The 54,059-nt window shown below is 68.3% G+C and carries 55 protein-coding genes, 1 tRNA gene and 1 pseudogene (2 of these 57 cut by a window edge); 31 read left to right on the top strand and 26 right to left on the bottom strand.

From position 1 onward, the window contains the following. From FCK90_RS11120 to FCK90_RS11100, 5 genes are all read left to right on the top strand, one after another. Positions 1–866 carry the 3' portion of an ABC transporter ATP-binding protein gene (locus tag FCK90_RS11120; protein WP_158034363.1) on the top strand. 106 nt of this gene lie to the left of the window's left edge, so the window shows 866 of its 972 coding nt (coding positions 107–972); the start codon falls outside the window, past its left edge; its stop codon occupies positions 864–866. Between the two features lie 2 nt (positions 867–868). Then, positions 869–1,702 carry an ABC transporter permease gene (locus tag FCK90_RS11115; RefSeq protein WP_158034362.1) on the top strand — a complete coding sequence of 278 codons (834 nt, stop codon included), beginning with the start codon at positions 869–871 and terminating at the stop codon, positions 1,700–1,702. Continuing rightward, positions 1,699–2,820, top strand: coding sequence for a sensor histidine kinase (locus tag FCK90_RS11110; RefSeq protein WP_158034361.1), 1,122 nt, complete (start codon positions 1,699–1,701; stop codon positions 2,818–2,820). Before FCK90_RS11115 ends, FCK90_RS11110 begins: the two co-directional genes overlap by 4 nt. Continuing rightward, entirely contained in the window at positions 2,817–3,431 is a 615-nt protein-coding gene (locus FCK90_RS11105) for a response regulator transcription factor (RefSeq protein WP_158034360.1), read from the top strand. The genes FCK90_RS11110 and FCK90_RS11105 overlap by 4 nt, the downstream gene beginning before the upstream one ends. Before the next feature lie 64 nt (positions 3,432–3,495). Further along, entirely contained in the window at positions 3,496–4,725 is a 1,230-nt protein-coding gene (locus FCK90_RS11100) for a DNA recombination protein RmuC (protein ID WP_158034359.1), read from the top strand. 100 nt (positions 4,726–4,825) lie between these two features. Here FCK90_RS11100 and FCK90_RS11095 read toward each other — a convergent pair whose 3' ends face one another. Together FCK90_RS11095 and FCK90_RS15410 are read right to left on the bottom strand one after the other, a co-directional pair. Further along, complete coding sequence (locus FCK90_RS11095; RefSeq protein ID WP_158034358.1) at positions 4,826–5,908, bottom strand: 4-hydroxy-3-methylbut-2-enyl diphosphate reductase; 1,083 nt, start codon at positions 5,906–5,908, stop codon at positions 4,826–4,828. A gap of 88 nt (positions 5,909–5,996) precedes the next feature. Next, positions 5,997–7,052: a hypothetical protein gene (locus tag FCK90_RS15410; protein WP_181954293.1), complete on the bottom strand. Its 1,056-nt coding sequence runs from the start codon at positions 7,050–7,052 to the stop codon at positions 5,997–5,999. Positions 7,053–7,234: 182 nt separating this feature from the next. On the opposite strand from FCK90_RS15410, the gene xseA reads away from it, so the two are divergent. After that, positions 7,235–8,539, top strand: a complete 1,305-nt coding sequence (gene xseA / locus FCK90_RS11085; protein WP_158034356.1) for an exodeoxyribonuclease VII large subunit — start codon at positions 7,235–7,237, stop codon at positions 8,537–8,539. A 92-nt stretch (positions 8,540–8,631) separates the two neighbouring features. Further along, positions 8,632–8,898: an exodeoxyribonuclease VII small subunit gene (locus tag FCK90_RS11080; RefSeq protein WP_158034355.1), complete on the top strand. Its 267-nt coding sequence runs from the start codon at positions 8,632–8,634 to the stop codon at positions 8,896–8,898. A gap of 59 nt (positions 8,899–8,957) precedes the next feature. Here the strand turns inward: FCK90_RS11080 and FCK90_RS11075 are convergent, their stop codons facing one another. The 3 genes from FCK90_RS11075 to FCK90_RS11065 form a co-directional block, all read right to left on the bottom strand. Further along, positions 8,958–10,874 carry a tripartite tricarboxylate transporter permease gene (locus tag FCK90_RS11075; RefSeq protein ID WP_220433322.1) on the bottom strand — a complete coding sequence of 639 codons (1,917 nt, stop codon included), beginning with the start codon at positions 10,872–10,874 and terminating at the stop codon, positions 8,958–8,960. Between the two features lie 61 nt (positions 10,875–10,935). After that, positions 10,936–12,024 carry a Bug family tripartite tricarboxylate transporter substrate binding protein gene (locus FCK90_RS11070; protein WP_158034353.1) on the bottom strand — a complete coding sequence of 363 codons (1,089 nt, stop codon included), beginning with the start codon at positions 12,022–12,024 and terminating at the stop codon, positions 10,936–10,938. Then, entirely contained in the window at positions 12,021–13,172 is a 1,152-nt protein-coding gene (locus FCK90_RS11065) for a PrpF domain-containing protein (RefSeq protein ID WP_158034352.1), read from the bottom strand. Before FCK90_RS11065 ends, FCK90_RS11070 begins: the two co-directional genes overlap by 4 nt. A gap of 239 nt (positions 13,173–13,411) precedes the next feature. On the opposite strand from FCK90_RS11065, the gene FCK90_RS11060 reads away from it, so the two are divergent. Next, entirely contained in the window at positions 13,412–14,338 is a 927-nt protein-coding gene (locus FCK90_RS11060; protein ID WP_158034351.1) for a LysR family transcriptional regulator, read from the top strand. Here the strand turns inward: FCK90_RS11060 and FCK90_RS11055 are convergent. After that, positions 14,313–14,867 carry a TetR/AcrR family transcriptional regulator gene (locus FCK90_RS11055; protein ID WP_158034350.1) on the bottom strand — a complete coding sequence of 185 codons (555 nt, stop codon included), beginning with the start codon at positions 14,865–14,867 and terminating at the stop codon, positions 14,313–14,315. The genes FCK90_RS11060 and FCK90_RS11055 overlap by 26 nt on opposite strands. Before the next feature lie 282 nt (positions 14,868–15,149). Here FCK90_RS11055 and FCK90_RS11050 point away from each other — a divergent pair, with 282 nt between their 5' ends. Continuing rightward, complete coding sequence (locus tag FCK90_RS11050) at positions 15,150–16,742, top strand: MFS transporter (RefSeq protein ID WP_246180199.1); 1,593 nt, start codon at positions 15,150–15,152, stop codon at positions 16,740–16,742. A gap of 134 nt (positions 16,743–16,876) precedes the next feature. Here the strand turns inward: FCK90_RS11050 and FCK90_RS11045 are convergent, their stop codons facing one another. The 3 genes from FCK90_RS11045 to FCK90_RS11035 form a co-directional block, all read right to left on the bottom strand. Further along, the gene (locus FCK90_RS11045; RefSeq protein ID WP_158034349.1) at positions 16,877–18,103 is read right to left on the bottom strand and encodes a pyridoxal phosphate-dependent aminotransferase; all 1,227 of its coding nucleotides are present in this window, start codon (positions 18,101–18,103) and stop codon (positions 16,877–16,879) included. A gap of 64 nt (positions 18,104–18,167) precedes the next feature. Further along, positions 18,168–19,235 carry a glycine betaine ABC transporter substrate-binding protein gene (locus tag FCK90_RS11040; RefSeq protein WP_158034348.1) on the bottom strand — a complete coding sequence of 356 codons (1,068 nt, stop codon included), beginning with the start codon at positions 19,233–19,235 and terminating at the stop codon, positions 18,168–18,170. Further along, positions 19,232–19,669 carry an NUDIX hydrolase gene (locus tag FCK90_RS11035; protein WP_158034386.1) on the bottom strand — a complete coding sequence of 146 codons (438 nt, stop codon included), beginning with the start codon at positions 19,667–19,669 and terminating at the stop codon, positions 19,232–19,234. Before FCK90_RS11035 ends, FCK90_RS11040 begins: the two co-directional genes overlap by 4 nt. A 164-nt stretch (positions 19,670–19,833) precedes the next feature. Here FCK90_RS11035 and corA point away from each other — a divergent pair, with 164 nt between their 5' ends. Beyond that, positions 19,834–20,910 (top strand): magnesium/cobalt transporter CorA, encoded by a 1,077-nt coding sequence (corA, locus tag FCK90_RS11030; RefSeq protein WP_158034347.1) that lies wholly within the window; start codon positions 19,834–19,836, stop codon positions 20,908–20,910. Positions 20,911–20,964: 54 nt separating this feature from the next. Here the strand turns inward: corA and FCK90_RS11025 are convergent, their stop codons facing one another. Then, positions 20,965–21,714, bottom strand: a complete 750-nt coding sequence (locus FCK90_RS11025) for a DedA family protein (protein ID WP_246180216.1) — start codon at positions 21,712–21,714, stop codon at positions 20,965–20,967. Positions 21,715–21,957: 243 nt separating this feature from the next. On the opposite strand from FCK90_RS11025, the gene FCK90_RS11020 reads away from it, so the two are divergent. After that, a complete protein-coding gene (locus FCK90_RS11020) occupies positions 21,958–22,965 on the top strand; it encodes a mechanosensitive ion channel family protein (protein ID WP_246180214.1) in 1,008 nt (335 codons plus the stop codon). Here the strand turns inward: FCK90_RS11020 and FCK90_RS11015 are convergent. Then, complete coding sequence (locus FCK90_RS11015; protein ID WP_158034345.1) at positions 22,962–23,975, bottom strand: LysR substrate-binding domain-containing protein; 1,014 nt, start codon at positions 23,973–23,975, stop codon at positions 22,962–22,964. The genes FCK90_RS11020 and FCK90_RS11015 overlap by 4 nt on opposite strands. A 68-nt stretch (positions 23,976–24,043) precedes the next feature. Between FCK90_RS11015 and FCK90_RS11010 the strand changes: the two genes are divergently transcribed. Further along, a tRNA-Ala gene (locus tag FCK90_RS11010) sits at positions 24,044–24,116 on the top strand. A gap of 194 nt (positions 24,117–24,310) precedes the next feature. Beyond that, positions 24,311–24,916 carry a hypothetical protein gene (locus tag FCK90_RS11005; RefSeq protein ID WP_158034344.1) on the top strand — a complete coding sequence of 202 codons (606 nt, stop codon included), beginning with the start codon at positions 24,311–24,313 and terminating at the stop codon, positions 24,914–24,916. 26 nt (positions 24,917–24,942) lie between these two features. Here the strand turns inward: FCK90_RS11005 and FCK90_RS11000 are convergent, their stop codons facing one another. Together FCK90_RS11000 and FCK90_RS10995 are read right to left on the bottom strand one after the other, a co-directional pair. Further along, positions 24,943–25,404, bottom strand: coding sequence for a hypothetical protein (locus FCK90_RS11000; RefSeq protein ID WP_158034343.1), 462 nt, complete (start codon positions 25,402–25,404; stop codon positions 24,943–24,945). After that, entirely contained in the window at positions 25,397–26,311 is a 915-nt protein-coding gene (locus tag FCK90_RS10995) for a helix-turn-helix transcriptional regulator (protein WP_158034342.1), read from the bottom strand. Before FCK90_RS10995 ends, FCK90_RS11000 begins: the two co-directional genes overlap by 8 nt. 183 nt (positions 26,312–26,494) lie before the next feature. On the opposite strand from FCK90_RS10995, the gene FCK90_RS10990 reads away from it, so the two are divergent. The 3 genes and pseudogenes from FCK90_RS10990 (at position 26,495) to FCK90_RS10980 (ending at position 28,649) form a co-directional block, all read left to right on the top strand. Next, a complete protein-coding gene (locus tag FCK90_RS10990) occupies positions 26,495–27,589 on the top strand; it encodes an SDR family oxidoreductase (protein ID WP_158034341.1) in 1,095 nt (364 codons plus the stop codon). Between the two features lie 43 nt (positions 27,590–27,632). Further along, positions 27,633–27,926: pseudogene (locus FCK90_RS10985) on the top strand (RidA family protein); the annotation flags it as partial. A 162-nt stretch (positions 27,927–28,088) separates the two neighbouring features. After that, positions 28,089–28,649, top strand: coding sequence for a dihydrofolate reductase family protein (locus tag FCK90_RS10980; protein ID WP_158034340.1), 561 nt, complete (start codon positions 28,089–28,091; stop codon positions 28,647–28,649). Positions 28,650–28,989: 340 nt separating this feature from the next. Here FCK90_RS10980 and FCK90_RS10975 read toward each other — a convergent pair whose 3' ends face one another. Further along, a complete protein-coding gene (locus FCK90_RS10975; protein WP_158034339.1) occupies positions 28,990–29,604 on the bottom strand; it encodes a sugar O-acetyltransferase in 615 nt (204 codons plus the stop codon). A 91-nt stretch (positions 29,605–29,695) separates the two neighbouring features. Here FCK90_RS10975 and FCK90_RS10970 point away from each other — a divergent pair, with 91 nt between their 5' ends. Next, entirely contained in the window at positions 29,696–30,325 is a 630-nt protein-coding gene (locus tag FCK90_RS10970; RefSeq protein WP_158034338.1) for a TetR/AcrR family transcriptional regulator, read from the top strand. A gap of 69 nt (positions 30,326–30,394) precedes the next feature. Here FCK90_RS10970 and FCK90_RS10965 read toward each other — a convergent pair whose 3' ends face one another. The 3 genes from FCK90_RS10965 to FCK90_RS10955 are packed head-to-tail and all read right to left on the bottom strand — an operon-like array spanning position 30,395 to position 32,376. After that, complete coding sequence (locus tag FCK90_RS10965) at positions 30,395–31,474, bottom strand: TIGR03086 family metal-binding protein (RefSeq protein ID WP_158034337.1); 1,080 nt, start codon at positions 31,472–31,474, stop codon at positions 30,395–30,397. Positions 31,475–31,528: 54 nt separating this feature from the next. Further along, positions 31,529–31,999, bottom strand: a complete 471-nt coding sequence (locus FCK90_RS10960; protein WP_246180190.1) for an SRPBCC family protein — start codon at positions 31,997–31,999, stop codon at positions 31,529–31,531. 5 nt (positions 32,000–32,004) lie between these two features. Beyond that, entirely contained in the window at positions 32,005–32,376 is a 372-nt protein-coding gene (locus tag FCK90_RS10955; RefSeq protein ID WP_158034335.1) for an ArsR/SmtB family transcription factor, read from the bottom strand. Positions 32,377–32,637: 261 nt separating this feature from the next. Here FCK90_RS10955 and FCK90_RS10950 point away from each other — a divergent pair, with 261 nt between their 5' ends. From FCK90_RS10950 to FCK90_RS10930, 5 genes are read left to right on the top strand one after another with little or no spacing between them, the layout of a single operon-like run. Beyond that, positions 32,638–33,297, top strand: coding sequence for a helix-turn-helix transcriptional regulator (locus FCK90_RS10950; RefSeq protein ID WP_158034334.1), 660 nt, complete (start codon positions 32,638–32,640; stop codon positions 33,295–33,297). After that, entirely contained in the window at positions 33,294–33,749 is a 456-nt protein-coding gene (locus tag FCK90_RS10945) for a hypothetical protein (protein WP_158034333.1), read from the top strand. The genes FCK90_RS10950 and FCK90_RS10945 overlap by 4 nt, the downstream gene beginning before the upstream one ends. Positions 33,750–33,775: 26 nt before the next feature. Next, positions 33,776–34,150 (top strand): cupin domain-containing protein, encoded by a 375-nt coding sequence (locus FCK90_RS10940; protein ID WP_246180183.1) that lies wholly within the window; start codon positions 33,776–33,778, stop codon positions 34,148–34,150. Further along, positions 34,147–34,953 (top strand): class I SAM-dependent methyltransferase, encoded by an 807-nt coding sequence (locus FCK90_RS10935; RefSeq protein WP_158034332.1) that lies wholly within the window; start codon positions 34,147–34,149, stop codon positions 34,951–34,953. The genes FCK90_RS10940 and FCK90_RS10935 overlap by 4 nt, the downstream gene beginning before the upstream one ends. A gap of 49 nt (positions 34,954–35,002) precedes the next feature. Continuing rightward, the gene (locus FCK90_RS10930; RefSeq protein ID WP_220433321.1) at positions 35,003–35,476 is read left to right on the top strand and encodes a GNAT family N-acetyltransferase; all 474 of its coding nucleotides are present in this window, start codon (positions 35,003–35,005) and stop codon (positions 35,474–35,476) included. Positions 35,477–35,535: 59 nt separating this feature from the next. Here the strand turns inward: FCK90_RS10930 and FCK90_RS10925 are convergent, their stop codons facing one another. Together FCK90_RS10925 and FCK90_RS10920 are read right to left on the bottom strand one after the other, a co-directional pair. Further along, on the bottom strand, positions 35,536–36,138 hold the full coding sequence (locus FCK90_RS10925; RefSeq protein ID WP_158034331.1) for a histidine phosphatase family protein: 603 nt from the start codon (positions 36,136–36,138) through the stop codon (positions 35,536–35,538). 88 nt (positions 36,139–36,226) lie between these two features. Beyond that, on the bottom strand, positions 36,227–37,441 hold the full coding sequence (locus tag FCK90_RS10920; RefSeq protein WP_158034330.1) for a PEP/pyruvate-binding domain-containing protein: 1,215 nt from the start codon (positions 37,439–37,441) through the stop codon (positions 36,227–36,229). A 57-nt stretch (positions 37,442–37,498) separates the two neighbouring features. On the opposite strand from FCK90_RS10920, the gene FCK90_RS10915 reads away from it, so the two are divergent. From FCK90_RS10915 to FCK90_RS10900, 4 genes are all read left to right on the top strand, one after another. Continuing rightward, complete coding sequence (locus FCK90_RS10915) at positions 37,499–37,918, top strand: DNA-binding protein (protein ID WP_158034329.1); 420 nt, start codon at positions 37,499–37,501, stop codon at positions 37,916–37,918. Further along, a complete protein-coding gene (locus FCK90_RS10910; protein ID WP_158034328.1) occupies positions 37,915–38,562 on the top strand; it encodes a transcriptional regulator in 648 nt (215 codons plus the stop codon). Before FCK90_RS10915 ends, FCK90_RS10910 begins: the two co-directional genes overlap by 4 nt. Positions 38,563–38,652: 90 nt before the next feature. Then, positions 38,653–39,114 carry a MarR family winged helix-turn-helix transcriptional regulator gene (locus tag FCK90_RS10905; protein WP_158034327.1) on the top strand — a complete coding sequence of 154 codons (462 nt, stop codon included), beginning with the start codon at positions 38,653–38,655 and terminating at the stop codon, positions 39,112–39,114. A gap of 166 nt (positions 39,115–39,280) precedes the next feature. Further along, positions 39,281–40,537, top strand: a complete 1,257-nt coding sequence (locus FCK90_RS10900; RefSeq protein ID WP_158034326.1) for an MFS transporter — start codon at positions 39,281–39,283, stop codon at positions 40,535–40,537. Between the two features lie 102 nt (positions 40,538–40,639). Here the strand turns inward: FCK90_RS10900 and FCK90_RS10895 are convergent, their stop codons facing one another. The 3 genes from FCK90_RS10895 to FCK90_RS10885 form a co-directional block, all read right to left on the bottom strand. Then, positions 40,640–41,473, bottom strand: coding sequence for an aldo/keto reductase (locus FCK90_RS10895; protein WP_158034325.1), 834 nt, complete (start codon positions 41,471–41,473; stop codon positions 40,640–40,642). A 101-nt stretch (positions 41,474–41,574) separates the two neighbouring features. Beyond that, positions 41,575–42,306 carry an aspartate/glutamate racemase family protein gene (locus FCK90_RS10890; protein WP_158034324.1) on the bottom strand — a complete coding sequence of 244 codons (732 nt, stop codon included), beginning with the start codon at positions 42,304–42,306 and terminating at the stop codon, positions 41,575–41,577. Beyond that, entirely contained in the window at positions 42,303–43,724 is a 1,422-nt protein-coding gene (locus FCK90_RS10885) for an NCS1 family transporter (protein WP_158034323.1), read from the bottom strand. The genes FCK90_RS10890 and FCK90_RS10885 overlap by 4 nt, the downstream gene beginning before the upstream one ends. 186 nt (positions 43,725–43,910) lie before the next feature. Between FCK90_RS10885 and FCK90_RS10880 the strand changes: the two genes are divergently transcribed. The 5 genes from FCK90_RS10880 (at position 43,911) to FCK90_RS10860 (ending at position 49,912) form a co-directional block, all read left to right on the top strand. Then, positions 43,911–44,504: a cyclodeaminase/cyclohydrolase family protein gene (locus FCK90_RS10880; RefSeq protein WP_158034322.1), complete on the top strand. Its 594-nt coding sequence runs from the start codon at positions 43,911–43,913 to the stop codon at positions 44,502–44,504. 1 nt (position 44,505) lies between these two features. After that, positions 44,506–45,420, top strand: coding sequence for a LysR family transcriptional regulator (locus tag FCK90_RS10875; protein WP_158034321.1), 915 nt, complete (start codon positions 44,506–44,508; stop codon positions 45,418–45,420). Positions 45,421–45,698: 278 nt separating this feature from the next. Continuing rightward, positions 45,699–47,048, top strand: a complete 1,350-nt coding sequence (locus FCK90_RS10870; RefSeq protein ID WP_246180180.1) for an MFS transporter — start codon at positions 45,699–45,701, stop codon at positions 47,046–47,048. A 48-nt stretch (positions 47,049–47,096) separates the two neighbouring features. After that, on the top strand, positions 47,097–48,407 hold the full coding sequence (locus FCK90_RS10865; protein WP_158034320.1) for a M20 family metallo-hydrolase: 1,311 nt from the start codon (positions 47,097–47,099) through the stop codon (positions 48,405–48,407). Further along, the gene (locus FCK90_RS10860) at positions 48,404–49,912 is read left to right on the top strand and encodes an amidase (RefSeq protein WP_246180179.1); all 1,509 of its coding nucleotides are present in this window, start codon (positions 48,404–48,406) and stop codon (positions 49,910–49,912) included. The genes FCK90_RS10865 and FCK90_RS10860 overlap by 4 nt, the downstream gene beginning before the upstream one ends. A gap of 103 nt (positions 49,913–50,015) precedes the next feature. On the opposite strand, the gene FCK90_RS10855 is transcribed toward FCK90_RS10860, so the two are convergent. The 4 genes from FCK90_RS10855 to FCK90_RS10840 form a co-directional block, all read right to left on the bottom strand. Continuing rightward, entirely contained in the window at positions 50,016–51,239 is a 1,224-nt protein-coding gene (locus FCK90_RS10855; protein ID WP_158034319.1) for a type II toxin-antitoxin system HipA family toxin, read from the bottom strand. After that, the gene (locus FCK90_RS10850) at positions 51,223–51,465 is read right to left on the bottom strand and encodes a helix-turn-helix domain-containing protein (RefSeq protein WP_158034318.1); all 243 of its coding nucleotides are present in this window, start codon (positions 51,463–51,465) and stop codon (positions 51,223–51,225) included. Before FCK90_RS10850 ends, FCK90_RS10855 begins: the two co-directional genes overlap by 17 nt. A 132-nt stretch (positions 51,466–51,597) precedes the next feature. Continuing rightward, positions 51,598–53,388, bottom strand: coding sequence for an ABC transporter ATP-binding protein (locus tag FCK90_RS10845; RefSeq protein WP_158034317.1), 1,791 nt, complete (start codon positions 53,386–53,388; stop codon positions 51,598–51,600). Then, positions 53,385–54,059, bottom strand: the 3' portion of a protein-coding gene (locus tag FCK90_RS10840) for an ABC transporter transmembrane domain-containing protein (RefSeq protein WP_158034316.1). 1,029 nt of this gene lie beyond the right edge of the window; only the last 675 of its 1,704 coding nucleotides appear in the window; its start codon lies off the right edge, out of view — the gene reads right to left on this strand; its stop codon occupies positions 53,385–53,387. The genes FCK90_RS10845 and FCK90_RS10840 overlap by 4 nt, the downstream gene beginning before the upstream one ends.

Here is a 54,059-nt window from a genome sequence, read left to right as displayed (position 1 = left end):
AGGTGCGCGCCGTGGACGGCATCGACCTGACCATCAGCTCCGGCGAGATCGTGGCCTTCCTGGGCCCGAACGGAGCGGGGAAGACCACCACCCTGGACATGATCCTGGGCTTCACCTCCCCCACGTCCGGGCGATGCCTGGTCTACGACGGCTCCCCGCAGGAAGCCGTGAAGCACGGCCGCGTCTCCGCGGTCCTGCAGACCGGGGCCCTCCTGGACGATCTCTCCGTCCGGGAGACCGTGGCCATGATCTCCTCGCAGCACACGAATCCCCTGCCCGTGAACGAGGTCCTGAAAAGGGCGGGGGCCATGGCCTTCGCGGGCCGCAAGGTCTCCAAGTGCTCGGGCGGCGAGCAGCAACGCCTCCGCTTCGCCCTGGCCCTGCTGCCGGAGCCGGATCTCCTGATCCTGGACGAGCCCACCGCCGGCATGGACGTCAACGCCCGGCGCGACTTCTGGGCCGCCATGCACGCCGAGGCCGAACGCGGCCGCACGATCGTCTTCGCCACGCACTACCTGGAGGAGGCCGAGCAGTTCGCCGATCGCATCGTCGTCATCGCCGACGGCAAGCTCCTGGCCGACGGCACCACGGAGGAGATCCGCGCCCTGGGCGGGTTGCGGACGGTCTCCGTGGTCTGGTCGGACGACGACGGCGACCCGGCCTCCGTCGTCGACACCCTCGCCGGCGCCGAGAGCTTCCGCCGCGACGGCCAGCGGGTGGTCTTCACCGGCCCCGACACGGACGCGATCGCCCGGCATCTGCTCAACCACACCCAGGCCACCGACCTGCTGATCGTCCAGGTCCCGCTGGAAGAGGCCTTCGTGGACCTGACCAGCCAGGCTGCTCATTCGGGAGGAATCAAGTAATCATGACCACCGCAACCACCACCCGCCCCCAGCACTCCAAAGCAGGCCGCAGCCGGCCCAACGCGCTGGGCACCACGCTGCGTTACGCCGCGTACGACTGGCGCCGGCAGATCCGCATGGTCGACAGCCTGTTCTTCGTCATCATCCTGCCCACCGCTCTGTTCTGGATGTTCGGCATCAACAGCGACTTCGCCTCCTACCCCGCCGGGCACGGCAACGTCTCAGGGACCCTCGCCACATCCATGGCCGTCTACGGCGCGGTGATCGCCACCACCAGCATCGCCGGCTCGGCCGCCGTCGAGAGATCCCGCGGGTGGGGGCGCCTGCTGGCCCTGACCCCCATGCGGCAGTGGCAGTACGTCGCGGCCAAGGTCGTGGTGGCCTGCGCCGTCGCGGCCATGCCCGTGATCCTGGTGTTCACGGTCGCCGCCCTGACCGGAGGCGAGATGGGCTCGACCGGCAACTGGTTCGCCACGGCCGGGATCATCGTGGCCTGCTCGTCGATGTTCGCGCTCTACGGCCTGATCTTCGGTCTCCTGTTCCGCACGGAGGGAGCGGTCGGCGCGGCCAGCGGCCTGCTGGTGGTCCTGGCCTTCTTCGGCAACCTCTTCATGCCGCTGTCCGGCGCCATGCTGGAGGTCGCCAAGTTCACCCCGCTCTACGGCATCCGCGGCCTGGCCACCTGGCCCCAGATGGAGGGCCAGCTCAACAGCGCGACGGGCGTTCTCCCCGAGCCGGACACCCTGGGGCTGCTGATCACTAATGTGGTGGTGTGGACCATCATCTTCGGGGTCATCGCGATTCTGGCCGCACGACGCGGCACGAAACGAGCATGAGCACCAGCGGCACGACGCACCCGGCCGGCGATCCTCTGGGTCGGCCGGGTGATGCCGTGAGCGAGGTGGTCTACCCGGCCATCTGGCTGATCTTCCTGGTCTTCCCGGTGGTCTCGACCCTCCAGTCGGAGGCTCCCACCGGCCTCAAGGTCATCGCCGGCGCCGCGATCCTGGGCTTCGCGGCGGCCTACACCGCGTCGTGGTGGTGGACCACGCCCATCCGCTCCCTGGGCCCGACGGGCAACACCTTCGCCTGGTTCCTGGGATTGTTCCTGATTACCGCCGCGATGACGCCGGCCATCGGGGCGAACGCCATGTCCACGGGGCCGTTCCTGGTCGCGGTGCTCGCCTTCCGGTTACGGCTCAGACTCTCGGTGCCGCCGATCGTGGGCCTGTGCGCCGTGTACATCACGCTGGCGCTGGCCCTGGGCGACTCCTATGTCTACTGGGTCCCGTCCATGATGATCGGTTCCGCGCTGCTGATGATCACGATCTCGGTGATGATCAACCGGGAGGAACGCGCGACGCAGATGACTCACGAACTGCAGCTGGCCCACCAACGGGAGACGATCGGCCGTGACGTCCACGACCTGCTGGGCCACTCGCTGACCGTGATCACCCTCAAGACGGAGCTGGCCCGCAAGCTGGTCGGCGTGGACCCGGAACGCGCCGCAGTCGAGCTCGACGAGGTCCTCGCGCTGTCCCGGGAGGCGCTGGGCGAGGTCCGGGCCACGGTGGGCCAGCTGCGCACCCCCGAGTGGTCCGCGCAGCTGGCCTCAGCGCGCACCGCCTTGCGAGCCGCGCGCATCGAGGCGTCCCTGCCGCCCACCGCCGTCGAGATCCCGGAATCGCAGAACGCGATGCTGGCCTGGTGCCTGCGGGAAGCAGTCACCAACGTGATCCGCCATTCCCAGGCCGGTCGCTGCGTCGTCGAGGCCGGCCCCGGACGGCTGGTGGTCACCGACGACGGCGTCGGGACTCCCCAGAGCTTCCTCCACGGCAACGGGCTGCGCGGGATGGCCGAACGGGTCGAGGAGGCCGGCGGTACCCTGAAACTGGGGCCGTCCCCTGACTCCCCGCACTCCACCGGCACCCGACTGGAGGTGCTCCTTCCGTGAGCCGTGAGATCCGTCTGCTGCTGGCCGACGACCAGGCGCTCGTCCGCGGCGCCCTGGCCGCCTTGCTGTCCCTGGAGGAGGACCTGACGGTCGTCGCCGAGACCTCTTCGGGCCAGGACGTGACGGATCTGATCCGCGAGCACGACGTCGACGTCGCCCTCCTGGACATCGAGATGCCCGGCTGCGACGGCATCGACGCCGCCCGGGCGATCCGGGACTCCGGTTCGCCCTGCAAATCCATGGTCGTGACCACGTTCGGGCGTCCGGGCTACCTCCGCCGGGCACTGGATGCGGGGGCCAGGGGGTTCGTGGTCAAGGACACCCCTGCCGAGCAATTGGCCGAGGCCGTCCGCGCGGTGCATTCGGGCCGCCGGGTCATCGACCCCTCGCTCGCGGAGGAATCCCTCATCTCCGGTAGCAACCCGCTGACCGAGCGGGAGCAGGAGGTCCTGCGGGCCGCCCTGGACGGCCACTCGGTCAAGGAACTGGCCACCCGGCTGTGCCTCTCCCCCGGCACGGTCCGCAATCACCTGTCCTCCGCGATCGGCAAGACGCATTCGGGCAATCGGGCCGAGGCCGCCCTGAGGGCCAGGGAGAACGGCTGGCTCTGAACCCTCGCCGTGCGGCGGGGCCGTGCCTCCTTGTGCTGTCGGACCCTCCTGGCACCCTGGTCGCATGGAAGCAAGCGTCACGAATCTCCTGGTCCTCCCCCTGGTGCTGCTGGTCGTGGGCCTCCTCGCGGGCCTGGCCGTGGGCTGGGTCCTGGGACAGCGCAGGGCGTCGCAGCACGACGACGGCGCTGCGCAGCACCTCGAGGGCCTGCGGGAGGAGAACCTCCGGCTGGGGCAGGAGCACGCCGCCGCGGTCGAGGCCGCTCGGATCCAGGCCGGCCGGGTCCGCGAGTACGAGGAACGCGCGGCACAGGATCAGGACGTGCTGCAGGCCCTGGCCCCGCTGACGGATCGCATGCGCCAGATGCAGGACCACGTGACCCGGCTGGAGCGCGACCGGGCTCAGCAGTTCGGGGACATCTCCCGTGCCCTGGAGGCGGCACGGGAGTCCGACCTGGACCTGCAGCGGGTCACGGGAGCCCTGGAGGGTTCGCTGCGGTCCAACTCGGCCAGGGGGACCTGGGGCGAGATGCAGCTGCGGCGGGTCGTGGAGGCCGCGGGGATGGTCGCGCACGTGGACTTCGCCGAGCAGGTCCAGGTCACCACCGAGCAGGCCGTGCTGCGCCCGGACATGGTGGTGCGCCTTCCGGGCCAGCAGCAGATCGTGCTGGATTCCAAGGCCCCGCTGGCCTCCTATCTGGAGGCCCAGGAGGTCCGCGATTCCTCCTCGAACGGGATGAAGCAGCGCGCAGCGCTACTGGCCGCGCACGCCAAGGCCGTCCGGGCGCACGTGGATGAGCTGGGCAAGAAGAAGTACTGGGAGGCCATCAGCGGCTCCCCCGACCTGGTGCTGTGCTTCATCCCTCTGGAGTCCGCCCTGGCCGCCGCCCTCGAGGCCGATCCCACGCTGCTGGATCATGCGGCCGCGCGCAAGGTCGCCCTGGTCTCGCCCGTCTCGCTCCTGGCCTCGCTCAAGGCGGTCGCCTTCTCCTGGCGGCAGGAGTCGCTGGCCCAGGAGGCCACCGAACTGCTGCGGCTCTCCCGGGAGCTCTACGACCGCCTGGGCACCATGGGCGGGCATCTGAGCAGGATGGGGGGCTCCTTGCGCCGCAGCGTGGAGCAGTACAACCAGCTGGTGGGCTCGCTGGAACGCCGGGTGCTGCCCACGGCCCGCAAGCTCAACGACCTCGACCCCACCACCGCTGCCGACGACCGTCTGGAGACGACCGCCGTGGAGGTACAGCCCCAGGCCATCACGGCCCCGGAGCTCCTGCAGGCCGCAGAGGAGCGGTAGCACCGCGGGAGATCGTGGTCCCGCCCGAGGCGGCCATGGCAGCCGCGCGGGGCGGTTCAGTGCACGGGAGCGGTGTTCGCCTGTGGCGGTGAAGCCGGGATCACCGGTTGGGCCGGCTGCCGCGGCCGCCCAGGCCGCGGTCGGAGTCGCCGTCGGCGGTCAGGCGGGCGCGAAGCTCCTTCGGCAGGGAGAACAGGATGTCCTCCTCGGCCGTGACCACTTCCTCCACCTCGCCGTAGCCGTAGTCCTCGAGCAATGCCAGGACATCGCGGACCAGGACCTCCGGGACAGATGCGCCCGAGGTCACCCCCACGGTGGCCGCTCCCTCGAACCAGGCCTCATCCACCTGGTTGGCGTTGTCCACCCGCTCGGCGCGCTGCGCGCCGTACTCGGCGGCCACCTCCTTGAGGCGGACCGAGTTCGAGGAGTTGGAGGAGCCCACCACGATCACCAGGTCCGCGCGCGGGGCGATCTCCTTGATCGCACCCTGCCTGTTGGAGGTCGCGTAGCAGATGTCGTCGGAGGGCGGGTCCTGCAGGTTCGGGAACCGCTTGCGCAGGCGCGAGACGGTCTCCAGCGCCTCGTCCACGCTCAAGGTGGTCTGCGAGAGCCACACCAGGTTGTCGGGGTCATCGACCTCGATGGTGTCGGCGTCAGCCGGACTGTTGACGATGATCGTCTGCTCGGGCGCCTCCCCGAACGTGCCCTCGACCTCCTCGTGGCCCACGTGGCCGATCAGCAGGATCTGCTGGCCGCGTTTTGCGAACCGGACGGCCTCCCGGTGCACCTTGGTCACCAGGGGGCACGTGGCGTCGATGGTCTCCAGGTTGCGGTCGGCGGCGGACTGCACGACCGCCGGGGAGACGCCGTGTGCGGAGAAGACCAGCAGCGCTCCTTCGGGGACCTCGTCCACTTCCTCGACGAAGACCGCGCCTTGGCTTTCGAGAGTCTCGACCACGTGCTTGTTGTGCACGATCTGCTTCCGGACGTACACGGGGGCGCCGTAGTGCTCGAGCGCCTTCTCGACGGCGATCACGGCCCGGTCGACACCGGCGCAGTAGCCGCGGGGCGAGGCGAGCAGGACCTTCTTGGGGCCGTCGACGGGTGCGGCCGCGGCGATTTCCTCGGGGGCACGGCGAACGCGAGGAACGGCCGGCATGGCAAGAGAGACGGGCGTGGACATGGCATCCATGGTACGGGCTGGGCTCGGGTCTGGCCCGCTCAGGAGCCTCCCGTGATCAGGATCGCAGGCTCGGGTCCCGGCCCCGTGCTCACACCTCGACGACGCGGCGCCGGCGTCCGCGGGGGTAGGCCTCGTCCTCGCCGTCGTCCGCTCCCCAGCGCCAGAACAGGCGCGCCCCGGCCAGCAGCGCCCCGGCCACGGCCGCGATCACCCCGGCCCACAGCCAGGGCAGCAGCGCCCCGTCCATGCCCGTGAGCAGCAGCTCGAAGATGCGCTGCACGACGCTGCGGCCCACCTCCTCCAGGCCCGGCGAGGAGGTCACCGCATCCGTGAGGTCGCCGGCAGCCCGCCGGGCGTAGAGCGCACCGGCCACCAGGCCGGCCCCGGCGCCGATCAGGGCCCACTCCCTGTGCCGGCCCAGGACGAAAGCCACGGCGAGGGCCGTGACGGCCCCGCCGAACAGAAGGGGCGTCTTATCCGTCGAGTCAGCGATGGTGTCGAAGACCGGCCCGGTCTCGGAATCGGTGACCACGATGATGCCGTCCGCGCCTCCCAGCGAGTCCTGCGAGCGCAGATCCAGGTCGATGCCGAAGCCGATGCGGTCCTCGATGCGCTCCTCGATCGAATCCACGACCGGCGCCACGTAGAGCTCGAGGTCTTCCGGGGCACCCTCGGCGGTGCCGGTCCCGGCGGGTTGGAGGTTGAGCTCATGGGTCGTGAGCACCACCTCGTTCCAGTCGTCGACGTAGTCCTCGGACTGCGCGTAGTCCTCGATCGCGGAGCTCACCCGCTGGTCCACGAAGTTCAGGATCGTGCCGCTGAAAGGAAGTCCGCCCAGGTCCTGGTCCTGCACGGCTGCCGATGCGCCGTCGACGGCGGCCGTCACCAGCTCCTCTTGCAATGAGTCATCGGCCGCGAGCTGCTGCGAGATCTGCGCGAACCCCTCGCGCTCGACCACCGACTGCTGCAGCCACTGCAGGCTCACACCCGCTATCAGGCTCAGCGATCCGATCACCGCCAGGAGGGTCGCGACGACGGTGCGCGCAAGCCCCCACCGCCCCCGGGAGAACCGGCCGGCGTGGTCCGGGGTGAACCGGCGCGGGACGCGATCCCCCTCCACGCCGTCGATCTGCACGCGTCGCATCCGGGATCCCCGTTGCGACCATCGTTGAGTCCAAGCCATGGCCACACCGTACGATGCCCGGCCGGGAGAAGGCTGCTTCACCCGTGGGCATGACGTCGGAACACGGCGGCGTTTTCCACCGCCCAGGGCGTGGCGCCGTCGGGCGCCGTTGTGATGTCCGCCCCGGGTGGTAGGCATGGGGTATGAGTTCTGAGGACGCCGATCAGCCCACCGTCGAGCGCGTGCTGCCCCCGCGCGCCGGACTGACCACGCCCGAGAATCCATGGCCCCTGCGGCTGCTCTCGGAGAACCTCCACGCCTATATCGCCCGGTGCGACCCCACCTGGGTGGAGGGGCAGGTGGTCGAGCTGAACCAGCGCGCCCGGGTCACGTACCTGACGTTGCGGGACGTGGACGAGGAGATCTCGGTTCCGGTCACCCTCTTCGCCCGGGAGATGGCCGCCATGGACACGCCGCTGGAACGCGGCATGCGGGTGGTGGCGCAGGTCAAACCCGATTTCTGGACCAAGACGGGCCGCCTGTCGATGATCGGGCAGGGCGTTCGTCCGGTCGGCCTGGGCGATCTGCTCGTGCGCATCGAACGCCTCCGCCGTGCCCTGGCGGAGGAGGGGCTGTTCGACGCCGACCGCAAGAAGCCCATACCGTCGCTGCCCCACCGGGTGGGGCTCATCACCGGCCGGAACTCGGATGCCGAGAAGGACGTCGTCCGCAACGCCCGTCTGCGGTGGCCCGCGGTGACGTTCGAGATCCGCAACGTGGCGGTCCAGGGCACCAGCGCCGTGCGCGCCGTCATGGGTGCGCTCGAGGAGCTGGACGCCGATCCGGAGGTGGACGTCATCATCATCGCCCGCGGCGGCGGCGCATTCGAGGACCTCCTGCCCTTCAGCGACGAACAGCTCATCCGCGCCGTCGCGGCCGCCCGGACTCCCGTGGTCTCGGCCATCGGGCATGAGAACGATCAGCCCCTGCTGGACTTCGTGGCGGACGTCCGCGCTTCGACGCCCACGGACGCCGGTAAGCGCGTGGTCCCGGACCTGGTCGAGGAGAAGGCACAGGTGGCCCGCGCGCGAGTGGTTCTGGACCGGGCGGTGATGCAGTTCCTGGACCGCGAACGCGTGGCGCTGGAGTCCCTCAGGTCGCGCCCGGCGCTCGATCAGCCCGAAGGCATGATCCTGGTCAGGGAAGAGGATGTGGACCGCCTGCGCGACCGGGCCCTGCGCACGATGCTGCACCGCACCGACCGGGAGAAGGACACCATCACCCAGATGAAGCACCGGGTCAGGGCGCTCTCCCCGCAGGAGACGCTGTCCCGCGGCTACGCGGTGATCATGACGGATACGGGGGCCGTGGTGAAGACCTCGGAGCAGGTCACCGCCGGCGATCCTTTGGCCGTCCGGCTGTCCGAAGGCGAGCTGACGGTGCGCACGGAGAGCGTCTCCTCACGCAGACCGGGCCAGACCGCCGGCCGGCCCGGAGACCAGCAGTGACCACCTGACAAACCACCTATGACATACCGCCCATGACATACCGGCGAGCGGTCCCGCAGACGGCCGCGCCGACCACGAGGAGGAACAACCCCATGGCCAAGAACGAAGACACGCCCCAGAGCCCGGCCGCCCCGGACCTGTCCGACATCGAGACGATGGGCTATGAAGAGGCCCGGGAGGAACTCGTGCGGACCGTCGCCCAGCTGGAGGCCGGCGGCACCGCCCTGGAGGAGTCACTGGCCCTGTGGGAACGCGGCGAGGCCCTGGCCAACCGCTGCGAGCACTGGCTCGACGGCGCCCGCGAGCGCCTCGAGGCCGCCCGCAGCCGCCGTGAGGAGACCGATGAGTCGGGCGGTTGAGGGGAAGATCGTGGTCTTCTCCTCAACCGCCCGAGGCGATCTGTGCAACCGGATACCGGCTATATGAGGTATCCGGACGGCGGCACCAGCATCGCGAACTCGACCAGCGCGTAGAGTGCCGCGGCCAGGCAGCCCACGTAGATCAGTGTGGGAAGGACCTTCAGCCGGGCCACCACCAGCAGGAAGACCAGCGCGAAGATCACTGAACCGATCAGCATCCCGAACAGGAACACCAGGGCCATGAAGGCCAGCAGCCACAGGGCGGACATCCCCACGACGTTCAGCCGCTCACGCCAGGCCGCGTCCAGGCGCCCCAGTCCCCCTTCGGAACGGGCCCGCAGGGCGTCCCTGACCAGACTGAGGACCGCCAGCACGAGGCCCATGATGCCGACCACCAGGGGGAAGACCCTGCCGTTGTCGGAGAAGCCGCCGACCAGGGAGAGCATCGCGATGAAGAAGACCACTCCCACCAGGCTGACGCCGAGGTCCATGAACGGAGGCGCCTTGAGGTCGGACAGCTCCGACATCTGCATGGCCTGCGACTCGGCGTTGCGCGTCCTCACGTAGCGGATGACGGACATGGCCACCACCCCCACGAGCACCAGCGCGATGACGGCGACGAACGGCCGGGTGAGCCACTCGCTGGGCGTGAACACGTTCACGGTCAGGAAGTAGTACCGCTCCAGCGGCTCCGCCAGGACATAGGCGATCAGGAACGGTGCCCGCGGGATGTTCGTCATCTTGCAGATCCACCCGATGATGCCCAGGAGGAACATCGTGTAGAAGACGTGCAGGTCCAGCGGCTCCTGGAAGCCGCTCATGAACAGGATGGGGATGAGTCCGGCCGCCAGGATCGGGAACCGCACGTGGCTCAGCTTGGCCAGGGGCCGGGCCATGAAGAAGGCGAGTGCGGCGCCCACGACGCTCGCGATCGCGAAGGACCAGACGATGAAGTAGACCAGGTCGAGATCCTGAGTGATCAAGGTGGGGCCTGGTTGCACGCCGAAGATCAGCAGGATGCCCAGGAGCAGGGCGAACGGGGCGGCACCGGGGACGCCGAACAGCAGGGTCGGGATCAGGGCGCCCGATTCGATGCCGTTGCTCGCCGCCGACGGCGCGATGACACCGCGGGGGTCGCCCTTCCCGAATCTGCCGTCCCCGCGTCGGCTGGCGAACGCCTGGGCCTGCCCGTAGGCGAGCCACGAGCCGGCGGTCGAGCCGACGCCCGGCAGGATACCGACGCCGACGCCGACGGCCGAGCCCCTCAGGACATCGCTCTTGTAGCGCAGGGCATCGGTGATTCCCTGCCGCCAGCCGCTTCCGAGCTTGATCTTCTCCCCCGCCACGGACTTCTTCTGGGCGACCAGATCGATGATCTCCGCCACCCCGAAAATGCCCAGGGCCGCGGCGACCAGCCCGATTCCCTCGGTGAGGTACTCGCTGCCGAAGGTGAACCTGTATTCGGCCGACACCGGTGAAACGCCGATCATGCCGAGGGCCAGGCCGAAGACCGAGATCAAGAGGCCCTTGACCACGTTTCCCTTGGACAGGGTCGCGGTCAGGAATATGCCCATGACCACGAGCGCGAAGATCTCCGGGGAGCCGAATGCCGTCACCACCGGCTGGGCGATGGGGACGACGACGGTGAGTGCCACGATGCCGATCAGGCCGCCGATCATCGACGAGATGAAACTCGCCGACAGGGCACGGCCCCCGTTGCCCTCCTTCGCCATCGTATGGCCGTCCAGGAGGAACACGGAGGCCGAGGCCGACCCCGGTATCCCCAGCACCACGGACGTGATGACGTCGGAGGTATGGACGACCGCCACGGCGCCGATGATCATCGCGATCGCCTGCGACGGCTCCAGGACGAACACGAAGGGCAGGAGGACGGCCACCGCCCCCGTCCCGCCCAGTCCTGGGATGACGCCGATGACCAGCCCCACCGCCACGCCGACGCCCAGGTATATCAGCATGGTGGGGTCGGCGAACTGGGATAACGCAGAAAACGCTGCTTCCAACATAATTTTGATCCCCTCAGTCGAGCACTGCGCCGTGCTCGTCGGTCAGGAAGGCTCGAGTGAATTCCAAGACTTCTGGGTCTAGTTCAAGTGCGGTCCTGAATTCGCCACGAACGTCCTTGCCCGAAATCAGGTCGTATCCTCCGAGAGCGGATTTGCTCTCCTCGAGGAACTCTTCGTCCGAGTTCATCTCGGCCACCAGGTCGTCGTAGGCATCGATGACGGCGGTCTCCGTGCCGGCGTTGGACCACAGCCCCTTCTGGAAGAAGAAGCCCGGGGTGACGAACGACTGATAGGCCTGATGGGCGATCCCCTCGCGTCCCTGAGGGTTGATCTCCTCCAGCAGTTCATCCACGGTGGGGACATCCGGCAGGGCGGGGTCACGGACCACACGATCGCCCTCCAGGATGCCGACGGACATCAGCGGAAACGCTCTGCCGTCGTCGACCAGTGGCTGCACCTGAGAGAGGTAGGTCGCCGTCGTCTGGAAGTCGAGATCCGTCTCGTTGCGCTGGACGGCCAGACGCGTGGGTCCCCGCCCCTCGAACCCGAAGACGCCGTCGACCTTGATCCCCAGCGTTTCGAGGGCTAGCAGGGCCACCGCGTCCAGGCCCGAGGCGGACATACCGCCGTACTTGACTCGCTCGGCCCTCTCCAGCAGGTCGTAGACGTCGCGGACCCCGGCGGACTCTCCCGTCCAGAGGACCGCACCGGTGCCGTTGAAGACCAGGGGTTCCATCTCGGCGAAGTCGAACTGCGCCGTGTGGTGACCCAGCATGTTCTGGAAGTAGGTCGTTGCCGAGGACACCAGGAGCTGGCGGCCATCGGTCACGTCCGCCGACACGTATGCGTTGGTCCCGGTGATCGACTCCCCGCCGGGGACGTTGTCGATCTGATAGCGGTCTACGCCCTCCTGCCGGGAGGCGAGCTCGGCCGTGATGAAACGGGCCCAGGTATCCGTACCTCCCCCGGAGCTGTAGGGGACGACGACGTCGATGATCCCTTCCCCCGACGGCTGGTACCGGGTCTGCGCGGGTGCGCAGGCCGTGAGCCCTGCGAGACCGGCCAGGGCGAGGACACCGCGGCGCGACAGTTCGCGTTTCATGATGCCCCCTCCACAGCCATCGAAGGACGCCGGACGACGCTGTCCGCCTGCTCTGGTTCTGGGATGGGAAGCACAGCCCTCGCTATCGTCCTGGCCGTCCGGCTGACGCCGATGATCGTGTCCGAGCCCGTCGACTCGACGAACGTGCTCAGCACGCCCGCGGGCGTGCGCAGCCGGAGATCGGCCACCTCGGTGATGCCGTCGGCGGCGTTCCGCCGGGCGGCAAGGATGTCATCGACCAGTGTTCCCGGAGTGAGGGCGGCGGCCGTCATGGCCACGCTGCCGGTGATGGGCATCGCCGGATGCGGCGCGCCCATGGAGAGCATCAGGACGTTGATATCGGCGTTCTCATCCGCCGGGCTCCCGACGAGCCCGAGTTTGGGAACGGCACGTTCGGCGTCCCCGGGGGCGGGCACCATGCCCATCGCGACCGCCGCGGCGCGCCGCACCCTGTCCAGGGCCGGCAGATGATCGGTGACCTGACGGGACCAGGAGCCGTACTCGTACCCCGTGAGCCCCAGCGCGTCGGCTTCGACGAGCACCAGCGGCGCCCCGGCGTCGATCAGCGTCGTCCGCCATGAGGTCTCCCCGACGGTGATGGTCTGCTGAGCCTGACCCGTGGGCAGCAGATGCCCGGTGGTCCGCCCGGCGGGATTGACGAATCCCAGGCCGATCTCGTAGCCGGAGAACGGCGCCCCGGGAATCCTCGCGGTCATGCGGCCGGGCATCGCCCCCTGGGGGGTCGGGATCCGCTGCACGATCGTCTGCCGGGTATTGGTGTTGTAGGTGGTGACGCTGGTGATCTCATCGTCCAGCTCCACCCAGCCCAGCTCGACGGCGTGCAAGCCCGCCGCCGTGGAGCAGTTGCCGCAGTTGCTGCCCCAGTCGACCACGGGCTCATCGATACCCACCTGGGCGAAGGTGAAGTCCACGTCGACGCCGGGACGGCTGGAGCGCTCGACGATGACCGCCTTGCTGGTGGTCGATGTCCCGCCCCCGACGCCGTCCAGCTGCCTCACGTCGGGGCTGCCGAAGAGACGCGGCAAGAGGGTGTCCGCCGTGAAGCCGGTCTTCGATATGTCCTGGGCCTCGAACACCCAGCATTTGCTCGTCCCTCCGCGTACCCAGCGGGCCTGTATGTCGTCCATTCCCTACTCCTCTGAACTGTGGTGTCGGACACAGTCTGTGGAGGGCATGGATTAAGAACAATGTGCAGTTTTTGATGCATGGGTAAGAGATACTTAATTCACTGAGTGTGCGGGGGATAAATCCTCGAAAAGGGTCCGGCGTGTCCTCGGCACGTCGCCGTCAGCCCCCATGTCGCCATCTGGGAGTAGCCAGATAGCATGTTCTTAATCTTCGTTAAGCCATACTTCAAGGAGTCACCGTGTTCGATCCGAGGAAATTGGCGGTCCTGGTCGCCGTCGTCGAGCACGAGTCCATCACCGCGGCGGCCGAGGAACTCATGTTCACGGCCTCCGCGGTCTCCCAGCAGCTCCGGAAGCTCGAACAGGAGGCCGGGCAGCCGCTATTCCGCCGCCGGCCGCGCGGCGTCATCCCCACGGAGGCCGGCTACCTGCTGGCCACGCATGCCCGCAAGGTCCTCCGACAGCTGCACGCGGCGCAGTCCGATATGGAGGAGCTGGCCCGGGGGGAACGGGGAACACTGAAGATCGGCACCTTCCCCTCCCTGGCGGCATCGTTCCTGCCCAGGGTCCTCGACACGTACCGGGCGCAGTTCCCGGCCATCAAGCTGTCCGTGCACAGCACCATCTTCGATGCGCTCCTGGAGGAGCTGGAGCGCGGGCAGTCGCACCTGTGCTTCCTCTGGGACTACCCGTGGAAACGTTTCGGCTCCACCGGCATCCGAAGCGAGGAGATCTTCCAGGAGCCCTCCGTGGTCCTGGTCTCGGACAGCCATCCCCTGGCCCGCGCCCATGACGTCGGCATGGCGGATCTCCGCGATGAGCCCTGGGTCTCCCGAGCCAACGATCATCCGGTCGTGGAGGTTCTGGACCGCGCAGCGGCGGAGGCCGGATTCCGCCCGGATATCACCATGTACGCGAACGACTACCAGGAAGCCCAGGCCATGGTGAGCGTGGGGATCGGCATCGCCATGGTGCCCATGAGCGCCGTGGCTCTGCAGCACCCCAAGGTGCGGATCCTCTCCCTCCGAGACACGCTGCCCGAGCGGCGGGTCCTGCTGGCCCAGCGCGAGGAACGCTCGTCCACGCCCGCGGAGATGGCCTTCCGGCGCCTGGTCCTCGACCTGGCGCGACAGCCTGAGATCAGCCCGCCCGGCCTTCCGGCCTGAGCCGTTCGAGCACCCCGAGCAGCTGCTCCAGGGTCTGCTGGCTCTCCTGGTGGCTGGCCGGCAGCCACCCGATGCTCGCGTTGTAGTACAGCCCGTCACCCATGTGCAGCACGGCGTTGGCGACCGCCGGCTCGCCCAGGTCATCCAGCAGGAGCTGGTACCAGGCCCGCTTGAGTTCGTGCAGCGCGACCCGGGCCGACTCCTCTCCGCCCTGGGCCAGGCGGGACACGGCCACGATCGCCAGGTCCACCTCGGAGCCCGCCCAGACCGAGTTGCGCAAGAACTGGCGCGCGGCCCCCTCGGGCGACTCGGCCATGGACCGGCAGTCCTGCGCTCCCAGCACCCTCATGCGCTCCAGCATGGCGCCGACCAGCTCGCTCCTGCTGGAGAAGTGATAGAGCAGGCCGCCCTTGGAGACCCCCGCTCGCGCCGCCACGGCCTCCAGAGTGGCCGCGCGTTCGCCGTCGTCGACCAGGATGGCCTGGAACGCCTCGATCAGGCGGTCACGGGCTTCGGGTTTTCGGGCCACGGCGGAGGATCCTTCCGGTGGATTTCGATGATGGCACCTGCGCGGCGGCCGGTAGGCGGGCTCGGCGGCCCTGAGGGCTGCCGCCGGGCACGGCGTCACGATTGCGTCCGAGGATACGGGCTCTTCCCCCGCACCGCGTATCGCCACGGCGCTCCGGACGCGGTGGCCAACGGCACAGCGGGGAAGCATTGCCCCGGCCGCCGCGAAACTGTACCGTCTGGTCGGTACAGTTTTTGAGCCTTAGGGCCCGCCGACAGGCGCTTTCACGTGGGGAGGTTTTCCGTGTCTTCAGTAGCAACGCACACCAACGAGGTGAGTTCGGTGCGTACGAGCCCTCGGAAGGTCCGCCCCTGGCTGGCGCTGGTGGCGCTGATGTTCCCCGTGCTCACGGTCTCGGTGACCACCACCGCCCTGAGCTTCGCCCTGCCCGATATCGCCGCCGATCTGCGGCCTTCCGCAGCCCAGCTGCTGTGGATCGTGGACATCTACCCGCTGATCCTCGCGGGCCTGCTGATCCCGATGGGCACCGTGGGCGACCGGGTCGGCCGCCGCATGCTCCTGATCATCGGATCCGTCGGCTTCGCGGGCGCCTCCGTCCTGGGCGGCCTCTCCACGTCGGCCGAGATGCTGATCGCCGCTCGCGTGGCCATCGCCGTCTTCGGTTCCATGCTGCTGCCCGCCACGCTGTCCCTGATCCGCGTGGTGTTCGACGACGACGCCGCACGACGCACCGCGATCGCCATCTGGACCGCCGGCTTCAGCGCCGGCGCCGCGCTGGGCCCCATCGTCGGCGGCGCCCTCCTGCAGGCCTTCAGCTGGCACGCTGCCGTCCTGGTGGCCGTGCCCGTGTGCCTGGGCTTCGCGATCATCGCGCCGTTCACCCTGCCGGAGTCGAAGGATCCCCACCCCGGCAAGCTCGACCTCATCTCCGCGGTGCTGGCCATCCTGACCATGACGCCCATCGTCTACGGCATCAAGACCCTGGCCACCGGGGGCGCCGCCCTGACCGGTGCCGTGGCGATCGTCTTCGGCCTGGCGATCGGCGTGCTCTTCGTGCTGCGCCAGAACCGCCTGACCCACCCCATGGTCGAGCTGGCCCTCTTCCAGAGCGGCCGGTTCACGGGCGGTGTGCTGGTGAACATGGTCGCCAACATGGTGCAGTTCGGCTTCCTGTTCTTCATCACCCAGCACCTGCAACTCGTGGTCGGCCTCGACGCCTTCACGGCGGGGCTGCTGATCATCCCGGGGATGGGCATGGCGATCGTCGCCGGGCTCTTCGCCGCCCGCTGGGCCGGACGGGTGGGCCCGCGCACCGTCGTGGTCACCGGCCTGGTGCTCGCGGCCGTGGGCTACCTCTTCATCGCGGCCACGGTCGGCACCACGGCCTGGCCCATGGTCGTCGGCTACTGCATCCTGGGCGTGGGCATCGGCTTCGCCACCACCCTGTCCACCGAACTCGTGGTCGGCTCCGTGCCGCCGGAGAAGTCCGGGGCGGCATCGGCGATCTCCGAGACGGGCTACGAGGTGGGCGCCGTCATGGGCACCGCCGTCGTGGGCGGTCTGGTGACCGGGCTCTACCAGACGTTCCTCAACATCCCCGTGGGAGTCGATCCGGGCTCGGCAGCAGCAGCGCGCGAGACCCTGGGCGGGGCCTACGCGGTGGCCGAGGGGATCCAGTCCGGTCAGGACCTGATCGGGGCGGCCTCACTGGCCTACTCACAGGCGATCTCCATGACCGGTGTGATCGTGGGCATCGCCGGGCTGGTCTTCACGCTGCTGGTCTTCTGGCTGCTGCGCACCCCGCGGAAGGTCATGGAGCTCAACCCCAAGACGGGTCAGCTGACCATGGTGCCCACACCGGGCCTGGAGGACTGAGCGCCGGCACCCGCCGGGAAACCGCGGTGCACCGCCACCGGCAGGAATCCGGCCGTTCTACGCGAACCCATGCGAAGGTCCCGCGATCGTCGAGCGATCGCGGGGCCTTCCGCCTGTCCTTCGCATCCTGCGGGTCACTGGATCTGCTGATACCCGGAGAGGAACTCCTCGAGCCGGTCCAGCGCGGCAGCCAGCTGCTCGACCGACGGCAGGAACACCAGCCGGAAGTGGTCCGCGGTGTCGAAGTTGAAAGCGGAGCCGTGACTGATCAGGATCTTCTGCTCCTTGAGCAGGTCCAGGGCGAACTGCTCGTCGCTGACGATCCCGAACTTCTCGACGTCGAGTTTGGGGAACAGGTACAGCGCACCGGCCGCCGGCTCGCACGAGACGCCGTCGATGCTGTTGAGCCGCTCATAGGCCAGGTCGCGCTGAGCCTTGAGGCGTCCGCCGGGCAGGATGAGGTCGTTGATCGACTGGTATCCGCCCAGCGCCGTCTGGATCGCGTGCTGGGCCGGGACGTTGGCGCACATGCGCATGTTCGAGAGCAGCTTGATGCCCTCCAGGTAGGACTCGGCCTTCCAGTTCGGGCCCGTGATGGCCAGCCATCCCGACCGGTAGCCCGCCACCCGGTAGGCCTTGGACAACCCGGAGAAGGTCAGGCACAGCACGTCCTCCCCCGTCAGGGTGGCCATGTTGATCATCTCGGCACCGTCGTAGGTGATCTTCTCGTAGATCTCGTCGGCGAAGATGATCAGGTCGTGCTCCGCGGCGATCCGCACGATCCCCTCGAGGGTCTCGCGTGAGTACACCGCTCCCGTGGGGTTGTTGGGGTTGATCACCACGATGCCCCGGGTGCGGTCCGTGATCTTGGAGCGGAGGTCCTCCAGATCGGGGTTCCAGCCGTCGGTCTCCTCGCACTTGTAGTGCACGGCCGTGCCGCCCGAGAGCGTGGTGGCCCCGGTCCACAGCGGGTAGTCGGGTGCGGGCACCAGGATCTCGTCCCCGGGGTCGCACAGCGCCTGCAGGGATAGCGAGATCAGCTCGGAGACGCCGTTGCCCAGGTAGACGTCATCCACGGAGAGGTTGCGGATGCCCTTGGTCTGGTAGTACTGCACCACCGCCGTGCGGGCCGAGAAGATACCCCGGGAGTCGGAGTAGCCCTGGGCGTAGGGCAGGTTCTTGATCATGTCGACCAGGATCGCGTCCGGCGCCTCGAAGCCGAAGGGCGCGGGGTTGCCGATGTTCAGCCGGAGGATGCGGTGTCCCGCGTCCTCCATCTTCTCCGCCTGTTCCAGGACCGGGCCCCGGACGTCGTAGCGGACATTGGCAAGCTTCTCGGACTGATTGACCTTCTTCGGCATGGGGTCACGATACCCCCGGCCCGGGCGTTCTCACGGCCGGGGCGCACCCGTGCCGTGCCCGCGGTCACTCGCTGACCGTCCCGTACCAGTATTCGGCCGCCTCCCCGGGCGAGTACGGGGTGGAGGAGGTGGTCATCCGGGTGAGCAGCACCAGGGCGTCCGTGTCCAGCTGCCCCGAGATGCCGTTGACCTCGCCCACCGCCTGATCGCTCAGCTCGCTCGCCGCCACGGGGATGACGCGCTCCGGGACCAGGGCGTGCCGGTTGTCCTCCAGGACCCACAGGGAGTTCTCCTCGATCGCAGGTGTAGCCGAGAGGATCGCGGCGACGTCGATCTGCCCCGCCAGCAGCGCCTGCACGACCTCGGACTGGGAGCCGAACTCGCGGATCTCCCCCGGTGCGCAGTCATAGGTCTCCTCGATCGCGGTGGAGGTCACCGAGGCCTGGTCCTCCCCCGAGATGGCTCCGAAAGTCAGATCGCCGCAGTGATCCGCCAGGTCGGCGATGGAGTTCAGGGACAGCCTCGCCTGGGTGGCGGCGGTGGTGGCCAGCACCCGCTTGTTCTCCGCCGGGGCGGCGTCGAGCGTCTGCACCGATTCCGGCAGCTGTTCGGACAGCGCGGACTCGACGTCCTCGTCCGTGACACCCTGCTGGCCCTGGCCGAGCATGTTCGCCAGCGAATCCACCAGGTTCCCCTCGGTCTCCGTGGGCGACGGCGAGGCCGTAGCGGCGGGCCAGGCGCTCGGATCCTCGTCGACGCTCGAACCGGGCCCCTCCGGTGCGTTGCCGCGCAGTTCGAGGTAGAGGTCCCCTGTGTAGTCCGGGTAGAGGTCGATCTCGCCGTCCTCCAGCGCCGTCAGATATTCGGCGCGGCCGCCGTCGAGCTCCCGGATCTCCACGGTCATGCCCGCATCCTCCAGGGCAAGCGCCCATACATGCGCGACCGTCTGGGTCTGCTGGGTGGGACCCGCGCCGACGACGACGCTGGTGGCCGTGGCCTCCTGCGTGGGCGTGGGATCCCCGGAGCCGCCGCCGTCACCGCATGCGCTGAGCACCAGCAGGCCCGTTCCGAGCGCTGCCGCGGCCGCCTTGCGCCAGGGGTGCCTCGGGCGCTGACCGGAACGCCGCGTCATGCCGTGGCCCCCGTCTTCGCCAGGTCCAGGCCGACCCGCACCAGGTCCAGGTGCGGGTACTGGTCGAGCTCATCCAGCGGGATCCACCGGGCGTCGTCGGAGGAACCGCCCACCTCGGGGGTGAGCGTGCCGCCCGTGACCCGCCCGCGGTAGACGATGCGCAAGGCGTGCAGCGGGCCCGCACCCGGTGTCTGCCGCTGGTCGGAGCGGATGTAGAAGCTGCTCACGCCCAGGAGCTCCTGCAGCTCCACGGTGTAGCCGGTCTCCTCGAAGACCTCCCGGATCGCGGTGTCCGCCGGCTGCTCCTCCGCCTCCATGCCCCCGCCGGGGAGCGTCCAGGAGGGTTGCATGTCCGGGTTGCTGGGGACCCACCGGCTCAGCAGGATGCGGTCGTGCTCGATCACCACCGCATACGCGCCGGGTCGGGTCGACATGGGGCCGCCGGCCCCCGACGCCGTCGGTGAGGGGACGTCTGGGTCTGGGGATGCCGCCTGCCGGTGAACCATGCGAAACATTCTAGGGACCGGATCGATGCCGCGCCGTACGCATGACGTCCGCACCGCACCGGACGCGCCGGTCTTCCGGCCATAATGGGCCGGTGAGCATCGTGGACAACGCCGTGTACCGGGCAGGCCGCCGGGTGGCCTCTCCCTCCAGCCTGGAGGAGACCTTCAAGCTCCTCTCCGAGATCGACCAGGCCGACGCCGGGGATCGGGACTGCTACGTGGAGCCGCATACACGGTGCACCGATGCCGATCATCACCACGAGCACAGCGGTATGGCGTGGATCGGGCTCTACCGGCCCGACGAATCCGAGATCGCCGCGCTCAAGGAGCAGTTCGGACTGCACGAGCTGGCCATCGAGGACACCATCCAGGCCCATCAGCGCCCCAAGGCGGAGCGCTACGGCCAGACCCTCTTCACCGTGCTGCGCCCCGCCTCCTACCACGACGACGACGAGGCCATCCGCCTGGGTGAGATCCACGTGTTCACCGGCCCCAACTTCGTGATCACCGTCCGGCACTCCGAGACCACGGGCGTGGCAAAGGTGCGCCAGCGGGTCGAGGACGACCCCGACCTGCTGTCCCGGGGGCCGGACGCCGTGCTCTACGCCCTGATCGATCAGGTCGTGGACGACTACTTCCCCATCCTGCGGGGCGTGGAGGACGATATCGACCAGATCGAGGACTCGCTGTTCAAAGGCGAGACCGACGTCTCCCAGCGCATCTACGAGCTGGCCCGCCAGGTCAACCTGTTCCACCGGGCGGTGAGCCCGCTGACCATCCTGGCCGACCAGTTCGAGGCCGGGTTCAAGAAGTGGCACACGGACGAGGAGCTGCAGCACATGCTCCGCGACGTCCGCGACCACGTGCTGATGGTCACCGCCCGCGTCGAGTCCTTCCGCGCCCAGCTCAACGACGCGATGCAGCTCGACGCCACGCTCACGGCGGCCCGTCAGAACGACGCGGCCATGGAGCTGAACGAACAGACCAAGAAGATCTCCTCATGGGCGGCCATCCTGTTCGCGCCGTCGATGATCGGGTCGATCTACGGCATGAACTTCGACGACATGCCCGAGCTGCACTGGGCCCTGGGCTACCCGTTCGCGCTGGCCCTGATGCTCGGCGTGGCCGTCGTGCTGTACCTGGTGTTCAAGCACAAGGACTGGCTGTAGCGGCTCCCGACTCGGCCCCTCGGGCTGCCCGGGCTCCCCGACTGACGGCCTGACTCAGGCCTTGCGGCGGGATGCCTTGCGTTCCTCGCGCTCCTGGGCGTGCTCGGCCATGGTCCGGTCGCGGCGGGCCAGGACCTCATCGACCGTCTCCTCACGGGCCCCGTCGGCCAGACCGCGGCGGTTGCGGAGGATGCGCTTGGTCACCCACCACACGATGAAGGCCGCGACCGCGACGTAGACCACCTTGGAGAAGATCCCCGCATACTGCTCGGCTACGTGCCACTGCGAGCCCAGGAACCAGCCCGCCAGCACGAAGATCGAGTTCCAGATCAGCGATCCCGCAAGGCTCAGGCCCACGAACATGGCGAAGTTCATCCGCTCGATGCCCGCCGGGATCGAGATCAGGGAGCGGAAGATCGGCACCATCCGCCCGAAGAAGATGGTGTAGGGCCCGTACTTGTCGAACCAGTCCTCGGTGCGTTCGACGTCGTGGATGTCGACCAGGGGCATCTTGTCCGCGATCACATACAGGCGACGGCGGCCCAGCAGGGCTCCGAGCCAGTAGAGGGCGATGGCGCCCACGACCGAGCCCAACGTGGTCCAGAACAGCGCCTCCCACAGGGTGAAGCCTCCCTGGGAGGCAGTGAACCCGGCCAGGGGAAAAATGATCTCCGACGGGAGCGGGGGGAACAGGTTCTCCAGCGCGACCAGCAGGCCGGCACCGGGCGCCCCGATGGAGTCCATCACGTTGACCGCCCAGCCTGCGATGCCGGTCAGCCCGGACTCCTCGGCGGCGCTCTGCATGGGAAGGCCGGTCGTCGTCGTGACGGCGGAAGTGAGTCCGGCGAGGGCGGGGGCCAGAGCTGCAGCGGGCATGGGGCTCCTTGAGATCGTGGGCGTGGGATTGTCAGCGTGGAGTATTCGGCGCGGGGTTCTCAGGGAGCGCACCGGGCGGACTGCGATGGCGGCAAGTCGATACTAAGTCGGCGTTGAGACGGGCCCACTATGGTTTTCCCCATGGACCTACTGGCGAATGCGAGCACAACTATGCCCGATGTGGCTTCCTGGGAGTTCTGGCTGGGCGTTCCCTTCCGGGTCCTGCTCATCCTGGTCATCGCGGGAGTCGCCTCGGCGGCCATCCGGCTGATCATCCGCAGGATCACCCGTGGCATCGAACGCGGCACCCGTTCCCGCGTGGTGCGGAAGCTGGACGCGGGCAAGGCCCAGTGGGTCCAGGATGCCGGGCTGGCGCGCGAGCGCCAGGTCCAGCGGGCCAAGACCGTGGGATCGGTGCTGGCTTCCGTGGCTACTCTGGCTGTCTGGGCCATTGCACTGCTGATGGTCATCTCCGAGCTGGGCTTCAATATCGCACCGGTGGTGGCTTCAGCGGGCATCGCCGGTGTAGCTCTGTCCTTCGGGGCGCAGTCACTGGTCAAGGACTATATAGCGGGCATATTCATGGTGGCTGAGGATCAGCTGGGCATCGGCGACGTGGTCGATCTGGGTGAGGCCTCGGGCTCGGTCGAGGAGGTCGGGCTGCGGGTGACCCAGGTCCGCGACGTCCAGGGGACGCTGTGGCACGTGCGCAACGGCGAGATCCTGCGCGTGGGCAACTCCTCCCAGGGCTGGGCCCGTGCGGTCCTGGACGTCCCCCTCCCCTACGACGGCGATCTGGACGCCATGACCGCCCGTCTCAAGGATTCGCTGGAGGATCTCAAGAACGATCCGGAGGTAGGGGCTTCCGTCATGGGCTCCCCCGAGGTCCTGGGGGTGGAATCCCTGACCGGCGAGTCGGTGACCGTGCGCGTGACGGTCAAGACCGCTCCCTCCCAGCAGTGGGCGGTCAGCCGGGCCATGCGGGTCAAGGTCAAGAAGATGCTCGACCGCGAGGGTCTCTCGGTTCCGCTGCTGAACCAGACCGTGGTGCGCGGCAGCGCCGGTCCGTACGGGCAGGCCGCCGAGGCCGGCGCCCCGGGGACCGCTCCTGCGGAGCCCGGCTCGGCAGATCCCCGGTCCGCGACCACGGGCTCCCAGGGCGCTCCCGAGCGCGGCTAACGGCGCTTGCGCCCTCCCCCGCTGCGGGTTCCGGGCCGTCCCGGCTTGCCCGGCCTGCGGGGATTCCGTCCGGCCATGCGCTTGCCTTTGAGTTGGTCCCCTCGGCTGGTCCCCTTAGCCGTGGCCACGGGCCGCTCCCCCGGCTTGAGCTTCGTGGTGCCGGGCTTGGACTGGTTGGCCTTGCCCTTCTTGCCCGGGGAGGCGGCGCGCTGGGGTGCGGGGGCATCGTCGTCGTGGTGCGAACTGCGGGAGCTGTCCTTCTTGCGTCCACGCACCACGCCCACGAGTTCCTGGACCATGGCCTCAGTGTCCTCGGGGAGGTCCTGGGGCCACACCATCACGACGGCGATCGGCGGCAGTTCGGGCACCACCCGGTAGGTGAGGTCCTTGCGGTGGTACCAGCGGGCGACGGACATGGGGACGACCAGCAGCCCCACCTCCGCTGCTACCAGCTCTATGGCCTCCTCCGTTCCCTGCATCTCCGGGAGGGATCGGGGGTTGCCGTCGTCGTCGGTTCCCGCGCCGGTGGCGGACGGTACGTGCTCGGGCAGGTCGGACAGATCCTGGAGGAGCCATTCGCCGGCCAGATCCGCCAGGGGGACCTCATCGTGGAGGGTGAGCTCGTTCTCGGTGGGCAGTACGACCACCTGGAGTTCCTGGTAGACCTCGATGGCGCGGTAGTGACCGCGCAGCCCCTCGAGGTCGTCGCTGCCGCGCTGGGGGTGGGCGGGCAGCCGCACCAGAGCGACGTCCACATCCTCGCCGAGCAGTTCGCGCCACGTGCCGGGTTCGAGCTGCTGCTCCGCGAGCTCCGTCCCCGGGAAGCGGTCGCGCCAGCGCTCGATCCATTTGCCGGGCATCATGCCGGTCTCATAGCCGAAGCGCAGCGGCTGGGGTTCCGGTGCCTGGCCGGCATCCTGCTCCCCATCCTGAGACGACTCGGGCTGAGGCTCTTGCTGGTGGGCCTGCTGCTGGTGCAGCGGCGCGGATGGATCCGCAGATTCGGTCATGCGCACCACCCTAGACGCCGGACTTTGGCACCAGGCGGCAGGCAGGCGTACGATGATCGACGTTGTACGGGGCTATAGCTCAGTTGGTAGAGCGTTTCGTTCGCAATGAAAAGGTCAGGGGTTCGATTCCCCTTAGCTCCACGTAAAGTTGAACGTTCGAACCTTGCCCCGCATCATCGCGGGGCAAGGTTCTTTCGTTGTGTGGCCTGGAAATGGTGTTGAGGCGTGCCTGCACCTCATCGGACGTCTCCGGTGCCACGAGTGACCTCGACTTTGCGGACGTACGCGTCTCGGCATCTCCTACACTGTGCTTGATGTTCTCCCCACTTCCCGCGATGGTGCGCTGCAACCGTGGCTTCGGACGGTGGTTCTGGATCTGTATGGGAATCATCGCTCTCCTGACGATGATCGCGATGCTCTGGTCCGGCCATCCGCCATGGGCGATGGCCCTCATCGGCCTGGGTGCCGCTGCGCTGTTCATGCTGACCAGAGCCACTCTGCCGCGACTCACCATCTCTCCGGCCGAGCAGCTGATCCGCACGCGACGCCGAGTCGTGCCCTACGGGGCATTCGCGGCCATCGACTTCCGCAGCCCGCAGAAGGCCGGCATCTGGGCCGAATTCTTCAGCGATGATTGCAAACGCCCCCTCGCATGCCTGGCGATCGACGAGTCGCTGATGGCCCCAGCCACCGTCGAGCAGTGGGCCGCAGTGCGGCACATGGTCGCCCTGGTCGCGGGTCAGGGCTCGGATTTGCACGTTGGCGTGGAACCGCTCTCCGAGAGCGGGCGAATTCCGGCCTGGCACGGCAGACCGATGCCACCGGCTCAGGCCATCGGCATCCTGGATGCCCACATCGCCTGGTGCGAGACGGGGAATCGATCGGGGCATCGGCGCGCGCCAATGCGAGCACTATTGGGCCGGGTGGTCGTGCTCCGATAACGCGCATAAGTTCAGCATCGCTGCCGTCAACCGCGGTACCGGTGCCGGTCGGCGGTCCTCTGCTCCTGAGAAACCACTGTGAGCTTGTGTCGACGACGGATTGCGCGGTGCGAGGAGGCGGTCAGCTGGAGGGAAGGGGCAAGGTTCTTTCGTTGTGTGGCCTGTGTTTCGTAGCGGTGGCTTCGTTCGGTTCGAGGGTGGCGACGTCGATGTCGGTGAGGAGGCCAAAAGATCGCCTCGAGGCCGACTTTGGCTTTGTTGTAGGCCATCTCCAGCGTGTCGAGTCGGCTGGTGACGTGGAGGCTGGCGCGGATGCGGCCTTGAGCAGGACGAATGGCTTGGTCCTCGACGACCTGCTCGACAGGGTGCACGCGGAAGGCGGCGCGCTGGCAGTTGTTGCGTTTGAACCGGCGGCCGGTGCAGATGGAATCACGTCGAAGTGATGGCGGTTTTGCGATGAGTGCCGCGCCTCGGCTGTGTTCAGTCATCCGAGCCGCTCTGGGGTGTCATCAGGCTGGTTTGCTCGTTGTGGGTTGTCCGTTTCTCTTGGACGAGGGTGTTCAGCAGGGCCAGAGCGTCGGCAGAGGGTTCGTCGGCTGGTGTGTAGACCTCGAGTCGATGATCGGGGGTGTCGGCTTGGAGCCAGACCTGGAAGTTCACGGTTAGTGCGCCCACGAGGGGGTGCTGGAAGCGTTTCGTGCCCCCGGTGCACGCTTTGACGTGGCCGGTGGCCCAGAGCGCGGCGAAGTCGGCGTCCTTCATGCACAGCTCACCGACGAGCTCGGCCAGGCGGGTGTCGTCGGGGTACTTGCCGCTGACGAGGCGGAGGTAGGCGACGTAGGTGCGGGCCTCGGCTTCCCAGTCCGGTTGGGAGGCGCGAACTTGCGGGTCGAGGAACAGCAGCCGTGGCAGCGATGGCCGGGTGCGGGGGTCGCTGGTATCGAACGGTAGATGCGGGGCCAGCAGCGCGTGCCCGGTCGGGGTCCAAGCCAGAGCGTCGTTGCGTCGACCCAGCAGCACTGCCGGCTGGGTTCCAAGTGATTCCAGCATCGTCAGCGACAGCGGGTGGGCGTGCTCGGGGCGCGTGCGTGGTGGGGCTTTCATCGGGGAGGGCTTGGCCAGATCGAGCAGGTGTTCGGTCTCGGTCTGCGACAGGCACAGGGCGCGAGCGATCGCGAGGAGCACTTCGTCGGAGGCGTTGTGTGCCTGGCCCTGTTCGAGGCGGACGTAGTAGGCCACGGAGACTCCGGCGAGCTGGGCAACCTCCTCCCGGCGTAAGCCCGGCACGCGGCGGCGTTTGCCCCGGTCGGCGATGCCCGCCTCAGCCGGGCTCAGGGCATCGCGGCGAGACTTCAGGAACGCGCCCAGGCCGCCTGGCTGGGGTGCACTGCTCATACAACCAGGGTACGCGGGCCTGTTGCGCTGAGCGTATCCCTGTCAGTGGTACCAACGCCGGTCGCACGATCAACGGGTGTCTGGCTGCCCCCGTGATCTGCGTCGAGACTGGGGAATCAGCGTCGGCCGGCCCTCGGGCTGGTGCGGCTTCTTGAAACCTCGAACTGTCTCTGAGGAGGACATATGAACGACTATCGTTCGACCGCGCTCATCGTCGGTGTCAATGGCATCGTCGGTTCCGAGATCGCACGCAGGCTCGCGATCCGCAACGACTGGGATGTCTACGGCCTGTCACGTTCGGCCCACGAGCTGCCCCCGCGGGTGCGTCCGGTCCTGGCTGATCTGCAGGACGCGGACAGCGTGACGCAAGCGTTGAAGGATGTCCGCCCGACGCATGTGTTCTTCACCGCCTGGTCGCGGCAGGACAACGAGGAAGAGAACATCCGCGTCAACGGGGCGATGGTGCGTAACCTCTTCGACGCGCTCTCCCCGGCAGGGTCGGTGAGGCATGCTGCGCTGATGACGGGGCTGAAGCATTACATGGGCCCGTTCGAGGCCTTCGGTACTGGTGAGATGCGCGAGACTCCGTTCCGGGAGGAGTCCGAGCGTTTGGATGTGCCGAACTTCTACTACGCCCAGGAAGACGAGCTGTTCGCCGCGGCTGAGCGGGATGACTTCACCTGGAGCGTGCACCGGGCGCACACTGTCACCGGGCACGCTGTGGGCAACGCGATGAATTTCGCTCTCACGTTCGCCGTCCACGGGGCGATCGCCCGGGAGACCGGCACCCCGCTGATCTTCCCCGGCACCGAGCTGGTGTGGAACTGCCTCACTGACATCTCCGATTCGCGGGCTGTCGCCGAGCAGATGATCTGGGCCTCCACCACCCCGGGGATCGGCAACGAGGCCTGGAACGTGACCAACGGCGAGGTTTTCCGCTGGCGGTGGCTGTGGCCGCGCTTGGCCGACGCCCTCGGCGTCGCCTGGGAAGCACCCAACTCCGAGCCCCGGCCGTTGGTCGAGCAGATGGCCGGGAAGGAACAGGTCTGGGCCGACATCGCCGGCAAGTACGGACTCGCCGAAGACCGCCTGGACCAGGTGGCGTCGTTCTGGCACACCGACAGCGATCTCGGCGTCGAGGTCGAGGTCGTCGCGGACATGACCAAGAGTCGCCTGGCCGGATTCGACACCTACATCAGCACCGAGCGGGCATTCCTGGAGCTGTTCGACCGCTACGAAGCCGACGGCCTAGTACCCCCACGACCACGCCAGAGCTGACTCGCTTGGAGCACCCGCACCGCCGCCGACGGTCCCGGAGGACAGCACTGGGCCCGTCGGCGGCGAGGAGCTCGACGCCCAGGTCGAGCAGGTGCTGCGCAACACCGCGCGCGCACTCGCCGGAGCGGGCGCCTCCTTCGCCGACGTCGTACGCATGACGTTCTACGTCACCCGCTGGTCCCCCGATCAGATCGGCGGGTTCATGGCCGGAGTCGAACGCATCGCCGACGAACTCGGCATCCCCCAGCCGATGCCCCCGGCCTCACTGATCGGCGTGGACCACCTCTTCGAACCCGGTGTACGCGTCGAACTGGAGACCACCGCCATCGCCGAGTAACTCACCCCACGGCGAGGACCACCGGGCCTCGCGCCGGCTCTATCCCGGAGTCGTGGCTCGCCTCTCCATCTCCTCCTCACAGGCTCTCGAAAAGCGCGGGTGCCGGCAGTAGCCTGAATCCACCTCGGTGAACACGGGTGCGCCTCGAAGGAGAGCAGCGCGATGAGACCACTTCGATACTCGATCAACACCACGCTCGACGGCTGCTGTCATCACGAGGCGGGCGTGGCCCCTGATGAGGAGTCGATGAGCTACTGGACCGCCGAGATGGCGCGGGCCGATGCCCTGCTGTTCGGCCGGGTGACCTACCAGATGATGGAATCGGCCTGGCGCAAACCCGCCTCGGGCACCTGGCCCGAGTGGATGGAGGAGTGGGAGATCCCCTTCGCCGAGACCATCGACCGGGCGAAGAAGTACGTGGTCTCCAGCACCCTGCACGAGGTCGACTGGAACGCCGAGCTATTGGGCGGCGATCTGGGCCAGGCGGTTGAGCAGCTCAAACAGGAGCCGGGCGAGGGCCTGTGGGTGGGAGGCGTGACGCTTCCGCTGGCGCTGGCGGATCTGGGGTTGATCGACGAGTACGAGTTCCTGGTGCAGCCGATTGTCGCCGGATACGGGCCGACATTGCTGGCCGGTCTGCACGAGCGCATCCAGCTCGACCTGATGGATCGCCACGAGTTCCGCTCGGGGGCCGTGGCGCTGCGCTACCGATCGAGCAAGTAAGCGGCGGATCGAGGACGCGAGCATCCTTGAGGGCGCCATGAGGCCCGTGGCCTTCTGACCGAGAAGGGCGTGCGGCCCTTCCGCAGATTATCTGCTGCAAAGGCGGCGACAGCGCAGATTATCGGGCATGTGATACGCCGGACACATTCATCGGTCGATGCTGAGGGTCGTACAGCGTTCTCGCGAAAGGCTCGCCATACAAGGAGACTGCCACGGGCGGATTGGCCGTCAACGTGCCGTACTGCTGACCGGCATTGGCCGATATGGGTGCCCGGTGCGTCGGGGCAAGCGGCTGACGGGCATCCGGTGCTGCAACCCTGGTAGGGCAGCCGCTCCCGCCCTACAGCCCGCCGTAGGCGCTCAGGTATTCCTCGCGGTCGTGCTCGGTGATCGGTCGCAGCACCTTGCAGGGAACGCCGGCTGCCACCACGTCGGGCGGGATATCCGCGGTCACCACGCTGCCCGCGCCGATCACGGACCGAGCGCCGATGGTCACCCCGGGGCCTACGACGACGTGCGCGCCGAGCCATGCGCCGTCCTCGATCGTGATGGGCCGGGCGTATTCGTACATGTCCCCGGTGCGCTGCTGGAAATCGATCGGGTGGCTCACCGTCGCGATCGTGACGCGAGGGCCGAACAGCACCATGTCGCCGATCGTGACGGGCGCGCAATCGAGGATGGAGAGGTCGTAGTTGGCGAAGATGCCGCTGCCCAAGGTGATCTGGTGGCCGTAGTCGCAGCGGAACGGGGGCTCGATCCAGAGGTGCTCCCCCACCGAGCCCAGCAGACCGCGCAGCAACTCCATCCGCCGCTCCTCTGCGTCGGGCGGCAGTGTGTTGTATTCGTGCAGGATGCGTTTGGTAGCGGCCCTGGCTTCCGAGAGCTCGGGATCGGTGGACCGGTACGTCCTGCCGGCGACCATTCGCTGCCAGGCGGTGTCTCCGCTGATGCCCATGCCGCTCCTTCGTTTTCGTAGCCACGGTTCATGGTCTGGTTCATAACCGCGTCGGGGACCACCTTCGCGATGTCTTCCGTAGAATTGTTCCATGAGCAAAGCCCGAGGGCCCTATTCGAAAGGCGTGGCCAAACGCGAGGAGATCCTTCGGGTCGCGCTCGAAGTCGTGTCCGAGAACGGATACCACAACACGCTGAACCGGGACATCGCGGAGCGCGCCGGGCTGTCCCCGACCGGGCTCATGCACTACTTCGGGTCCAAGGAGGAGCTCTTCATCGAGGTCCTCCGTGCTCGCGACCGGCACGACGTCGCCACGTTCTGGGACCCGAGACGCGATTTCCGGGGGTTCCTGGACGTCATCGCCCACAACGCCACGGTCCCGGGCCTGGTCCAGCTCTACATCGAGTACTCCGCCGAGGCGAGCTTCGGGAAGCACCCGGCCCACAGCTTCTTCATCGAACGGCATGAGCGCACCCGGAGTTTCATGCGCGAAGCTATCCAGAAGGCGCAGTATGCCGGTGAGCTCGGGCCGAACGTGCAGACCGAGGAGGCAGCCAACCTCATCATCGCGAGCGCCGACGGCCTCCAGCAGCAGTGGCTGCTCGACCCCTCGGTCGACATGGTCGCGCACCTCGAGAGGCTCTGGGACCTCATCCGCGCGGGTTCATGGGCCGATGAGAAATCCCCCCTCGTGCAAGAAGCACAGGCCTTCCGGCAGTAGACGCCGCCTCTTAGCAGTTCACCGGGTGGCGAGATCCCCACCCCACCTGCAGAACACCATCGCTCGTTCTCAGGAGCCGCCCTCCGCGGCGACGTCGAACGCCTTCGGGAAGCGCAGCTCTCCGGCGGGAGGGGCATCGGCGTCGTCAGGGGCAAGGTCATCGAGCACGAGGTGCTGCACGAGCGAGGGCTCCATGTCCTGATAACTCAGGGCGCCGCCGCTGAAGCCGAATCTCGTGTAGAAACCCGGATCGCCGACGAGTGCGCAGCCGGAGGCGCCGAACTTCTTCAGCGCCGCCAGCCCCGCCTCGATGAGGGCCCGACCCACGCCCTCGCCCTGACGACCGGGGTCGACGGCGACCGGACCCAGGCCGTACCAGCCTCGCGCGGCGTTGCCCGCCGTGACCGGCGAGAAGGCGATATGGCCGATCATCCGTCCCGATGGGTCCTCCGCGACCAGCGAGATGGCCAGGTCGCCGTCCGCCCGGAGCCGATCGATGATCTGCGGTTCGCTGCCATCGCTGTAGGGCACCGGGTCGAACGCAGCCGTCGTGAGGTCGCGGATGGCCTCGACATCCGCGGGGGTCTCCGGGCGGATCCGGATCTCCTGGGCGGCCCGCGGTGACCACCTCGGGTCCCGGCCGGTCCGTGCGACGGTCCGCTCCAGCCGCGGCGTGCCATCCGGAGCCTGCGCAGCCGGGCCGAACGGTTCCTCGCCGAACAGCTCGAAGAACCGGTCCACCAGGTCCAGGCGGGTGTCGTCGACCCTGAGGTCCTGGCCCGTGGCCCGGGCGAGGTCCCAGCCGTGAACCGTCAGCTCCTCGATTGCGACGACGGCGTTGTCCTCCGCGTCCATCTCGATGCCTCCGGCGGCCACCCGGCCTTGCCACGCCGTCTCCTGGCTCCACGCCCGGCTCAGGTCGCCGAGCCGGGCGGGGATGGCCTGTCTCCAGTCATCGGGCAGGGACTCCGGGGGCCGCACCTGCTCCTTGCGCGCGTTCTGGGCGAAGACGGTCGCGAACTGGTTGATGTGGGCGAGCAGGTCGCCCACCGTCCAGTCCGAGCAGGGGGTCGGACGATCGAGCTGTTCCTCGCGGACGCCCGAGACCAGCCTCTGCATCTGGGCAGCCGCAGGGTTGAGATCGAACATGGGGACTCTCCGTTCCGCGTCAGTTCTCCGGGTACTCACCGTGCACTGACGGCGTCATCCTCGCAAGGTGCCGCCGCGCGGGTTGTCGTGCAGCAGCTCGGCGAGGATCTCCAGCGCCTGGTCCCAGCCGTCGTAGACGTAGTCGTCCCCGGGCGAGCCCTGGACGCCGCGCAGTTCGAAGGTCAGGCGGGTGCCGCCGTCGGCGGGCTCCAAGGTGAGCGCCACGACGGGGGCGTCCTCCGGGTCGTCGTCGGCCTCGCCCCAGGTGAACACGAGCCGTTCGCACGGCACCACCTCGCGGTAGACGCCGGCCGTGACGAACTCCTCGCCCGTGTCCTCTCGCACCATCGTGTAGGTGTAGCGCCCGCCCACCCGGACGTCGAGGATCACGGACTCCCTGGGTATCCTGAGCCCACGAGGATGCCACCAGAGTGCGGCCTGGTCGGGGTCGGTCCACGCCTGCCATACCTGCTCGGGCGCGGCGTCGTACTGCCGGACGATGGTGAAGCCCTGGGTCGTGTCCATCGGGATCATTCCTCTTTCTGCGTTCCGTCGGTTCTTGTCTCTGGATCGTGGTCGGAAGCGATGTTCGTCAGGTGCTCACCGAGCCGGTCGAGGCGATCGTCCCACTCGGCGCGCTGCTCCTCGATCCATGCGGCGGCGTCGTCGAGGCTGCCCGAGGTCAGCGAGCAGTCGTTCCACCGGGCGCGCCGGCCTCGGGTGACCAGGCCCGCTTTCTCCAGGACCGCAAGGTGCTGCGAGACCGCCGGGCGGCTGATCTCGTAGTTCGTCGCGAGATCACCGACGGTCCTCGAACCACTGCGGAGCCGGCGGAGGATGTCACGGCGGGTGGGGTCCGCCAGCGCGGCGAACGCCACGCTCAGGGAATCCGTTGCAGCCATGTAAGTAAATCCTTACCGTAAGTAATTGCTTACACAATAGCTGTGCGAGGCGTCGTCGGCAAGGCCCACCCCACCCGCGTCCACCACCCGCACCCTCATCCGCCCGGGCCGACTGGTCGATCTGATCGCCCCACTCCGGCGAGTGGTCGACCCGATCGCCCGTCACAGCTCACGGCCGGTCAGATCGACCGCTCGGCCGCTATAAGCCAGCGGGTTGCCAACTCATTATTTTTTCCAATACTCATTGGATAAAATAAAGGCATGACGGAGACGGAATCGATCACCAGGCGGCAGCAACGGGTGCTCCGGGCCATTCGTGCGGCCGAGGGCCCCACGGGGGCGACCGAGCTGGCCCGGCGGCTGTCCGTTCATCCGAACACCGTCCGGTTCCACCTCGACGCGCTCGAGGACGCCGGGGCGATCGAGCGAGTCGCCCCGGCGCCCGCGGGGCGAGGTCGCCCTCCGGTGCTCTACCGCGCCGTCGCCGGACCCGGTGAACGCCGGTACGAGTTCCTGGCAGGGATCTTCGCCTCCCAGCTCGCCGCCGACGAACACGGCCGCGCCCGTGCGACGGAGGCCGGCTACGCCTGGGGGCTCGAGCACGCCGACCGGGAGACTACCGGTGGCAATGGAGACGACAGTGACGATGGCGACGGCGATGAGCCGGTCCGCAAGCTGGTGGGGCTGCTGGACGACCTCGGATTCGCTCCCCGCCGCGCCGACACCACCACCGTGGAGCTGCTGAACTGCCCCTTCCGGGAGACCGTCGCCGAACACGGCGGGCTGATCTGCGACATGCACGCCGGCTTGATGCGCGGCGCCCTCGCGGGCTGGAACGCCCCGGTGGATCTCGCCGCCCTGGAGCCGTTCGTCACCCCCACCATCTGCCGCGCCCGGCTGTCCCGGGGCGATGCCAGATGACCGGTCCGATGGCCGCGGCCGCAGCGGCGTTCGTCTGGTTCGGCATGGTGCTGGCGATCTCCTTCGTGGAGGCACCGTTGAAGTTCCGCGCCCCAGGGGTCACCACCCAGATCGGGCTCGGCATCGGCCGGATCGTCTTCGCCGCGCTGAATACGGCCGAGATCCTCCTCGCGCTCGTCGTGGCCTTCGGCCTGCTGATAGGCCGGCCCTGGTCCCAGGGGTCCGTACCCGCCGGAGCCTGGCTCCTGGTGGCCGCCGTCGTGCTTCTAGCGGTGCAGTTGCTGGTGGTCCGGCCCTCGCTACGACGGCGTTCGGCGCGCGTGCTCGCGGGCGGGACGGCTGAGCGGCGCTCGCATGCGCATTGGGTCTACGTCGGGTTCGAAGTCGTCAAAGCGGTCTGCCTGCTCCTCGGCGCGTTGCTGGTGGCCGGGGCAGCCCAGGCGGTCCATTAGCAAATCAGCAGGAAGAAGGAGGACCCATGTCCGAGCAGATATCAGGATTGCAACCGGTCAACCTCATCGCGATGCAGCACGAGCTGCTCACCGAGGCGCACTCGGCCACAGCGCGCCGCGCAGCGCACACCGTCTACCACGGCGGCGCCTTGCTTAGGCAGACGGCACTGGCGCTCCTGGCCGGAGCCGAGCTGGCCGAGCACGACAGCCCCCCGGAGGCCACCTTGCAGGTCCTGACCGGGAAGATCAGGCTCATCGGGCAGGAGCAGGACTGGGAGCTCGGAACCGGGGATCTGATCGCGATCCCGTCCGAAAGGCATTCCGTGGTGGCGGTCGAGGACAGCGTGTTCCTTCTCAGCATCCGGCGCGACGCCCGTTCACAGCAAGGAGCGCGGTCATGAACCACGACGACGATCGGGTGCCGTTCGCCGAGCGCCGCACGGCCGACGTGCCGGGGCACTGGCTGCTGGCACGCCTGGGCAAGCGGGTGCTCCGTCCTGGAGGGCTCGGCCTCAACCGGGAGCTGCTCTCCCACGCCGGCGTCGCGGACGCCGACGTGGTCGAGCTGGCACCGGGACTGGGCCGGACCGCCACGGAGCTGCTGGCCATCGGCCCCCGGACCTACGTGGGGGTGGCGAAGGACGCCGACGCCGCGCGGCTGACCGAGAAGGCGATCGGAGCACGGGGCAGGGTGGTGCACGCCGATGCCGCGCAGACGGGGCTGACGGGTGCCTCGGCCGACCTCGTGATCGGTGAGGCGATGCTGACGATGCAGTCGGAGGCCGGCAAGCAGGTGATCATCGCCGAGGCCGCGCGCCTGCTACGCCCCGGAGGTCGGTATGCGATCCATGAGCTCGGGCTGTATCCCGACACCCTCGATGCGGGGTTCAAGACGGAGCTCCGCAAGGACCTCGCCCGGGCGATCAAGGTCAATGCGCGTCCCCTGACCGTCGCGGAATGGCGAGAGCTTCTCGAAGGACAGGGCCTGGTGGTGGAGTGGACCGGCACCGCGCCCATGGCGCTGCTGCAGATGCGCCGCAACCTCGCCGACGAAGGAGTCCGCGGCACGTTGCGCATCCTTCGCAATGTGCTGCGCGACTCCGATGCCCGCCGCCGGGTGCTGTCCATGCGCTCCCTCTTCCGCACGCACAGGGACACCTTGCGCGGGGTGGCACTGGTCGCCCGCAAACCGGAGAACGGCTAGGCCCCGCCATCGGCAGCCAGCGGCCGGCCGTCGTGGCAGGATGATCGCCATGGACACGCGGGACGGGCCCCGCCTCAGGGTCGCCAAGCCGGCAGACGCGGCGGTCGTCGGCACCATGCTCTCCGACTTCAACCGGGAGTTCGGCAGCCCCACCCCGGCCGCCGGGGAGCTCGCCATCCGTTTCGAGACCCTCCTCGCCCGCCAGGACGTGCTGGTGGTGCTGGCCGAACTCGACTCCGCGGTGGGATTCGGCTATCTCACGCTGCGTCCCACTCCCTACGGCGACGGCCCGCTGGCCCAGCTCGAGGAGCTCTACGTGCGGCCCGGGCTCCGCGGCCGAGGAATCGGCTCCGAGCTCCTTCGCCGCGCCGTCGACGAGGTCGTGGCCCGAGGAGCGATCGAGATGCATATCAACGTCGACGAAGTGGACAAGGACACCCGCCGTTTCTACGAACGATACGGCTTCACCAACATCCAGCCGGGCGAGGACTACCGCATGCTCTGCTATCTCCGGGAGCTCTGAGGCGCTGCCTCATACGTTCCACTGACCGTCGACACATGGGACCGGGATGGGCAGGGCCTTCAGGCCCGCTCCGCAGCGGGGAATCCCGTCCAGCGCAGTTCGGGGCCGAGATGGCTCATCTCGTTGAACATGACCACGGTGGGCGGGAGCCCCGGTCGGTATTCGAGCACGGTGAGTGCGGTGTTGGCGCTGTTGAGGCCGAGCCACTGCGCGAGCGGTGCCTTGAAGGCATCGCGCACGAGCCAGGCGATGGGATAGGCGTGCGTGATGAGCACCTCGTGGACGTCCTCCCCAGCGTCCGGCGCGGCGGCGAATCGGGCGATCAGGCTTCGAGCGATGCGATGGCCTTCCGCCGCCTCCTCGGCGTCGTAGCCGTCGAAGAACGGCGTCCAGGAGGGCGGGATCTCTTCGGGCGCGGGGACGTAGGGCACGTTGTCGATCAGCTCCGGAGCCTCCTCCACCCGGACGTTCCGCCCGAGCAGACCGCCGACCTCCTGAGCGGTTGCGACCGCCCGGGGCAATGGCGAGTGCCACACGGCGGTGATGGGCAGATGCGCAAGGCGCCGGCCGAGCAGCCTGCCCTGCTCGCGACCGGTTTCGGTGAGCTCTCCGAAGACATCGGCGGCGCCGTGCCTGGCGACGTAGAGGAATCTTGTGGACATTGGGGTTCCGGACGACGGCGTCTGCCGACACAGTGCCCGGCCTCCTTCCGGTCGGTTAGGGGTTGCTGGAGGTGATCCGGTCAGGCCCTCAGCGGATCGTGATGGTCCCGGCAGCGCCGTCGATGGTGAGGCGAGCACCGTCCGGAATGCGTTCGGTGGCACGCGGGAGACCAGTGATGGCGGGGAGGCCGTATTCGCGGGCGACGATCGCCGCATGGGACAGGGCCCCTCCCACCTCCGTGACGATGCCGCCGGCCACCGTGAAGAGGGGCGTCCAGGCCGGGTCGGTATAGGGACAGATCACGATGCTCCCTTTCCGGACGCGCCCGAATTCGGACGGGCTGCGGATCACGCAGGCTGTCCCGGTCGCCGTCCCCTGAGCGCTGGGGACCCCGTGCAGGGTCGTACCGCCCGACGATGGTGTACCGCCTGACGCGGGCGCATCGCCTGGCAGAGAACCCCGGGACGGGCCCGTCGGCAGCGGCGCTGTCACCGGCCGCGCCTGAAGCAACCATGTCCTGCCGTCAGCGACCGCCCACTCGATGTCCTGAGCCCCGCCGAGGAGCCCCGCCACGCGAGCACCGAGAGAGGCGAGATGGACAACGTCGGCATCCGCCAGCGCAGGTTCCTCCCGGAGCCGCTGTGGCACATCATGAGTGATCACGCCGGGCGAGTTCCGGTCCCGGTCGACGCGCATGGCCTTGTGCCCGAGCACCCGCCCAACAGCCTCGTCCGTTCCGACCTCGTACGCGTCCGGGCTGACCGTCCCACTCACGACGGCGATCCCCAGCCCCCAGCTCGCCTCGATCCTGGTGGGCTCCCCCGGCAGGGAAGGCGTGAACATCACCCCGGCTGCCTCGGCATCGATATGGCGCTGGACGAGGACCGCCATCTCCGATCCCGTACCCGCCTCGTGAACGCCCGCATGGCTGCGGTAGGCCGCCACTCGCTCCGAGGAGGCGGAGGCCCAGCAATCGCCGATGGCCTCGAGGACGCCCTCAACCCCTTCGACGGCAAGGGAGCTCTCGTATTGTCCCGCCGCCGAGGCGCCCGCGGTGTCCTCGTTCGCGGCCGAGGACCGCACGGCGACCGGAGAATCCCCCAGGCGGCGGAGTGCTGCGGCCACCTGGTCCCGTAGCCTCCGCGGCAACGGCGCCTGGGGGTCGGCGGATGCCGAGCGGTGCGCCGCGAAGGGCACCACGAACCCGTCGGGGACCGGTAGTCCCTCCCGCAGCAGGGCTGCGAGCACCGCGGCCTTGCCCCCGCAGGTTCCGGCTGCCGCCTCCTGGAGCGTCAGAATCATCAGCCCTCCTTCAACAATTTGTTGACAATATTATGTTGATTGTGCAGGGTGATCCTCATGGAACGCAAGCACGATCGCCCACCCGGCCATCCATCGGCGCCCCCGGCAGCACAAGACGGGGAGCACGATCAGGCGCAACGAGAACGAACAGCACGGGACCGGCTCCTCTCCCTCGGCGCCGGCGAGCTCCCCCGGCGCCCCTGGCGGCCGGAACCCGCACCACCCACAACCACCGACCTGACCCAGTTCGCGCTGTGGCGATCCGCAGAGCTGGCACCGGAGGATCTGCTGAGCGCGCTCTCGCTGCTCCCCGCGGCTCGGGAGGAGATCGAGGGCATGGAGACCGGACTGCTCTTCACGGCGAGGACCGCCGGACTCACCTGGGCGCAGATCGCCGAGGCGACCGGCTTCCGCTCGCCTCAGGCCTGCCAGCAGCACTACACACGGCTGAACGCTCGACAGGACGGGAGATCATGAACCAGGATCCACGGCACCGCGCACGCATCCTCCACACCATCCGGCTGCTCGGCTTCGCGGACAGTTCCGTCATTGCCGACCGCGCAGGAATCCCCCACGACGAGACCGTGGCCGCACTCCAGGAGGCGAGATCACGCGGCTGGGCCCAGGACACGGCCTTCGCCGACCTGCAGGGATGGTCCCTCACCGAGGCCGGACGGGCGGAGAACGAGCGCGAGCTGGCCCGCGAGCGCACATCGGCCGACCCCGAAGGCCGGATCGCGGCGGTCTATCGCGAGTTCCTGCCCCTCAATGGACGGCTGGTACGCGCCTGCACCGACTGGCAGATCAGACCCACCGCAGACTCCCCCTTCGCGCCCAATACCCATACGGACCCGATATGGGACCGTCGTGTCCTGGCGGAGCTCGGCGAGCTCAGTGAAGCACTCTCACCTCTGGTCGGCCGGCTCACCGCGGTGCTCGAGAGATTCAGCGGCTACGACGTGCGCTTCGAGGCGGCACTGAACCGAGCCCAGCGCGGGGAGTACGACTGGGTGGACAAGACGCACATCGACTCCTGCCATCGCGTCTGGTTCCAGCTCCACGAGGATCTCATCGCGACCCTCGGCATCGATCGCGGTGGCGAGCAGCTGCCGGACGGCTGAGCGGGCGTCGAAGGGTTGGACCCAGCACTTCAACAGGTCTCCGCTAATATACATAGCTACATTATGTAATTAGTGGTACAGTCCTATGTCATGAGCCAAGATCAACAAGACGAAGTATCGGACACCGATGCACTTGCTCTTGATCTGACTCGCGCCAGCGGAAGGTTCTCGCGGATCGCGGGGCAGGCTTCGGGCCTCGGGTACTCACTCGTCGCCTGGCGGGTGCTCGCCGAGCTCGAGCACTCGGGAGCAGCGCGCGTGAGCGCCCTCGCCCATCAGCAGCGCGTCGCACAGCCCTCCATGACCGGCCTGGTCCATCGCCTGCAGGGCGATGGATGGGTCGAGCGGCACCCCGACCCGGAGGACGGCCGTGCATCCCTCGTGAGCATCACGCCGGAGGGGCGCACCGCCCTCGACGAGTACCGGCGCGTCTCGGCGAACCGGGTGAGGCCGCACCTCAACGAGCTTTCCGACTTCGACCGGGCCACCCTCGCGCGGGCCGTCGAACTCATGCAGCGGCTCAGCGAGCAGATCGACGATCCGCGCGCCTGATCCGCACCCGACAGACACAACCCGACCACACGCAATCTGAGGAGTCACCACGTCTACCGTCACGGAATCCCACCCGGAAACGGGCTCGACGCCGGTTTCCGGCGCAGCAGGGCAAGCAGCCTCCACCCCGTCGCCCCAGGACAAGTCTTCTGGGGGCAAGTCGTCAATCCTGCGTCAGCCGACCGCCGTCTGGGCGATCGCCTTCGCCTGCGCGATCTCCTTCATGGGCATCGGCCTGGTCGATCCGATCCTGCCCGCCATCAGCCATGATCTGGGCGCGAGCTCGTCGCAGACCATGCTGCTGTTCACCAGCTACCTCTTCATCACGGGCATCGCGATGTTCTTCACCAGCTGGGTCTCCGGGCGCCTCGGCGTCCGGCGGACCCTCCTGGCGGGCCTCGTCCTGATCGTGGTCTTCGCCGGGCTGGCCGGCGCCTCCAGCTCCGTCGGGGAGATCATCGGCTTCCGCGCAGGGTGGGGCTTGGGCAACGCGTTGTTCATCTCGACCGCCCTCGCCGCGATCGTGGCGGCGGCCTCGGGCGGATCACGCCAGGCGATCGTCCTCTACGAGGCCGCCCTCGGTGTCGGCATGGCGGTCGGCCCCCTCGTCGGGGGTGTCCTCGGGTCGCTGTCATGGCGCGGGCCGTTCTTCGGCACCGCGGGTCTGATGGCCATCGCCTTCGTCGCGATCTTCGTCCTGCTGCGCACGCCGAAGCCGACGGCCGAGGAACAGGCCGCCCAGCGCGCCGAGCGTCCTTCGATCGTGGCCGGGTTCAAGGCCCTGGGCAACCCCGCACTGCTCTCGCTCGGAGCCGTCGCGTTCTTCTACAACTTCGGTTTCTTCGTACTGCTGGCCTACAGCCCCTATCCCATGGAGCACGCCGCGGCCGCTGCGGGCATGGAGGCTTTCGGCGCCCATGAGCTGGGCCTGGTGTTCTTCGGATGGGGCGTGGCCCTGGCGATCACCTCGGTGCTCGTGGCCCCGGCCCTGACCCGCCGGTTCGGCCTGCGCCCGGTTCTTTTCACCATGCTGGCGGGACTCACGATCTGCCTGGTCCTGCTGGGCGTCTTCGTCGACTCCCTGCCCGGCCTGATCACGGTGGTGATCGTGAGCGGCCTGCTGCTGGGCGTCATGAACACCTCGCTGACGGAGGCCGTGATGGAGGCCACCGATCTGCCGCGCAACGTGGCGTCCTCCACCTACTCGGCCGTCCGCTTCATCGGCGGCGCGATCGCCCCGGCCGTCGCCGGACCCGTCGCGGCGGCACTCGGTGCGCCCGCACCGTACTGGCTGGGCGCAGCCTCGCTCATCGTGTCCATCGTGGCGCTGATCGTTGCGGGCCGCTTCCTGGCCCACATCGGACGGCCTCATGAGAGCGTGGAGCAGGAGGCGACGATCATCACCGAGGGAGATGCCGCGTAAGCCGCACCTTCCCGGATCGGGCCTGGGCCGTGGCGACTCACCGGAGTCGCCACGGCCCAGGCCTTTCGTATGAGGAAGCAGGCCGGACAGACCGGCGAGGCCTCAGAACTCTTCGTACGTGGCGGGATCCTGGTCCGCGAGCCGCCCGTCGGGCTTTCCGAGAGCGGTGATCGCCTCCAGTTCGGCCTCGCTCAGGGTCACGTCCACCGCGTCGAGGTTCTCCCGCTGGCGGTCGGCGGAGGCGGCCTTCGGCAGGGGGATGGCGCCCCGGGCGATGGCCCAGGCCAGGACCACCTGGCCGGGCGTGGCGTCGTGGGCGCGGGCGATCTCGCCGATGTCCTCGCGGCCGAGCAGATCGTTGCCGCGGCCCAGCGGACTCCACGCCTCGGTGAGGATCCCGTGCTCCGCGTCGTAGGCCAGCTGCTCGTCCTGCGGGAAGTACGGGTGCAGCTCGATCTGGTTGACATCGGGCAGGACCCCGGTTTCGGCCTGGAGCCGGTCCAGGTGCTCCGGCAGGAAGTTGCACACGCCGATGGCGGTGACCAGCCCGCGCTCACGGGCGTCGATCAAGGCCCTCCATGCTTCGACGTACAGGTCCTGGGAGGGGTTGGGCCAGTGGATCAGGTAGAGGTCCAGGTGGTCCAGGCCCGAGCGGAACACGCTCTCCTCGATGGTGGTCAGCGCCTGGTCGTACCGCTGGTGGCGGCCGGGCAGCTTGGAGGTGACGATCAGCTCATCGCGCGAGCGGGCGGCGCGCCGGACCCCCTCGCCCACCGTTCCCTCGTTCTCGTAGTTGAACGCGGAGTCCAGCAGCGTGTAGCCGGCATCGATGGCACGGGCGATGGTGTCCGCCCCTTCAGTGCCGCTCAGCCGGTACGTGCCGAATCCGATAGGGGGCAGTTCGAGACCGCTGTGGGAGATACGCTTCTCATGCATCGTCGAGAACCTCTTTCTTCCGGGACATGCCTCGGATCGCGGATGTCAATGACGTCAAGGCATGGCACCGAGGTGCGCAAAGGGTTCATCGCGAACCGGGTTCAGCTCAGATGTTCGCTGAGCGGCCAGCTCAGCACCCTCTTCGCGCCCGGACTCGCATAAGTCCTCAGTTTGCTCGTGGTCAAGCTCAGGGCTACGAGCGACTCAGCCAGTTGCACCGCCGAAGCGACGCCGTCGACGACCGGTGCCGTCGTTGCTTCACGCACCGCCACGTCGAGTCCTGCCATACCTCCGCAGCCGAGCACGATGACCTCAGCGTGGTCTTCCTGGATCGCCCGGACTGCTTGCTCCACGATAGCGGCGACGGCGCGGTCCTTCGACCGTTCGACATCGAGTACGCCTAGTCCACTGGCCCTCACCGACGCACAGTGGGCATTCAGGCCGGCCACGAGAAGCCGCTCTTCGATAAGTGGCACAGTTCGGTCGAGGCTCGTGACCACCGAGAACTTGCGCCCCAACATCGAGGCCACGTGAGCGGCCGCCTCCGTGATGTCCAGCACTGGAACGTCCAGAAGCTCTTGAAGCCCCTCTTTGCCGTGCTCGCCGAACCCCGCCTGGATGACGGCGTCGTACTCGCCGTCGTAGGTAATCACGCGGTCCATGACCGCAATAGCTGCGAGGTAGCTCTCGAAATTTCCTTCAACCGATTCTGCACCGAACTCTGGCGTCAGCCCCACGATCTCCGTACCCGGAGAGGCTGCCGCCCGTGCCTGGCTGGCGATGCTCGCTGTCATCGACTCTGTGGTGTTGACGTTGACTACGAGAATCTTCACGCGCTCTCCGTGTTCGCGGTTGAGGTTTCCCCCGTCACAGGCAGAAATCTCCTGCAAGCGGGCCATTTGGTCATCAGGAAGTAATAGACCAGGCCGGTTGGTACCAGACTGACGTACCAGCCTACCTCCGCAAAGGCGAACGCAGACGCCGCACCGACGACCAGCGCAATAACCCCCGCCGGATTCACCCCGCGATAGGGACCCGTTTCGTCGTACAACGCCGCCAGCTGCAAAGTCCGGCGCCGGATCGCATAGTAGTCGACCACCATGATTGCGAAGATGGGACCGAGGAATGCCGAATAAATCTGGATGAACGTGCTGAGGCCGTCCGCCGACTCCGGCCGGACCAGGAGCCACGGACATGTTGCCACGGCAAGCAAGCCGATAAGCACCACGGCGACTTTGAACGGGATCTTGAAGACGTCCATGAACACGTACGTGGGAGGCACCACGTTATTGAGGACGTTGGTGGTGACTTGCGCGAAGGCGATGAAGAGCATCGTGATGATCAACAGCGGGGTATTGTCGGTCGCGTTGCTGAAAACCTCGATGGGATCCATCGTCCCGGTGGCACCGGAGACCATGAACCCGATGGCACCCATGAACAAGGTGACCGGCAGAATGGCCATCGAATAAATGGTCGTCAGCAGACTCGGTCCCGTGTCCTTGACATGCTCGCGGGAGTAGTCGCTGACATTGAGCATCATGGTCGCGTAGATACCGAGGAACAACATGGTCGCGGACCAGAACGGAACACCCCAGGTGCCTTCGACATCGATGAGATCCGTGCCGATTTCATCACCGTAGGTATTGATAACGCTGATGAACATGTAGATGAGCGCGCCGAGGATGAAAATTACACCGATATTCTCCAGCCATTTAATGCCGGTAAAACCGTAGATTGAGAGCCCGATCTGCAGTACCTGGAAGAGGATGAAGCAGACCACGACGTTGTCGAAGCCGAAGAGTTCCGCGGTCACCAGGTTGATCGCACCCGCTCCTACCCAGCTCTGGAACCCGTACCAGACCAGGGCGGGAATGGCACGGACCAGGCCCGGGATCTTGGTGCCCGCATAACCGAAGGAACTACGCACCTGAACCACGAAAGGAATGCCGTATTTGTGACCGGCCTGGCCATTGATGGCCAGGCCGACAGCGATGACCAGGCATCCGATCGTCACCGCCAGCACGGTTTGAAGCAGGTTCAAGGTACCGACCAGGCTGGATGCGACGGTGAAGGTTCCGATCGAGACGCATCCGCCCATCCAGGCTGCGAGGTACGACCATCGCCCCATAATGCGATGCCGGCTCGGCGCCAGGGTTTCACCCCCCGCTTTGCGCTCGGGAGAGGACGGCACCGGGGCCTGCGCCCCACTGGATGGAGCGTGCTCTTGGGCAACGGATTCGGTGATCGACATTGGGGAACTCCTCCTCGACCAGGGAATACCCGGCCCGGTGATGGCTTCGACTCAGGATCTCCTCCGGACGCTGCACCGACGTTTCTGCGCCGTGTATAAGTTGTTGCAAGAGCCATGAACAAGATTCAGGGGGCCGATCCCAGAGATGATCGCCCCGGCGCCAATCAGCTGGCATAGCCTGGCGGCATGATCCGGCACGCAACGATCGAACAGTACGTAGAGCAGCTGGCCTCCGGGGAGCCCACTCCGGGCGGTGGGGCGACGGCGGCTATTGAGGTAGCCCACGGGGCGGGCCTGGTGGCCATGGCCGCCCGGTTCAGCGATCAGGAGGACTTGGCCGGGCAATGCGGCGCGCTGGCTTCCCGGGCCCTGGGGCTGTCCGACGACGACGAGCAGGCGTTCGCCCAGGTCGCCGAGGCCTACGATCTTCCACGCGAGGACGAACGCCAGCGCCGGGAACGCTCGAACCGGATCCAGCAGGCGCTGCGGGCAGCGACCGCGCCCCCGAAGGAGATCGCCGAGGCCGCTGCGCAGGTCGTCGATCTGGCCGGGAAGGTGCTGGCCGGCTGCAACCCGAACGTGCTCAGCGACGTGGGCGCTGGGCTCGGCGCCGTTCGCGGGGCGGTCGTGGCCGCCGTCCTGACCCTCGAAACGGATCTCGCGCCTCTGCACGACGAGGGCGTCCGGGCGGGGATCCACGAGAATCTCCAGGCCGCCGAGGATCTGATCGCCCGCTCGGACGACCTGATCCGCGAGGTCCGCGGGCGGATCCGCGGCTGACATGGCCTCACCGGCGAACTTCACCCTCATCCAGCTCCGGTACTTCACGGAGACGGCGCGGGCCGGCAGCATGACCGAAGCGGCCAGGAAGCTGCACATCTCCCAGCCGGCGCTGTCCACCGCGATCAATCAGCTCGAACGCGATCTGGGGGTCACCCTGCTCGAGCGGGTCCCGCGCAAGGGCATCAGGATGACGGCGGCCGGCCGCCAGTTCCATCTCGATGCGGTCGCCCTGCTGGCGCACGCCGAGAGCATGAGGGAGCGAACCGGCAATTTCGGGAGCTCTCTCAGCGGCGTGCTGCGCATCGGCATCTACGCCCCGATGGCTCCGTTCCGCGCTCCCACCCTGATCCAGGCCTGCGCCCGCCGCCACCCGGAACTGACGCTGGAGCTCGTCGAAGCCGATCACGACGAACTGGTCCGCCTGCTGGACGACCAGGAGGTCGATGTGGGGCTGGCCTATGCGATGGCGCCGTTCGAGCACTACAAGACCGAGGTCCTGGAGACCATCGCCCCCCATGCCATCGTGCCGGCGGAGCATCCGCTGGCGAGCTCCGCGGCCCCCGTCAGCCTCCGGCAGCTCGCATCGGATCCGCTGATCCTGCTCGACCTCCCGCACACGGCCTCCTACTACGTCAGCCTCTTCCACTCCGCCGGGGTGGAGCCGACCGTGCGCTTCCGGGTGCAGGGGTACGAGACGGTGCGAGGGCTCGTCGGAAGCGGCTTCGGGGTGTCCGTTCTGAACCAGCGCGTTGCCCATGACGTCACCTACGGCGGCACCCGGGTGGTGGCCGTCCCGCTCCAAGGCCCGCTGCCGGGCCTCGACGTGTGCCTGGTGCGCCGGAGCGGGCAGGAGTCGCACCGGATCGATGCGTTCAGCGAGATCTGCCGGCGGCTCTACTCGGGTCTGCGCTGAATCTGCGCTCTCTTTTCCAACCAAAAATCTTGGCCATTCCCATAAGAAAAGTTTATGGATAATGTTGACAATCCATGCGTACAGACCCTTCCGGTGGAACGCGAGAATGGCGCCATACCGGCAATCGCGCACTCTCAAACCCCGAAAATCATTGTTACAGAGCGGTTTCCAGTACGAGGCTCCATGACACTTCCCAGCGGCTGAGCACACCGTCCTGCATTCCACGCGTCACACCATCTATTGACAGTGACTATGTGAATACCGGACTCTGAGTGACCATGACGGACCAAGCAGACAGCCAAGCCCAACACGTTCTGACTCCGCGCAAACCCGGGATCACCCCTATGCAGCGCCGGGTGCTCGCCGGCGGCAGCGTCGGCCAGTTCATCGAGTTCTACGACTTCGCGCTCTACGGCCTCTCCGCCGTCGTGCTCTCCTCGCTCTTCTTCCCTTCGGAGAATCAGCTCGTGGGCCTGCTCGCCCTGTTCGCGACCTTCGGGGTCGCGTTCTTCATCCGCCCGCTCGGCGGTCTGTTCTTCGGCGCCCTGGGCGACCGGATCGGCCGGCGAAACGTGCTCGTCATCACTCTGCTCACCATCGGCGTGGCCACCACCGGGATCGGCCTCCTGCCGACCTACGAGACCGTCGGGCCCCTGGCCCCGATCCTGCTGGTGCTCCTCCGCCTGCTCCAGGGCCTGTCCGCGGGAGGCGAGTCCGCGGGCGCGCCCTCCTTCGTCTTCGAGCACGCCCCGATCCGGCACCGCGGCCTCTTCATCAACATCACCCTGGCGGCGACGGCACTCCCCTCGGTGGTCGCGGCGTTCTTCATCCTGTTCCTCTCCAGCTCGATGAGCGATGAGGCCTTCCAGTCCTGGGGCTGGCGGATGCCCTTCCTCATCGCCCTGCCCCTGGCCCTCGTCGGGCTGTGGATCCGCTCGAGGACCGAGGAGTCCCCCGCGTTCAAGGAGATGATGCACGAGCAGGAGCAGAAGATCGAGGACCAGGAGATCGCCAAGCACACGCCCGTCCGCGATGCCTTCCGCAACAACTGGCTCAAGATGATCCAGGTCGTGTTCATCATGGGCCTCACGGCGATGGGGTTCTACTTCCTCTCCGGCTACTTCGTCTCCTACGTCCAGACCTCCGGCAACCTGAGCCGGGAGCAGTCATTGCTGCTCAACGGCTTCGCGATGCTCATGTACACGATCCTGCTGCCCATCGCGGGCATGATCGGCGACCGGGTAGGACGGCGGCCCATGATGATCGGCGGGGCACTGGCCATCGCCGTCCTGGCGGTGCCCTCCTTCATGCTCGTCACCAGCGGCAGTGTCGCTCTGGCCCTGTGCGGGCAGCTGTTGTTCGTGGTCGCGATCTGCTCCTACGGCGGCGGCTGCTACACCTTCTTCATCGAGGTCTTCGACACGAAGAGCCGTTTCACCTCCGCCGCCTTCAGCTACAACCTGGGCTACGCGATCCTGGGCGGGACGGCGCCCTTCGTGGGGACCGCACTCGTCAACGCGACGGCGGTGCCCTTCTCGCCGGCCTTCTACGTGATCGCCATCGCCCTCCTGACCCTGCTCGCGATGGCGATCACCCGGGTGCCGGAGACCCGCGGCTGGACGAACTGACCCGCACCCGCCGCACCGCCAGACCCTTCGACGATTGAGAGCCACCGAATGACAACCACACCCCCCGCTGAACCCCACGCGGATATCGCACAGCGCTTCCTCGAGGACTTCCACCACGTCGCCACCATCGGAGCGACCGAGCACCAGGGCGTCGAACGGCAGGCCGCCACCGACGCCGACCGCCGCACCCGCGACTGGTTCACCGCCTTCGCCCGCGAGCGCGGCTGGCAGGTCGAGTGCGATCACATCGGCAACCTGTTCGCCACGGTCGAACTGCGCCCCGGCGCCCCGGCGGTCCTCACCGGCTCGCACCTCGACTCCCAGCCCCGCGGTGGGCGTTTCGACGGCGCCTACGGGGTGCTCGCCTCGCTCCATGCCGCAGCCGAGATCGAACGCCGGGTGCGGGACGGGCAGCTGCGCCCCGACTACAACCTCGTCGTCGTCGACTGGTTCAACGAGGAGGGCAGCCGCTTCGCTCCCTCGATCATGGGCAGCTCGGTCTACACGGGCCTCATGGATCGCGACGAGATCGCCGCCGTGCGCGACGCCGAGGGCACCAGCGTGGGCGAGGCCCTGGCGGCTATCGGATACCTCGGCACCTCCACGGGGCCGGAGGAGGTCGCGGGCTACGCGGAGATCCACATCGAGCAGGGGCGGATCCTCGAGCAGGAGGGCATCGCCCTGGGAGCCGTCGATTCGAGCTGGTACACGCAGAAGCTCGATATCGAGGTGCTTGGCGAGCAGTCGCACACGGGAGCCACGGCCATGGCCGACCGCCGCGACGCGCTCGTCGGCGCAGCGCAGGTGATCATGCTGGTCCGCGATATCTGCAGCGAGTTCCCCGACGGCACCCTGGTGTCCTCGGTCGGGCAGATGACGGTCGAGCCCAACTCCCCGATCGTGGTCAACAGCCGGGTCCACCTGGTCGCCGATCTGCGCGCGAACGACCCCGTCATCGTGCAGCAGGCGCGCGACCGCCTCATGGAGCGCTTCCAGCGGGCGGCCGAGGCGGAACGCCTCGAGATCGTCGCACGCGACTTCGACATCCGGCCCAACCGCTACTACCCGGAGGCCGGCGTGGCGCTGCAGGAGCGCGTCGCCGCCGAGCTGGGGCTGAGCGTGCGGCGCATGCAGACCATGGCCGGGCACGACTCGGTGGCCATGAACACGATCACTCCGTCGGTGATGATGTTCATACCGTCGGTCGACGGGGTATCGCACTGCGAGAGGGAGTTCACGGAGGACGGGGACATGGTCAACGGGGTGCACGCCCTCACCGCCGTGCTCGCCGAGCTCCTGACGGGAGCGCTCGACGGCGTCGAGTACCCGGGCTCCGCACCGGCGGAAGGACAGGGGTGACATCGGTGGTGAACCACGGGATCCACGCCCTCGGCGCGGTCGAGACGCTGCGGAGCTTCCGCGCGCGTGAACTATCCCCCGTCGAGGTCCTCGACGCCCTGCTGGATCGCATCCACGCCGACGACGGAGCCGCTCTCGGCGGCCGCGCCATGGACGGCGAGGGCTCCGCGAACGCGGTGAACGCCGTCGTGCAGGTCCTCGAGGGCAGCCGTGCGGAGGCGCTCGACGCCGAACGGCGCTACGCGCGCGGCGAGTACGACGAGACCCTCGGCCGGGGCAGCAGCGCCCTGCTGGGGCTGCCCGTCGCGACCAAGGAGAAGCACGGCATCGCCGGCGAGACCTTGAGCCAGGGATTCTTCGAGCTGCGCGATGACCGTGCCCCGGCCGACCACCCGGTCATCGAGCGCATCCGGGCCGCGGGCGGGATCGTGCACGCCCGCACGGCCTCCCCCGAGTTCAGCTGCGCCACGGTCACCCACTCGAAGCTGTGGGGCGTGACGCGCAACCCGTGGAACCGCGAGCTCTCACCGGGCGGTTCGTCCGGCGGAGCCGGAGCCGCGCTCGCAGCGGGCTTCACCCCGCTGGCGACGGCCTCGGACATCGCCGGATCCACCCGCATCCCGGCCGCCTTCTGCGGCGTCGTCGGCTACAAGGCGCCATACGGGCGCATCCCCGGGCTGCCGCCCCTCTCGGCCGACTGGTACCGCGGCGATGGACCCATGGCCCGCAGTGTGGCCGACACCGCCCTGCTCACCAACGTGCTCTCGGGCATCCACCCCGTGGATCACGGCACCGTTCCCGGTCACGGCCCCCTTCCGACCGAGTACGGGGACGCTGCGCAGTGGCTGGTCGGCAGACGTATCGCGCTGGCGGTGCGGCTCGGGGACTACCCGGTGCATCCCGACGTCGAGCGCGCGGTGCGCGAGACCACGGCACGGCTCGTCGCGGCCGGCGCGGTCGTCGAGGAGTTCGAGCTGCCCTGGACCTCCGCCGCGGTCCGCGATCTGACGATGGGGCACTTCGGCCACATCCTCGCCCCGGCGATGAGGCAGCTGACCGAGGATATGACCGAGGTCGCCGCCTACACGCAGCGCTTCATCGATGACGCCTCGACCGCGGGCCGGAGCATGAGCCTCGTCGACACGCTTGCGGGCGAGGCACGGCTCCAGGCCGATCTCGCCGCCGCGATGGCGGGGTACGACGCGCTACTGGCGCCTGTCAACGCCGTCGACGGCCTGCGCGCCGACGGCGACTACCTCGACGGTCTCGAGGCGACCGGCCCCGCCGGTGGTCCGGTCCGTCTCGAGCACTACTGGCAGGGGCATATGACCGTGCCGTTCAACGTGAGCAACCGCTGCCCCGTGCTGTCGGTACCCGTGGGGTTCGCCGGCAACGGGCTGCCGGTGGGCCTGCAGATCGTCGGGCATCCCTACGCCGAGGAGAGCGTGTTCCGCGCGGGTGCCGCGATCGAGGCGATCCAGCCCTGGCCGCTGGTCGCCGCCTGACGCCGCACGGACAGCCGGCGCACCGTCGACGTGCTGATGACCGTTCCCGACGGGGTCTGACGGTCATCAGCACGTCAACGACGACGAAGCGGCCCGAACGGCGCTACTGCCCTCCAACGCTGCGCCCGGAGCGCAGATGGTCGATGAAACCCGAGATCCGCTCATGGAGCTGCGGGAAGGCGCCCTGGAGCGGGGTCTCGTCCCGGATCACGTCCGCGAGCTCCTCGAGGGTCTCGTCGATCACGGCCCTCCCCCGGCGCAGGCGCCATGCCGAGAACTCCGCTTCGAGATCTTCACGCGTGATCTCCAGATGGCGGTATTTCCTGTTCACCGACAGGGCGAGTCTCCCATCCTTGCTCAGGTGCGCCTGAGGCACGACATCGTAGGCAGGAGCCAGCCGGACCTCCCCATCGGGAGAGTGGAGGAGCCCCAGGTTCTTGGTGTGCATGTCGAGATTCCCGACCGCGACTGCCAGAACCGTCATCCTGGCGAGCCGATGCAGGTCGGGCTCCGGGGTGTGGCGTCTCAAGGTCTCGGCCACCCGCCCCAGGCTCACGACGCCGCCGAGCTCCTGATACTTCTCGTTGCCCTCGGCGCCGAGAGCCTGATTGAAGTCCTCCTGGTGGACTCGTACGCCGTCCCTTCGGTCGTATCGTTCGATGACGAGTGCAGGCAGGCCGTCGAACTCCTGGATCGAGGTGCCGAACTCCGCCAGCCTGATCCGACGAGCCACGCGAGAGCCGAACTCCTCGTCGAAGATGACGGATCCTCCCATCCCGCCGAGCTGCGGTTTGAGAATGTGCGTGGTGGGATGGCCGCCGAGCGCCTGCGCCCAGCCCTGCCCGGTCTCCACCAGGACGACCTTCGGCTGGACGCCTCCGAGCGAGGACTTGCCCGTGGCGGCATCGTTTCCGAGCGGGGAGCCGATCGGGTCCTCGAGCAGTCGGCGGACCTGGGAATCGGTTACCGGTTTGAGCTCCGGTGTCCTGGGCTCGGTGGGGTCCTCGAGGTCCCAGATCTGCAACGCCCCGGCCACGTCCCGGCCGTACCGAGCGAGGAAGGCCGGAGTATCGCCCTTGCGGAGCCTGCTCTGCGCGAGCATGTAGTCGTACTGGTCACCCTCGGGCAGGAGCTCGCTGAACCAGTTTCTACGCCGGGCCGCATGATGGCGGCGTTGAGCGGGGGTCAGCGGGATGGCCACCGACAGTACGGGACTGTTCGTGCCGAAGTGCTCGATGCCCTCTTCGGCCGGGACGAAGTCGTAGTCTCTCGCCCCGCCCTCGATCGTTCCGATGAACCTGTCGTAGAGCTCAACCGCCAGTCTCATCGTCCTCCCTCCAGGTCGCGGTGAGCTCGAGGCCGGTCGCCCCGGCCATGGCGAGCAGGCGCCTCAGATGGATCGTCGACTTGCCGCTCTCGATCTCGCTGACCGCGCTCTGGCTGATGCCGATCTCCTCGGCCAGCTCGCTCTGCGACATGCCGTGGGCCAGCCGCGACTGCTGGATGGCGAGTCCGAAGTCCGCGGGTGTGCGTAGTCGTGCCGTGCGTTTCATCGACCGGCCTCCTGGTGTATCGGGATTCCCGGATATATCCGTGTTATCTGGATTTCAAGATAGTGCGAGTCTATCTTGAAATCCAGATAACACGGGGGCTCGAGGTCGGGGCGCTGCGCCTCCGGAGGCGCATCACTCGCCGCGGGACCACACCCGCCACAGCTGGGCGTATCTGCCTCCGGCCGACACCAGCTCGTGATGGCTGCCCCGCTCGACCACGGTCCCGCCTTCCAGCACGAGGATGCAGTCGCACGCGGCGGCCTGGCTCAGGCGGTGCGCGACCACCAGGGCGGCCCGTCCGCGCACTGCTGCGGCGGCGGTCTGCTCCAGCCTGCGGGCGTCCACGCTGCCCGCCTCGGCGGTGGCCTCGTCCAGCACCGCCAGCTGAGGCCCGGCCAGGGCCAGGCGGACCAGGGCCAGCTGCTGGGAGGCCGCCGGGTCCAGGGTGTGCCCCTGCCGTCCCAGGACGGTGTCCAGCCCTTCCGGGCAGTCGGCCAGCAGGGCACCGGCGCCGAGCCGGTCGATGACGGCCAGCAGGTGGTCGTCACCGGCATCCGGTGCCGCCAGGGTGAGGTTCTCCCGCAGGGTCGCGGCGAATACGTGGTCCTCCTGGGTGACGGTCCCGATCGCCTCGTCCGGAACCGTCGCCGACCGCCGGCCGGAGTCCGCGCCGAGCAAGCCGGAGACGATCGCCGCCAGGGTCGACTTCCCCGACCCCGTGGAGCCCACCAGCGCCACGTGCTCCCCGGGGTGCAGGTCAAGGTCGATCCCGTGCAGGACCTCGGGGCCGTCGTCGTAGGCGAAGCGGACCCCGCGCAGGCTGACCAGTGCGCTCGTAGCGCCGCGTTCCCCGGGTCCGCCGGCGGCAACAGCTCGTTCGGGGTTCCCGGCGGAACCCAGGCGGGTCACCCCGACCACTCGGCCCAGGGCGGAAGCCGCGGACTGCAGGTCGTCGGCGATGAACAGCATCTCGGCGACCGGGTCCATGATCCGCAGGAACAGCAGCACTCCGGCGGTCAGCGCGCCGGCGGTGGTATCCGTGGTCAGCGCGATCCAGGTCGCCACGACCAGCACCACCAGCAAGCCGGCCAGCTCGGTCGAACTCACCCGGGCCATGAGCACGTTCTGCACGATCCTGGTCCGCATCGCCCAGCCCACGTGCACCCAGGAGGCGTCCCTCACCTGGGCCACCTGCCGGTCCTCGAGCCGGTAGGCCCGCACCGTCCGCTCGGCCCTGAAGGTGTCCACCACGTGCCGGGCCCGGCCGGCCAGCGCACGCCGCTCGGCCGCATAGGTGACCGGTCCGGTCCGCAGGTACCAGCGCATGGTCCACGCCACCATCGGCGCCACCACCAGCGCTGCGGCCAGGTAACGCCAGTCCAGTGCCCCCAGCCCGAGACCCACGGCCACGAGCGTGAAGACCAGCGAGGTCAGCCGGGGCAGGATCGAGGTCGCGTTCTCGGACAGCTCGGTCACGTCCGCGGTCGCCCTCGAGAGCACGTCTCCTCCGCCCACGGAGTCCACGAGCTGCCGCGGCAGCCTGAGCACCTGGCTCACGAATCGTTCGCGGAGCCCGGCCAGGACCGGTTCCACCAGTCGGGCCATGCCCCACGCGGAGAGCCAGGCCAGCACCCCCGTGACGACGCCGGCGCTGCCCAGCAGGACGATCATCCACCAGACCGCCTGACCGCGGCCGGCGATGATCAGGTCCACGATCGCGCCGATGAGCAACGGCACCACGAGCGCCATCACGGCCCCGAGGGCGAACAGCAGGAGAATCCCGGCCAGAGCGACCCGGCGGCCCCTGAAGGCCGCCCATAGCTCGGCCAGCGTCTGCCGTCCCGTCGCGACCGGGAGGATGCGCGGCTGCCGCTGCGTGAGCTGCGCCGCAGCGCCGGCTCCGGGGGCCTCCCGCGCGCTCACGATCCGAGCTCCACGGTCTCGTCCGCCACCGCTTCGAACGCCGCCGAGTCGGTGACCACCACGGTGGCCAGGCCGGCCCGGTGCCGGGCCACTCTGACGGCGATCTGCTGCTCGGTGGCGGCGTCCACGGAGGTCGTCGGTTCCACCAGCACCAGCGTCGGCGGGCGCGCGGCCAGGGCGCGGGCGAGGGCGACGCGCTGACGCTGCCCCCCGGACAGGGCGGAGCCGAACTCGCCGGTGTCGTGGTCGTATCCACCGGACAGCTCCGCCGGTTCCAGGCAGGCCGCTCGGAGGGCGCCCGTCGCCTCGGCGTGGTCGACGTCGCGCTGTCCCACCGCGCGCACGTTCTCCGCCACCGAACCGGCCAGCATCTGCGGTGCCCGCGGGGCGGCCAGGACGCCGGGCTGCCCCTGCAGCCCGCGGACCAGAGCACCAGCGGCCTCCGGCCCCGCGGTTCCCGCTTTGACCACGCAGAACCCGGTTCCGGACGCGGCCAGACGCGCCGCCAGGGTGTCCACCCGGCTCGAGATCGCATCACCGGCACCAGCCGCGGTGCCTGCAGTGTCGGGACGGTCCGGATCTCCGCCGGCGGAGAGATCGAGGATCCGTCCCGCGGCCCCGCGCGCGGAGGCCCAGAAGGAGACGAGCGCGTCCACGATGGTGCCCAGCGG

The organism is Kocuria coralli, from assembly GCF_008831305.1.
Taxonomy (GTDB): Bacteria; Actinomycetota; Actinomycetes; order Actinomycetales; family Micrococcaceae; genus Kocuria; species Kocuria coralli.
Note: the sequence above shows the minus strand (reverse complement) of the source record. Positions and strands in the feature narration are given on the sequence as shown.

What these genes read in the sequence shown, in the direction of transcription:
- FCK90_RS11115 (WP_158034362.1), top strand. Translation starts at nt 869, where the DNA reads ATGACCACCGCAACCACCACCCGCCCCCAGCACTCCAAAGCAGGCCGC.
- FCK90_RS11110 (WP_158034361.1), top strand. Translation starts at nt 1,699, where the DNA reads ATGAGCACCAGCGGCACGACGCACCCGGCCGGCGATCCTCTGGGTCGG.
- FCK90_RS11100 (WP_158034359.1), top strand. Translation starts at nt 3,496, where the DNA reads ATGGAAGCAAGCGTCACGAATCTCCTGGTCCTCCCCCTGGTGCTGCTG.
- FCK90_RS11095 (WP_158034358.1), bottom strand. Translation starts at nt 5,908, where the DNA reads ATGTCCACGCCCGTCTCTCTTGCCATGCCGGCCGTTCCTCGCGTTCGC.
- FCK90_RS15410 (WP_181954293.1), bottom strand. Translation starts at nt 7,052, where the DNA reads ATGCGACGCGTGCAGATCGACGGCGTGGAGGGGGATCGCGTCCCGCGC.
- xseA (WP_158034356.1), top strand. Translation starts at nt 7,235, where the DNA reads ATGAGTTCTGAGGACGCCGATCAGCCCACCGTCGAGCGCGTGCTGCCC.
- FCK90_RS11080 (WP_158034355.1), top strand. Translation starts at nt 8,632, where the DNA reads ATGGCCAAGAACGAAGACACGCCCCAGAGCCCGGCCGCCCCGGACCTG.
- FCK90_RS11075 (WP_220433322.1), bottom strand. Translation starts at nt 10,874, where the DNA reads ATGCTGATATACCTGGGCGTCGGCGTGGCGGTGGGGCTGGTCATCGGC.
- FCK90_RS11070 (WP_158034353.1), bottom strand. Translation starts at nt 12,024, where the DNA reads ATGAAACGCGAACTGTCGCGCCGCGGTGTCCTCGCCCTGGCCGGTCTC.
- FCK90_RS11065 (WP_158034352.1), bottom strand. Translation starts at nt 13,172, where the DNA reads ATGGACGACATACAGGCCCGCTGGGTACGCGGAGGGACGAGCAAATGC.
- FCK90_RS11045 (WP_158034349.1), bottom strand. Translation starts at nt 18,103, where the DNA reads ATGCCGAAGAAGGTCAATCAGTCCGAGAAGCTTGCCAATGTCCGCTAC.
- FCK90_RS11040 (WP_158034348.1), bottom strand. Translation starts at nt 19,235, where the DNA reads ATGACGCGGCGTTCCGGTCAGCGCCCGAGGCACCCCTGGCGCAAGGCG.
- FCK90_RS11035 (WP_158034386.1), bottom strand. Translation starts at nt 19,669, where the DNA reads ATGTCGACCCGACCCGGCGCGTATGCGGTGGTGATCGAGCACGACCGC.
- FCK90_RS11025 (WP_246180216.1), bottom strand. Translation starts at nt 21,714, where the DNA reads ATGCAGAGCGCCGCCGAGGAGTCCGGGCTGACCGGCATCGCAGGCTGG.
- FCK90_RS11020 (WP_246180214.1), top strand. Translation starts at nt 21,958, where the DNA reads ATGCCCGATGTGGCTTCCTGGGAGTTCTGGCTGGGCGTTCCCTTCCGG.
- FCK90_RS11015 (WP_158034345.1), bottom strand. Translation starts at nt 23,975, where the DNA reads ATGACCGAATCTGCGGATCCATCCGCGCCGCTGCACCAGCAGCAGGCC.
- FCK90_RS11005 (WP_158034344.1), top strand. Translation starts at nt 24,311, where the DNA reads ATGGTGCGCTGCAACCGTGGCTTCGGACGGTGGTTCTGGATCTGTATG.
- FCK90_RS11000 (WP_158034343.1), bottom strand. Translation starts at nt 25,404, where the DNA reads ATGACTGAACACAGCCGAGGCGCGGCACTCATCGCAAAACCGCCATCA.
- FCK90_RS10995 (WP_158034342.1), bottom strand. Translation starts at nt 26,311, where the DNA reads ATGAGCAGTGCACCCCAGCCAGGCGGCCTGGGCGCGTTCCTGAAGTCT.
- FCK90_RS10990 (WP_158034341.1), top strand. Translation starts at nt 26,495, where the DNA reads ATGAACGACTATCGTTCGACCGCGCTCATCGTCGGTGTCAATGGCATC.
- FCK90_RS10980 (WP_158034340.1), top strand. Translation starts at nt 28,089, where the DNA reads ATGAGACCACTTCGATACTCGATCAACACCACGCTCGACGGCTGCTGT.
- FCK90_RS10975 (WP_158034339.1), bottom strand. Translation starts at nt 29,604, where the DNA reads ATGGGCATCAGCGGAGACACCGCCTGGCAGCGAATGGTCGCCGGCAGG.
- FCK90_RS10970 (WP_158034338.1), top strand. Translation starts at nt 29,696, where the DNA reads ATGAGCAAAGCCCGAGGGCCCTATTCGAAAGGCGTGGCCAAACGCGAG.
- FCK90_RS10965 (WP_158034337.1), bottom strand. Translation starts at nt 31,474, where the DNA reads ATGTTCGATCTCAACCCTGCGGCTGCCCAGATGCAGAGGCTGGTCTCG.
- FCK90_RS10960 (WP_246180190.1), bottom strand. Translation starts at nt 31,999, where the DNA reads ATGGACACGACCCAGGGCTTCACCATCGTCCGGCAGTACGACGCCGCG.
- FCK90_RS10955 (WP_158034335.1), bottom strand. Translation starts at nt 32,376, where the DNA reads ATGGCTGCAACGGATTCCCTGAGCGTGGCGTTCGCCGCGCTGGCGGAC.
- FCK90_RS10950 (WP_158034334.1), top strand. Translation starts at nt 32,638, where the DNA reads ATGACGGAGACGGAATCGATCACCAGGCGGCAGCAACGGGTGCTCCGG.
- FCK90_RS10945 (WP_158034333.1), top strand. Translation starts at nt 33,294, where the DNA reads ATGACCGGTCCGATGGCCGCGGCCGCAGCGGCGTTCGTCTGGTTCGGC.
- FCK90_RS10940 (WP_246180183.1), top strand. Translation starts at nt 33,776, where the DNA reads ATGTCCGAGCAGATATCAGGATTGCAACCGGTCAACCTCATCGCGATG.
- FCK90_RS10935 (WP_158034332.1), top strand. Translation starts at nt 34,147, where the DNA reads ATGAACCACGACGACGATCGGGTGCCGTTCGCCGAGCGCCGCACGGCC.
- FCK90_RS10930 (WP_220433321.1), top strand. Translation starts at nt 35,003, where the DNA reads ATGGACACGCGGGACGGGCCCCGCCTCAGGGTCGCCAAGCCGGCAGAC.
- FCK90_RS10925 (WP_158034331.1), bottom strand. Translation starts at nt 36,138, where the DNA reads ATGTCCACAAGATTCCTCTACGTCGCCAGGCACGGCGCCGCCGATGTC.
- FCK90_RS10920 (WP_158034330.1), bottom strand. Translation starts at nt 37,441, where the DNA reads ATGATTCTGACGCTCCAGGAGGCGGCAGCCGGAACCTGCGGGGGCAAG.
- FCK90_RS10915 (WP_158034329.1), top strand. Translation starts at nt 37,499, where the DNA reads ATGGAACGCAAGCACGATCGCCCACCCGGCCATCCATCGGCGCCCCCG.
- FCK90_RS10910 (WP_158034328.1), top strand. Translation starts at nt 37,915, where the DNA reads ATGAACCAGGATCCACGGCACCGCGCACGCATCCTCCACACCATCCGG.
- FCK90_RS10905 (WP_158034327.1), top strand. Translation starts at nt 38,653, where the DNA reads ATGAGCCAAGATCAACAAGACGAAGTATCGGACACCGATGCACTTGCT.
- FCK90_RS10895 (WP_158034325.1), bottom strand. Translation starts at nt 41,473, where the DNA reads ATGCATGAGAAGCGTATCTCCCACAGCGGTCTCGAACTGCCCCCTATC.
- FCK90_RS10885 (WP_158034323.1), bottom strand. Translation starts at nt 43,724, where the DNA reads ATGTCGATCACCGAATCCGTTGCCCAAGAGCACGCTCCATCCAGTGGG.
- FCK90_RS10880 (WP_158034322.1), top strand. Translation starts at nt 43,911, where the DNA reads ATGATCCGGCACGCAACGATCGAACAGTACGTAGAGCAGCTGGCCTCC.
- FCK90_RS10875 (WP_158034321.1), top strand. Translation starts at nt 44,506, where the DNA reads ATGGCCTCACCGGCGAACTTCACCCTCATCCAGCTCCGGTACTTCACG.
- FCK90_RS10870 (WP_246180180.1), top strand. Translation starts at nt 45,699, where the DNA reads ATGACGGACCAAGCAGACAGCCAAGCCCAACACGTTCTGACTCCGCGC.
- FCK90_RS10865 (WP_158034320.1), top strand. Translation starts at nt 47,097, where the DNA reads ATGACAACCACACCCCCCGCTGAACCCCACGCGGATATCGCACAGCGC.
- FCK90_RS10855 (WP_158034319.1), bottom strand. Translation starts at nt 51,239, where the DNA reads ATGAGACTGGCGGTTGAGCTCTACGACAGGTTCATCGGAACGATCGAG.
- FCK90_RS10850 (WP_158034318.1), bottom strand. Translation starts at nt 51,465, where the DNA reads ATGAAACGCACGGCACGACTACGCACACCCGCGGACTTCGGACTCGCC.